The organism is Streptomyces sp. NPDC047072, assembly GCF_040643855.1.
Lineage (GTDB): Bacteria > Actinomycetota > Actinomycetes > Streptomycetales > Streptomycetaceae > Streptomyces.
In genome coordinates, this window is record NZ_JBEYVC010000055.1 from 1 (window position 1) to 57671 (window position 57671).

The following is a 57671-nucleotide window of genomic DNA, read 5'->3' on the forward strand; positions in this document are numbered from 1 at the left end:
CCCGGCACCACCCACACGTCCCCCCGCCCGTACACGAGATGCGGCCGCAGCACGATCCCGCCGGCCTCCGCCACCGACACCGTCGCCGGCCTCCACCTCGCCGTCTACGCCCTCGGCGCCGGACACGGTTTCGTGCTCGGGGTCGCGGCTCCCGGTCGCGCCCCCGGCGACCACACCATCGCCTCCGTCGCCGCCGTCCTGCTGTCGTTGCTCACCGGCGAGCACCAGAGCGGCACCGGCGCGGCCCGCTCGTCCGCTCTCGTACGGCTGCTGCTGGGCGCCGCGCCCGAGGCCGTCGCCCCACTCCTCGGCGGGGGCGAGTGGGTCGTGGTGCACGCGCGGCCCGAGCCCTCGCGCGGGTTCGGAAGCGGAGAGGCCGACGGCGGCGAGCGCGCGCTGCCCGAGTCCTCGCGCAGGTTCGGAAGCCGAGAAGCCGGCGGAGTCGTCAAGCACGCGCTGCCCGAGTCCTCGCGCGGGTTCAGGAGCCGAGAACCGGGCGGAGTCGTCGTGCACACGCGGCCCGAGTCGCCCGGTGCTCCCGACGCCGTCGCCGCCTCCGCGCTGGGCGCGGCGCTCGGGTCGCCGCTGGTCGACGTGGCGCGGGACGTCGTACGCGTGCTCGTGCCCGCCGGGCGTGAACCGGCGCCGCAGCCCGGCTGGGTCCTCGGCGTCAGCGCCCCCGCGGGCCCGTCCGAGTGGGCCGCCGCCGACACCCAGGCCGCCCGCGCCCTGGCCCGGGCCCGCGCCACCCGCGCCGACCTGGTCCGGCACCCGGCCCGCCCGGCCCTCGCCGACCTGGTGCCGGAGGACCAGGCCGCGGACCACGCGCGGGCGCTGCTCGCGCCCCTCGCCCCCGCCCTGGCGGACACCCTGCGCACCTGGCTCTCCCTGCACGGCAGTTGGGACCGTACGGCGGTGGCGCTGGCCGTGCACCGCAACACCGTGCGGCAGCGGATCGCGAAGTGCGCGGCCCTGCTCGACCTGGACCTGGACGACCCGGACGTACGGATGGAGCTGTGGTTCGCGCTGCGCCGGCCATGATCACGTGACCCGCGTCCCAGCGGGCGGGATACCAGGTGGGCCGACAGGGCCGTACCCCAGAATGGGAGGCATGCCGATACCCGGGACACCCAGCCGCGCCGCGCTCGTCGAGCACCTCGTCAGAACCCGTATCGCGGGGGACGTCGCCACCCCGCGCGAGAACAACCTCTCCCACTACCGCCAGCTCGCGAACGGCAACCGCCACTACTGGTTCGGGCTGGAGCTGGGCGACCGCTGGAACGACGAGCAGGACGTGCTCGCGGTGATGGCGGAGCGGGTGGGCGTGAGCGACGACCCGGGGTACCGCTACGGCCAGGACACCATCGACCCCGAGCTGACGGTGGACGGCCTGGATCGGCTGGCGGCACGGCTGCGCAAGGCGGCGGAGGGGCGGCAGCGGGTGCTGTTCGCGACCGGGCACCCCGGTGGGCTGCTTGAGGTGCACCACTCGACCGCCGCGGCACTGAAGGCGGCCGGCTGCGAGATCGTGGTCATCCCGGAGGGCCTCCAGACGGAGGAGGGCTACGTCATGCAGTTCGCGGACGTGGCGGTCCTGGAGCACGGCGCGACGCTCTGGCACACCCACTCCGGCGAGCCGATGAAGGCGATCCTCACGGGCCTGGAGCGCGAGGGCCGCCCGCTGCCCGACCTGGTCGTCGCCGACCACGGCTGGGCGGGGTACGCCGGTCAGCACGGCGTGGACGCGGTGGGCTACGCCGACTCCAACGACCCGGCCCTCTTCCTCGCCGAGTCGGAGGGCACGGTCCAGGTGACGGTCCCGCTCGACGACCACGTGGTCAGCCCGCGCCACTACGACCTGATGACGGCGTACCTGCTGGACCAGGCGGGGCTGCTCTAAGCGGTCCCGGTGAAGTCGGCCGCGGTTCGGCAGCGCCGCCAAGGGGCGCGGGACTGTGTCGGCACGCGGCTCCGCCGCGCGGGCGCGACCGGCCAAACGGCGCCGCAGCCGATCGACGGCCCATCGCGGCACTGCCGGCGGAGCGCTCAGCCGTTTCTGGGGGCGCGGACCACGCCCTCCTGGATCACCGAGACCGCCAGCCTGCCGTCCTGGGTGTAGATACGGGCCTGGCCGAGGCCGCGGCCCGCGGAGGCGGAGGGGGACTCCTGGTCGTACAGGAGCCATTCGTCGGCGCGGAAGGGGCGGTGGAACCACATCGCGTGGTCCAGCGAGGCCCCGACGACGTCCCCGGTCGCCCAGCCGCCGCGGCCGTGCGCGAGCAGTACCGAGTCGAGCAGGGTCATGTCGGAGACGTAGGTGGCGAGGACGACGTGCAGCAGGGGGTCGTCGGAGAGCTTGCCGTTGGTGCGGAACCACACCTGGGAGTGCGGGTCGCGCGGCTCGCCGAACCTCCCGTACGGCGGCTCGTCGACATAGCGCAGATCGATCGCCTCGCGGGCCTCCAGGAACCGCTCGACGACCGCCGGGGGCAGATGGTCGTAGCCGCGCAGCCGCTCCTGGGAGGTGGGGAGCGTGACCGGGTCGGGGGCGGGCGGCATGGGGGCCTGGTGGTCGAAGCCCTCCTCGTACCGCTGGAAGGAGGCGGACAGCGCGAAGATCGGCTGGCCGTGCTGGACCGCGACAACCCGGCGGGCGGTGAAGCTGCGGCCGTCGTTCATACGGTCGACGGTGTAGATGATCGGCGCGCCCGGGTCGCCGGGGCGCAGGAAGTACGCGTGCAGGGAGTGGGCGAGCCGGTCCTCGGGGACCGTCCGCCCGGCGGCGACCAGCGCCTGCGCCGCGACCTGCCCGCCGAAGACGCGGGGGACGACGGCGGGGCGGGAGGCGCCGCGGAAGATGTTCTCCTCGATCTGCTCCAGGTCGAGCAGATCGAGGAGATCCTGAAGTGCCTGACTCATGCAGGTGTTTCTACGCGTCCGTGGTTCCGGGCGCTTTACAGGCCCATGTCCTTGGCGATGATCGTCTTCATGATCTCGCTGGTGCCGCCGTAGATGCGGTTGACGCGGTTGTCCGCGTACAGGCGGGCGATCGGGTACTCGTTCATGAAGCCGTAGCCGCCGTGCAGCTGGAGGCAGCGGTCGATGACGCGGTGGGCGACCTCGGTGCAGAACAGCTTGGCGCTGGCGGCCTCGGCGGGGGTGAGCTCACCGGCGTCGAGGGCTTCGAGCGCGCGGTCGGCGACGGCCTCGGCCGCGTCGACCTCGGCCTTGCAGGCGGCCAGCTCGAACTTGGTGTTCTGGAAGTGGGCGACCGGCTTGCCGAAGACGGTGCGGTCCGTGACGTACTGCTGGGCGAACCGGACGGCGGCCTTGGCCTGCGCGTAGGCGCCGAAGGCGATGCCCCAGCGCTCGGAGGCGAGGTTGTGGCCGAGGTAGTAGAAGCCCTTGTTCTCCTCGCCGAGGAGGTCCTCGACGGGGACCTTCACGTCGACGAACGCCAGCTCGGCGGTGTCGGAGGTGCGCAGGCCCAGCTTGTCGAGCTTGCGGCCGATGGAGTAGCCCTCGGACTTGGTGTCCACGGCGAACAGGGAGATGCCGTGGCGGCGGTCCTCGGCGGTGGGCGCGGCGGTGCGGGCGCACACGATCACGCGGTCGGCGTGGACGCCGCCGGTGATGAAGGTCTTGGAGCCGTTGAGGACGTAGTGCGTGCCGTCCTCGGAGAGCTTGGCGGTGGTCTTCATGCCCGCGAGGTCGGAGCCGGTGCCCGGCTCGGTCATCGCGAGGGCCCACATCTCCTCGGCGGAGACGAACTTCGGCAGGAACCGCTTCTTCTGCTCGTCGGTGGCGAGCATCTTGATGTACGGCAGGCCGAGCAGGACGTGCACGCCGGAGCCGCCGAAGTGGACGCCCGCGCGGGCCGTCTCCTCGTACATCACGGCCTCGAACTTGTACGAGTCGATGCCGGCGCCGCCGAACTCCTCCGGGACGTTGATCCCGAAGAGGCCCAGCTCGGCGAGCTTGTAGTAGAACTCCCGCGGCGCCTGACCGGCCGCGAACCACTCGTCGTAGACGGGGACGACCTCGGCCTCGATGAAGGCCCGGAGGGTCTCCCGGAACGCCTCGTGATCCTCGTTGAACACCGTACGGCGCACCGCGCCCACCTCCACCGACTTGCCGTTCGCTACCTAAGCGCTTGCTCAGAACATCACCGTACCGGCCGGTAGCGAGCGGCGCCAGAGGAGCATCCGTAACGCTCGTCACGCCGCGTCCTCAAGCGCCTCGAGAAGGGCTCGTACATCTTCGGCGGTGGCTCCGGGCGGGATGGGCGGGGTGTGAGGCGTTGACCTGGGCGTCGTCGATCAGAGTGGCGCAGCTCGCCCAGACCCGGCTCGCCGCGCGCAGCTTGTCCGGGTCGCCCTGGGGCCAGAACTTCCCGATCACCGGGATCTCGTGGACCTTCCTTGGAGCCGGTGACCATCGGCAGGGAGTTGTACGCCTCGCTGGGCTCGCACTGCTGCTGGTGGGCCGAGGGCGACAGCCCCGAGGAGGCGTCGACCTTCCCCGTCATCTGTGCGGCGATCGCGTCGTCGGCGGCCAGGTAGTTCGTGGCCATGGCCAGCAGTCGGCTGGAGATCGTCGCCATGCCCTGTCCGGCCGAGCCGATCGCCTGGACGACGGTTCTCGCGGCCGGCTCGTACTTCGCCGCGAACGAGTGCGCGGTGCTGCCGTCGCCCGCCATGCCCGCGGAGGCGCTCAGGTCCGCGGCCGTCCCGGCGGCGATGTCGAAGACGAAGTCCTTGGTGTCGAGAAACTGCACGGACGACCGGAACACCGTGTCCGGGTCGACCTGGTAACCGCCTGACGGTATGCCCATCCCGTCTCATCCCATCCCCGTGGCCGCTGGAACGCCCGACACGCCGTAAAGAAGCCTTGCCGCCGCTTTGACAAGTCCTTGGCGCGCAAGCGCGGGGAAGCCCCGGGCGGGCCGAACCCCTCAGCCGGCCGCGGCCGCCAGCGCCCCCCTGGCCATCCGGTGCAGCAGCGTCGCCGTCGCCGCCCGGCCCGGCAGGGACCCGGCCCGCCCCAGGTGCGGGGTCGAGTTCAGGAGGCCGAACACCGAGTGCACGGCGGAGCGGGCGGCGGGCTCCAGGAGGTCCGGGTACAGCTCGCGTACGACGCCCACCCACAGCTCGACGTACTGCCGCTGGAGCTGCCGCACCAGCTTGCGGTCGCTGTCGCGCAGGCGGTCCAGCTCGCGGTCGTGCAGGACGATCAGCGGGCGGTCGTCCAGCGCGAAGTCGATGTGGCCCTCGACGAGGGAGTCGAGGACGGCCTCCGGGGAGCCGCCGTCCGCCTCCGCCAGCCGCCCCCGCGCCCCCCGCAGCAGCTGCTCGCTGATCCCCACCAGCAGCTCCGCCAGCATCGCGTCCTTGCCCGCGAAGTGCCGGTACAGCCCGGGCCCGCTGATCCCGACCGCCGCGCCTATCTCGTCCACGCCCACGCCGTGGAACCCGCGCTCGGCGAAGAGCCGCGCCGCCTCCTTGAGGATCTGCTCGCGGCGGGTGGGGGCGTCGGTTCTCGTGGCCATGAGAGCAATTCTAGACAGGGAGGTTAGCGGTCGTTAACCTGAAGGAAATGGTTAACGCTCATTAACAGGCGATCACTGGGTGAGGGGACCGTCGGACATGGATCAGGCACCGGAGCTGACGAGCGCGGCGGATCCCGCGTCGGAGGCCTGGCGGGCCAACGAGGAGGCCCACCGCGCCCTCGTCGAAGAGCTGCGCGGCAAGCTCGCCGCGGCGCGTCTGGGCGGCGGGGAGCGGGCGCGCGAGCGGCACACCGCGCGCGGCAAGCTGCTCCCCCGCGACCGCGTCGACACCCTCCTGGACCCCGGCTCCCCCTTCCTGGAGCTGGCTCCGCTCGCCGCCGACGGGATGTACGAGGGACAGGCCCCGGCCGCCGGGGTGATCGCCGGGATCGGCCGGGTGAGCGGGCGCGAGTGCGTGATCGTCGCCAATGACGCCACCGTCAAGGGCGGCACGTACTACCCGATGACGGTGAAGAAGCACCTGCGCGCCCAGGAGGTCGCCCTCGACAACCGCCTGCCCTGCGTCTACCTCGTCGACTCCGGCGGCGCCTTCCTGCCGATGCAGGACGAGGTCTTCCCGGACCGCGAGCACTTCGGGCGGATCTTCTACAACCAGGCCCGGATGTCGGGGGCGGGCATCCCCCAGATCGCCGCCGTCCTCGGCTCCTGCACGGCGGGCGGGGCGTACGTCCCCGCCATGAGCGACGAAGCGGTCATCGTCCGCAACCAGGGCACGATCTTCCTGGGCGGCCCCCCGCTCGTGAAGGCCGCCACCGGCGAGGTCGTCACCGCCGAGGAGCTGGGCGGCGGCGAGGTGCACGCACGCGTGTCCGGCGTCACCGACCACCTCGCCGAGGACGACGCCCACGCCCTCAGGATCGTCCGGACCATCGCGGCCACGCTCCCCGCGCGCGGGGCCCCGCCCTGGTCCCTGGAGCCGGTCGTGGAGCCCAAGGTCGACCCCTACGGTCTCTACGGCGCCGTCCCGGCCGACTCCCGCACCCCCTACGACGTCCGCGAGATCATCGCCCGGATCACCGACGGCTCCCGTTTCGCGGAGTTCAAGGCGGAGTTCGGGCAGACCCTGGTCACCGGCTTCGCCCGGATCCACGGCCACCCGGTGGGGATCGTCGCCAACAACGGCATCCTGTTCTCCGAATCCGCCCAGAAGGGCGCCCACTTCATCGAGCTGTGCGACCAGCGCGGCATCCCGCTGCTCTTCCTCCAGAACATCTCCGGCTTCATGGTGGGGCGTTCGTACGAGGCGGGCGGCATCGCCAAGCACGGCGCCAAGATGGTCACCGCGGTCGCCTGCACGCGCGTGCCGAAGCTGACGGTCGTCGTCGGCGGCTCGTACGGCGCGGGCAACTACTCGATGTGCGGCCGGGCCTACTCCCCCCGCTTCCTGTGGATGTGGCCCAACGCCAAGATCTCCGTCATGGGCGGCGAGCAGGCCGCGTCGGTCCTCGCGACCGTCAAGCGCGACCAGCTGGAGGCCCGCGGCGAGCAGTGGCCCGCCGAGGACGAGGAGACCTTCAAGGACCCGATCCGCGCCCAGTACGAGCGCCAGGGCAACGCCTACTACGCCACCGCCCGGCTCTGGGACGACGGGGTCATCGACCCGCTCGACACCCGGCAGGTGCTCGGCCTGGCCCTGACCGCCTGCGGCAACGCGCCCCTGGGTGACCCCCAGTTCGGCGTCTTCCGGATGTGAGGACCCATGTTTGACACAGTGCTTGTCGCCAACCGGGGCGAGATCGCGGTCCGCGTCATCCGCACGCTGCGGTCGCTGGGCGTGCGCTCGGTGGCCGTCTTCTCGGACGCGGACGCCGACGCCCGGCATGTCCGGGAGGCGGACACGGCGGTACGACTGGGCCCGGCGCCGGCCGCCGAGAGCTATCTGTCCGCCGAGCGGTTCCTGGAGGCGGCCGCCCGCACCGGCGCCCAGGCCGTCCACCCCGGCTACGGCTTCCTCGCCGAGAACGCGTCCTTCGCGCGCGCGTGCGCCGACGCCGGGCTCGTCTTCATCGGACCGCCCGCCGAGGCGATCTCCCTGATGGGCGACAAGATCCGCGCGAAGGAGACGGTCCAGGCGGCCGGGGTACCGGTGGTCCCCGGCGGCCGCGACCCCGAACTCGCCGAGGCCGCCCGCGACTTGGGCGCCCCCGTCCTGCTGAAGCCGTCCGCGGGCGGCGGCGGCAAGGGCATGCGCCTTGTCCGGGACCTCACCGTCCTGGAGGAGGAGATCGCCGCCGCCCGCCGCGAGGCCCGCGCCTCCTTCGGCGACGACACGCTCCTCGTCGAGCGGTGGGTGGACCGGCCCCGGCACATCGAGATCCAGGTGCTGGCGGACGGCCACGGCCAGGTGATCCACCTCGGCGAGCGCGAGTGCTCGCTCCAGCGGCGGCACCAGAAGGTCGTCGAGGAGGCGCCTTCGGTTCTGCTGGACGAGGCCACGCGCGCGTCCATGGGCGAGGCCGCGGTCGAGGCGGCGCGCTCCTGCGGCTACCGGGGCGCGGGCACGGTGGAGTTCATCGTGCCGGGCGACGATCCGTCGTCGTACTACTTCATGGAGATGAACACCCGCCTCCAGGTGGAGCACCCGGTCACGGAACTGGTCACCGGGCTCGACCTGGTGGAGTGGCAGCTGCGGGTGGCGGCGGGCGAACGGCTGCCGTACGGGCAGGAGGGCGTCCGGCTGACCGGGCACGCGATCGAGGCCCGCGTCTGCGCCGAGGACCCCGCGAAGGGCTTCCTGCCGTCCGGCGGCACGGTGGTGAAGCTGCACGAGCCCCAGGGCGACGGCGTCCGCACCGACTCCGGGCTCAGCGAGGGCACGGAGGTCGGCAGCCTGTACGACCCGATGCTCTCCAAGGTCATCGCGTACGGCCTGGACCGGGAGACCGCGCTCAGGAAGCTGAGGGCGGCTCTGGCTGAGACGGTCACGCTGGGGGTGCAGACGAACGCGGGGTTCCTGCGGCGGCTGCTGGGCCATCCGGCGGTGGTGGCGGGGGAGTTGGACACGGGGCTGGTGGAGCGCGAGGTCGACGGGCTCGTGGCGGACGGGGTGCCGACCGAGGTCTACGCGGCGGCGGCACTGCTGCGACACCGGGCCCTCACACTCCCCCGGGACACCGGCTGGGCCGACCCGTTCGCGGCGACGGACGGCTGGCGGCTGGGCGGCGAGCGAGCCTGGACCCCGCACCGCCTGAGGGCGGCGGGCCACGATCCGGTCACCGTGCGCGTGCGCGCCACACCGGACGGCGGCACCGAAGTGCTGGCGCCGGGCGCCGACCAGCCCCTGCGCGCCTCGCTGCACCCCACCGCCGGTCACCGGTTCGCACTCCGGCTCGACGGCCTCTCGCACACCTTCGCCGCCCTGCCGGACGGCACCTGGCTCGGCCGCGACGGCGACGCCTGGCACGTGCGCGACCACGACCCCGTCGCCGCCTCGCTCACCGGATCCGCGCACGCCGGTGCCGACTCGCTCACCGCGCCCATGCCCGGCACCGTCACCGTCGTGAAGGCCGGGGTCGGCGACGAAGTGGCCGCGGGGCAGAGCCTGTTGGTCGTCGAGGCGATGAAGATGGAACACGTCATCTCCGCCCCGCACGCCGGCACGGTCGCCGAACTGGACGTCACGCCCGGCACCACGGTCGCCATGGACCAGGTGCTCGCGGTCATCACCCCGGCGAAGGACGAGACATGACACTCCCCATGGTCCTGCCGGAAGCGGGCCTGCCCACCCGCGTCCGCATCCACGAGGTCGGCGCCCGCGACGGCCTGCAGAACGAGAAGTCGACCGTCCCGACGGAGGTCAAGGCCGAGTTCGTCCGCCGCCTCGCCGACGCGGGCCTGACCACGATCGAGGCGACGAGCTTCGTCCACCCCAAGTGGGTGCCCCAACTGGCCGACGCCGAGCAGCTGTTCCCGCAGATCAGCGACCTCTCCGTGGACCTCCCCGTGCTCGTGCCCAACGAACGCGGCCTGGACCGCGCCCTCGCGCTCGGCGCGCGTCGCGTCGCCGTCTTCGCCAGCGCCACCGAGTCCTTCGCCAAGGCCAACCTCAACAGGTCCCTCAACGACGCCCTGGCCATGTTCGAGCCAGTGGTCGCGCGGGCGAAGGCCGAGGGCGTGCACGTCCGCGGCTACCTCTCCATGTGCTTCGGCGACCCCTGGGAGGGCGCGGTCCCGGTCGAGCAGGTCGTCCGGGTCTGCCACGCCCTGCTCGACATGGGCTGCGACGAACTGAGCCTGGGCGACACCATCGGGGTGGCGACCCCGGGCCACGTCCGCGCGCTGCTGACCGAACTCGACGTACCGGTCGAGAAGTTGGGCGTGCACTTCCACGACACGTACGGCCAGGCCCTCGCCAACACCTACGTGGCCCTGCAATACGGGGTCACGACGATCGACTCCTCCGCCGGCGGCCTCGGCGGCTGCCCGTACGCCAAGTCCGCCACCGGCAACCTCGCCACCGAGGACCTGGTGTGGATGCTCCAGGGCCTCGGCATCGACACCGGTGTCGACCTCGGCCGTCTCGTCGCCACCAGCGTGTGGATGGCCGACCACCTGGGCCGACCCAGCCCGTCCCGCACCGTCCGCGCCCTCTCCCACCAGGAGTGATCCGAGATGGACCACCGCCTCTCCCCCGAACTCGAAGAACTCCGCCGCACCGTCGAGGAGTTCGCGCACGACGTGGTGGCGCCGAAGATCGGCGCGTACTACGAGCGCCATGAGTTCCCGTACGACATCGTCCGCGAGATGGGCCGCATGGGCCTGTTCGGGCTGCCGTTCCCCGAGGAGTACGGCGGGATGGGCGGCGACTACCTGGCGCTCGGCCTCGCGCTGGAGGAACTCGCGCGCGTGGACTCGTCGGTGGCGATCACCCTGGAGGCCGGCGTCTCGCTGGGCGCGATGCCGCTGCACCTGTTCGGCACCGAATCCCAAAAACAGGAATGGCTCCCCCGGCTGTGCTCCGGGGAGATCCTGGGCGCCTTCGGCCTGACCGAGCCGGACGGCGGCAGCGACGCGGGAGCTACCCGTACGACGGCCCGCCTGGACCCGGACACCGACGAGTGGGTGATCAACGGCACCAAGTGCTTCATCACCAACTCCGGTACGGACATCACGGGGTTGGTGACCGTCACCGCGGTCACCGGTCGCAAGCCGGACGGCAGGCCGCTGATCTCCTCGATCATCGTGCCCTCGGGCACACCCGGGTTCACGGTCGCGGCGCCGTACTCCAAGGTCGGCTGGAACGCCTCCGACACCCGGGAGCTGTCCTTCTCCGACGTCCGCGTCCCGGCGGCGAACCTGCTGGGCGAGCAGGGCCGCGGCTACGCGCAGTTCCTGCGGATCCTCGACGAGGGCCGGATCGCCATCGCGGCCCTCGGGACCGGGCTCGCGCAGGGCTGTGTGGACGAGTCGGTGAAGTACGCGAAGGAACGGGAGGCGTTCGGGAAGCCCATCGGCGCCAACCAGGCCATCCAGTTCAAGATCGCCGACATGGAGATGAAGGCCCACACGGCCCGCCTCGCCTGGCGGGACGCGGCCTCACGCCTGGTGGCCGGCGAGCCCTTCAAGAAGGAGGCGGCCCTCGCCAAGCTGTACTCCTCCACGATCGCCGTGGACAACGCCCGCGACGCCACCCAGATCCACGGCGGCTACGGCTTCATGAACGAGTACCCGGTGGCTCGAATGTGGCGCGACTCCAAGATCCTGGAGATCGGCGAGGGCACGAGCGAAGTCCAACGAATGCTGATTGCAAGGGAGTTGGGACTGGTCGGCTGACCACTCATGCGGAGCGGGTACGGACTCAGCGACCCAGCCGCCGCCGTACCCGCCGGTTGCCCCCCGACCGCGTCGAGGAACCGCCGCCCGGCACCGACCTCGTACGTTGGGCTGATCAACGCGGGCTGTCAGGCTGGTTCCTGGCCCTCGTCCGGATCGTCATACTCCTCGGCGATCCGCAGCCCGAGATCGGATTACCACGAATCCGATCCTGTCAGAACGATCACCATGTCGTCGGGTTCGTCGCCACCGTCTCCGTAAACATCGACCTGGTTCTCCATATTCGGAACGGGAATCAGCATCCTTACTGATTCATTTGGATCTGAAATCCCCAGGGATGCCTGGGGAGGGTCAGCTTCCCCGAGTACACACAGACTTTTCCGATCGGCTGATAGGACCCCTGTATACACTGTACCGTCACCGGGCCGCTGGCGGCCTGCTGGACCGAGATGAACACTGAGTCCACCCCACCGTGGACCGCATCGGTCCCGGCGTCCCAGCCCTCATGGCTGTCAACGCTCCTAGGCGCGGCAGCAATAACGAGACCGTGCGCAAATCTCGTTGTACACGAAGCGAACAGCATCACCGAGAGTTTCTATCCGTTTGGTTTCCACACCGGGAAGTCACAGCCCTCCTTGAGTGAGATTTCGATGGAATCATGGGCACGTTATGAAAAAGGCCTCCTCCGCCAAGTTTGACGGAGGAGACCTTGACGGAAGGGAAGCCAAGTACCTTCGCAGGTCCGGCCAGCCTGCAACTTGCAGGCTAGCCTGTAGAGACCTTCAGCATTCCATGACTACAGACCTAGCGCCTGCCTGTCATTAAGCCAGGTAGGAGTACCTGGCCCTCCGGGGTAATTTCCATCGCGATCAGGCCAGATGAGCTGGAGTGCGCTCGGGATTTTTCCGGCGTAAAAGTTGGACGCCTGCACCAGATTCACCGAAGAAAGCTCTTCCGGGACTCGCTGGAACCGCACGGGGAAACCATTCAGGATCTCATCAGAGGACGATCCATCCTGATACCTGACCCCTTCCGCCAGTTCAGCTTCCACTGCCTGGAGGACGCTGACGGATGCATCCTCCGGGAGCCCCACCACCACCACCTCAGGATGACCAAAGGTGGCCGTAAAGCCAATGCTGTAGGCAAATGGAGGGCGAGATGCGTCGGGGTCAAATACCCAAATCCAACTCCAACCCTGATCTGCCACATCTTCACGAATCTTATATTGAATCGAGTCGCTTCCCGATTCGTGCGCTCCAGCCACAGGAGTGACCTCTCAATTGTCGGACTTTTCCCTATTGCAGACCCTGCATAGAACCTGGCCATTGGAGGGATCTCCCGAGCCGCCCTTTGACTTCGGATCGATGTGATCGATCTGCCACTCGTCCGCGGGAGGAGTGACGCCACGCTGTGACTTCTTCGGCGGGATGACTTCAGCTCCGCAAATTTCACACGTGGGAACTCCGTATTTCTCCTCGTTAGTCTCGACGACCTTCTTCTTGCCAGCGGGCGTAAAGTTCTTTCCGGGCCTGCTGCCCGGAGCTCCGCCAACAATTCGACAGGCTTCACCGTTCTGGTTGTGTACCAGAACAGGTGCGGACCCCGCCATCACATAGTACGTGTGCAGTTCACTGACGGTGAGGTTGTGGACGGTCGCCGTCAGCGCCGTCCAGCGCTCCACTGCGGTGATCTGAACCCGGACACCGGCGCTGGTGCGCAGCCAGTCGCCGCTTGTCAGGTCGGTGGCGTCGATCCACTCGCCGAGTTCCGGGACCCAGAAGGGGTGCCCGTCGGTTGCGGTGACGGAGGCGGTCTTGTCGCCCTTGTCTCCGTCGGTGTCGATGGTGACCTTGACGAGGTGCTTGAGGCCCGTGCCCTTGATCTCGGCGGTGACGGTCTCGGTCTTGGTCTGGCCGGTTTCGGGGTCGGTGGCGAGGACCTTGTCGCCGATGTCGACGTCTTCGATCTTCTTGGTGGTGCCGTCGGCCATCAGGACGAGGGTGCCGGGTGTGAAGCTGTTGGGCTTCTTGACCGTGCAGGCCTCCACGGCGTCCTCGGCGGCCTCCGCCGCCTTCCTGCTCTTCCGCCAGTCCTTGAACCCGGCCCAGAGCTTCTTGCCCAGCCCCACGATCCGCTTGCCCAGGGCGTACGCCTTGTCGATGCGGTACCAGTACTTGGAGACGAGCTTGCCGACCGGGCCGCCGCCGATGAGGGAGGTGATGACGTTCGCCGCGGTGGCGCCGCAGGCGCCGAGGTTGCCGGTGGTGAAGCAGTCCAGGGCGTCGGTGATGCCGAGTTCGTCGGCGATGATCTTGCCGAGTTCCTTGGCGACCGCGATGGCCCGCTGCTTGGCCTCTTTCTCGGCGTCCCGTGCGAGGTCGGCCTTGGCGTCGGCCTCGGTGTAGGTGCTGCCAGAGCTGGTGTCCGTCTTGCCGTCGTGGTCGGAGTCGACCCCGCCGCGATGCGTGGAGGGGCCGGGACCGCACTCGTTCCAACCGCCCACACAGTCCGCGAGCCGCAGGCCCGACGGGTCGCTGAAGGTGACCGGGCTGTTGTTGGAGTAGGCGTAGCCGTTGATCTGCTGCGGGTCGCTGTAGTCGATGATCGGGTCGGCCGAGAGGAAGCGGCCGGTGTCCGAGTCGTACTCGCGTGCCCCGAGTGTGGTCAGTCCGGTGGACTCCTGGACGGTGCCGCCCACGAAGCCCTTGTCGTTGACCCAGCCCGACGCGGAGGACGAGGACGCGTCCCGTGTGTTGCCGAACGGGTCCGTGCGGCGGCGCGTCGTCGTGCCTGTCGTCGGGTCGATCGAGAGCTGGGCCGTGCCCTGGTGGTCGGCGGCGAGGAAGTGGACGCCGTCCGTCTCCCGCATCGCGACCGTCGTGCCGCCGAAGGTGTAGTACCGGGTCGTCGTCACCTTCGACGTCGACTTGTCGTAGTGCAGCTCCATGCCGGGCAGATAGAACGTCTTCTCGGTCGGGGTGTTGCGCAGGATGCGCTCGCCCGTCGCGTCGTACTTGTACGACGTGACCGAGCCGTCGGCGTTCGTGACCGTTGCCAGCTCGCCCTGCTTGTCCCAGGCCAGCGACTGGGTGTCGCCGGACAGGACACGCGTGGTGGTGCTGCCGGAGGCGTTGTAGGTGTAGGTGTCCTTGGACGTGACCTCCGGGGTTGTGCTGGTCGCCGCCGTCTTCTCGGTCATCGACGACACCGTGTGCGGGCCGGAGGCGGAGCCGTCCGGGCCGGAGCCCGTCTCGTCGTACGCGTACGTACGCGACGACGTCGCCGCACCGTTCAGACCGTGCCGCGTCTCGCTCGTCCGGTTGCCGATCGAGTCGTAGCCGTATTCCGTCCAGTACGGAGACGTCCCGCCGACCGTCGACGAGGACGCACCGGACGCGCAGGCCGCGTCCGTGCTGCCGGTGCCCTTCGCGCCGTTCGACGCCACCGAGGACGTCCACGTGTCCGTGAGTCGGCGCAGCCCGTCGTAGGTGAAGCACTGCACGTCGCTCGTGCTGTCGGTCGGCGTGTCCGCTATGGAGAGGATGTTGCCGGCGTCGTCGTACGTGTAATTCGCGTCGTACGCAGGGGCCGAGGCACCCTCGACCCGCACCGTCGAGTTGGCCAGCCGGTCCGTGCCCACCTCGTAGGTGTTGTCGATCAGTGCCTTGAGAGACGAGGAGACGCCCGTGTACAGCACGATCTGCTTCAGGTTCGAGGCCGGGGTGTAGGACGCGTCCGCCACATAACGGCCCCCGGACAGGCTGGTCGTGAGACCGACCGGCCGCTGGAGGTCGTCGTAGACGTAGCCGAGCGACTCGGACGCGAGGTCACCGGCCGCCGGCAGGCCTATCCCCTGGGTCGTGCCGTCGTCGTTGTACTGGGCCGTGTACTCGTACGTCCCGCCCAGTTCCGGCTCCGCGGTCTTGGACAGGTAGTACTTCGTCGACACCGGCTTGTAGTCGTTGTCCGCGTCGAGCGTCGGATAGGTCACCGACGAGTAGACCGCGCCGTCCTTGTAGGTGTAGACGCCGTACAACTCGCCCTTGGCGATCGTGTCGTACTTGGTCACCGACAGCCTGGTGCCCGTCGTCGCCTCGCCCTGCCAGGTCGAGACCACGCGGCCCAGTTCGTCGTAGACCGTGGACGTCTTGTCGCCGTTGACGGTGACAGAAGTCTGCTGGTCCAACTCGTCGTACGTGAACGAGGACGAACCCGTGTCCGGGTCCTCGGCGGTCAGCTTCAGGCCGAGCTGGCTGTAGGTGTACTCCCATACGTTGCCCGCGTCGTCCGTGACCTTCGTCAGCCGGTCCGCGTCGTCGTAGCCGTAGGTCGTGGTGACCGTGGCACCGTCGGTCGGGGACTGGATCTGGCTCGTCGTGCGGTCCCGGGCGTCCTTCACGACCGTGGTCTTTGTGCCGCCCGTGGGAGGCGTGGTGGTGACACGGTCGCCGTCGTAGGCGTACGTCGTGCGGTACGCCTCCTCGCCCTGGACCTTGAAGACCGACGCCGTGGTGCGGCCCGCGCCGTCGTACTCCGTCACCGTCTGGCCGTCGAGGTCCGAGTTGATCGGCTCGAAGAGTGTCGAGGACGGGGTACCGGTGGTGTAGTAGGTGTCGTTGGCCTTCACGAGACGGCCGGAGCCGTCGTACAGCGTGTCGGCGACCATACGGCCGCCTTCACCCTCGGTCTGTTCCTGACGGGGCCTCAGGAAGCCGTCGTACAGCGACCATTCGCTGCCGTACGAGGTGCCGTCGTTCTCGATCTTCTGGGTGTGGATGGCGGTCGGAGCGGTGTTGCGGATCAGGTACTCGTACTTGATCGACGCGGTCAGACCGATGCGGTCCGGGAGCCAGACCGAGGTCAGGCGGCCCAGGCCGTCATAGGCCAGCTCGGTGCGCTTGCTGTTCTGGTCCACCTTCGCGCTCGGCACACCCCACTGCGGGGCGTACTCCGTCGACGTCGTCCAGCCGAGCCGGTTGGTCGTCGTCGCCTTCGTGGCCAGGCCGTAGGTGTCCGTGTACGTGGTCGAGGACGTGTACGCCGTCGACGAGGGCGCCGTCTGGGCGTCCTTGACCACCAGCGGACGGCCGTAGTCGTCGTACGTGGTCACGGCCGTCGTCTGGTACGTCGCCGTCGTGCCGTTGTGCGACTGCAGACGCTTGACCGTGGTCGCGTCGCCCTTGCTCGGGGCCGCGCCCAGCGTCGTCGAACCGTCGTAGTACGTCAGGTCGTCGGAGATGACGTCCTTGCTGCGGTCGGGGGTCGAGGCGCAATCGACGCCGACCTTCTCCACCCGTGACGCGTAGGAGTACAGGTGCAGGCTCACGCTGTCCGCGTACTCGGTACGGGTGCACTGGTTGTCGGCGACACCCACCTCGCCGTCGTCGTCCACCTGGACGGCACGGCCGTAGTCGTCGTACGTGGTCGTGGACTTGGTGTGCCGCCAGCCGCCGGACGACATGGCAACGTACGTGTCGGCCGAACTCCGGCCCACATAGCGGGCCTTGCGGGTGCCGAAGCTCTCGGTCTGGGTCGAGGTCACCGCCGTCCGCGGCACCGTCACCGACTTCTGGGTGATGGCGGAGCCGTTGTAAGTGATCGTCTCCAGCTCCTGGCCGGCCTTCCAGTCGGTGTCCTCGTAGGAGGTGCCGAGGGAGTCGGTGACCGTCGCCGAGCGTCTGTCGCCGTCCTTGTCGACGTCGCCGTCGAGACCGCGGAAGAAGACGTGCTCGGTCTTGGTGTTGGAGGCGGAGTTCGTGCCGTCGGAGGTGACGACCTGGACCCTGCCGTAGCCGCGCCAGTCGCCCCAGGTGCGGTACTCGTCCTTGGTGATGCCGTCGGCCGGGGTCTTCCGCCAGCCCGCGTCACCGACGTATGTGTACGTCGTGACCTGGTCGGCGTTGCCTCCGGTCAGGTCGGTCTGGACGACCGACTCGACGACGTACTTGTGGAACCAGTCGGTGACCGGGTCGGTGGCGCCGGGCGGGTTCCACTTCACCGGGAAGCAGCGCTTGGTGGAGGAGTCCTCCGCCGCGACGTCGGACGAAGTGCACTGCGTTGACGCGTAGTTGACGCTGAGCGTGCCGCCGCTCTCGTTCTTCACTCCGGAGAGGCGGAAGCGGTAGAACGGCTGGAGGTTGTCGCCGGACGTGTCGACACGGTTGGCCAGCTGCTGACCGTACAGCTCGACGGACGGCACGGACGCGTCGGTGCCGACTTTGCCGGTGTGGTCGATGGCGTTCAGCCACAGGGACTTGGAGCCGTCGCCGTTGTCGGTGAAGACGTGGGACAGGCTCCACTCGTCCACTGCGGAGTACGTCGAGTCACCGGTACGAATCTGCGTGGTGATCTTCGTGAGCTTCTTGCGGGTCCAGAACGTGGGCGAGTTCTGGCCCGCGCACTTGGTGTCGACCTTGCAGTTCTGGTCCCACGGCACGTCCGGCCAGTCGGCGGCCGTGTCGTCGGTGAGGTCGGAGGCCTCGCAGTCGGTCAGGTCGCCGATGCAGCGCTCGGCGGTGGTGAAGACGACCCGGGCGGCCGGCTGGGTGGAGTACACCTTGCCCGCGCGCTGGCCGTAGTCGATCCGCTTGAGGTAGCCGCCACGGATGTAGGACTTGCCGTTCTCCGTGGTCTTCAGGCCCTGCGTGTAGTAGTTCGTTTCCGTGCCGTAGTAGTACGACATCACGTTGCCGTGCGGATCGATGACGTGGTCGAGGTTCCAGCGCCAGGCCTGCGTGCAGTACGCGTCCGCGAAGGTGGAGTTGTAGCAGGGCTCGCCGGAGTCGTCGCCGTAGACCGGTTCGGTCCACGTGGAGTTGGTCTCCTCGTTGCCGCTGGCGTAACCGGGCAGCTGGTTCCTGCCGAAGAAGTACTGGGTGCCGTCGGAGGTCGTGATCTTCCAGTACTCGCCGTTGTTGTCGCCGTTGGTGGCACCGGTCAGGTGCTCGACCTTGGAGTTGTCGTCGGAGCTGATCCGCCACTCGCCGGTCGTGTCGTCCTTGACCAGCTGGCCCGAGGTACCGCCGGTGAGGGCGAGTGTGGCGTTGTCGTACGCCCAGCACTGGTCACCGTAGGTGTCGTCGTGGCCGTCGTCGGCGCACGCCTTGTAGCTGCGCTCGATGTAGCCGGGGTCGTAGGAGAAGCCCTGGCCGATCCACGAGCCCTGGTTGTTGGTCGTGGCCGTCTGGCCGTCGATCGACTGGGAGTTGTAGCTCAGACCGACCGTCGGCTGCGCGCCGCCGGGGACCGGCGGGACCGTCATCGGGTAGTTCCAGGTGAACGCGCCGGACGAGGTGTCCACGCCCCACTCGGAGGACGGCGCCAGGCTGGTCGCCTTGTAGTCGCCGCCGTCACCGCTGCTGCCGGAGGTGGCTGCCAGAACGGTGGCGGAGGCGGTGACCGTCTCGGCGTCCAGGAGCTGGGTGGTGGGGCCCGAGGTGTCACCGGCGGCCTGCACGGTCGCGGTGAGCGTCTGCTTCTCCGCGTCGTTCGTGCTCTTCAGGTACGTCGGTGTGGAACAGCCCTTCTTATCGGGCGTCGTCAGTACGCACTCCGGATACTGCGCGAGCCGGAGCCGGGAGCCGTAACCGCCGCCGTAGGCGTCCGCGAAGTCGGCGTAGTCCAGGGTGACTTGGGCAGCGCCCTTGGCGGACTCACCGTCCGTGCGGGCGACGGTGAACAGGACACCGTCGATGCCGGTGGCCTCGGTGGCCTTGCGGCCGAGCACCTCGACGCGGACGGAGTCCGCACCCTTGCCGGAGGACCTGGCGGTCAGCGGCAGGCCCTCGGCCTTGGCCGCCTTGCCGGACAGGCCGATCTCGGCGCTGCCGGCCTTCGGCCAGTGTGTCTCGTCGGCCTGCTTGACAGCGGCCTTCTCGGCCTCGTCGGTCTTCTTGAACTTCTTGGCCTTGACGTTCTTGCCGTCGACAGGGTCGTTCGCCTGTGTCTTCGGCTTGGTCAGTCCCTCGGCGGCCGTGGCCGTGGGCGCGTACTGGGGGAGCAGGCCGATCGACAGGGACAGGCCGAGCAACAGCGCGGCCCGTTTGCGGCCGGTGCGCCAGGCCGGTCGTGCCGACCGGGACCAGGGGGGCGAGGACATGACATCTCCATCGAAGTAGAGGGATGGGGACAGGTGAGAAGGGCGGCCCAGACGTGTGGGCGGACGGCTACGCTGCCGCCCGCCCACACCGGTCGGGTTGTTACGCCGAGGTCTCCTCGATGCTGGCGCCGGCCGGCATGACCGTCACCAGCGTCACCAGCGAGGCGTCCAGCGGACCCTGGTACATCCGGACCTCGTCGACCGCGCCGGAGAAGTACTCACCGGCGGTGCTGCCGGTCAGGGTCCGGCCGACCTGGAGGCTCGTGGTACTGAAGTCCCAGGTGTTGTCCCAGGCGGCGTCGGCCACCGCGATGCCGTTGACGTACAGCAGGACATCACCGAAGACCGCGTTGTAGACGAGCGTCAGGTGGTCGCCGTCACCCTCGGAGCTCGGCAGGTCGCCGGCGTCGAGGGCGGTGGTGGTCACCGGGGACGCGGAGTCCGCGTCGGTCACCACCAGCTGCCAACGGGCGTCGGCCGCCGAGTACTTGACCCTGATCGCGCTGCCGTTGGTGCCGGTCAGCGCCAGTACCGTCTCGTCTGCGGTCGGGTTCGCCGAGGCCAGCCGGGCACGGGCGGTCAGGGTGAAGCTGTCCTGCGCGGAGAGCGGGCCGGTCGCCGCGCGGGTGGCGTAGGCGTCCGTGCCGTTGAGGGCCAGGTGACCGTCGCCCCACAGGGGTTCGGCCGGCGGCGCGCAGTCCGGGTCGGCCTCGGGGTCGCAGGACTCGTCCGGCTGGTAGACGGTGGCGCCACCGCGCAGGGTCAGGCCGCTGCCGCCGCCCGTCTCCGGGGAGACACCCGAAGTGGCCTCGTCCAGCTGCCAGTAGGAGAGCTGGTGCGGCTGGATGCCGCCGATCTCCTGGCCTTCGACGGGCGGGACGACACGGTCGTAGAGCTTTACGTCGGCGACGCTGCCGTTGAGGGGAGCCGTGTAGCCGTCGAGGTCCAGCTTGCGGCCGACCTGTACCGATCCGGAGGAAGTCCAGACGGTGTGCCGGGCCTGGACGTCGTCGGCGACGAGGGTGCCGTTGACGTACAGCATCATCTTGCCGAGTTCGACGTCGTACACGCCGATGAGGTGCGTCCAGCTGCCGACGACAGCCGTCGCGCCGGAGACCTTCCAGGTGCCGAGGGACTCCATGTCGCTCACCGGGATGCGGAAGGTCCAGGAGGCGCTGTCCACGTCGTAGCCGAGTTCGAAGCCGGGCTGGCCGGTGCCGTCCTGGCTGACCACGGTCATGTTCGCGGTGGGCTTGGACGGCAGCATCACCCAGGCGCTCACCGAGAAGGTCGTACCGGTGTCGACGGCGGGCTCGCCCGCGTCCAGGTAGGCGTTGTCGGTGCCGTCGAAGGAGGCCGCGGTGTCGGTGGAGCCGAGCGGCCCCTCGTCTCCGAAGGTGACCCCTGAGCCCGCCGTGGCGTCCGGTGCGCCGCTCGCTCCGGCCGCCTTCGACGAGCCCGCTGTATCACCGAGGGTCCAGGCGGCGACCGGTGCGCGGCCGTCGCTGACCAGGAAGACATGGGATGTCGGTGTCTTCTGCGGATTGCCCGCGCCGTCGATGGCGGTGACGGTCAGGGTGTAAGAGCCCTCGCTCGGCGGCATCCAGCGGATGGTCGCCGGGCCGCCGGTGGACTCCGCGGCCACCGTCCTCGCGGCGCTGTCGGCCTCCGGACCGGTGATGTAGTACTTGTAACCGGTCACGTCGGTGGACGACGAGTCCATCGTGAAGTTCCCATAGTCGCCGACGCCTGCGTGCCAGGCCTCGTCGTCCGGGTACTCGGCGGAAGTGACCGTGGCCGACGCCGGCTTGCTGGTGTCGTAGATGAACTCGCAGCGGGTCTGCGCGCCATCAGTGGACCAGGCGCCGTACGACGTCTGGTCGTAGCCGCGCACCGCCCAGGCGATCGTGGTGTTCGCCGGGATGGTGAAGCCCGCCTCGCCGTCACCGGAGATGTCCGAGCCGATGGTGTAGTAGAAGGTGGCCTGTCCGGTCTGGCTGCCCTTGGTCGCGCCGACCGTCGTCTTCTTCGCCGTGGTGGCGTAGTGGACGACCTCGGTGCCGGAGCTGTTGGTCCAGGTGACCTTGAACTGTGCTTGCAGGGACTCGGTGTTGGAGCCCGTGTCGTTGTGGTCATAGTCCTTGATGACGGCCGTGACCCGGGGCGCTTCGGTGACGTAGTGCTCGGTGGCGTTGCCGTACTCGCAGGAGCCGCCCGGCTTCATCTGCAGGTCGTCCTGGTCGGGCTGGAGCGGCGGCCGGTTGTAGGTGACCTCCAGGTGCGCGTTGCCACAGAAGCGCTTCCAGTAGGAGGTGTCGGACTCACTGCCCGCCTTCAGACGGAACGTCGTGGTGTCCCAGCCGTTGTCGGCGGCCTTCTGGACCGTGCTCGTGACGTCGAAGCGGACGTTCTGGTTCGTCGAGGTGCACGAACCGGCGTTGTCCGTCGGCGACTTGGAACCGATGGTCTCCTTCGACGACGGCTGGTTCGACCAGGTCGTGCCGGAGTTGATCGCGCTCGCCCCACTGCTGTTGACCCGGGCCAGCTGGACCTCGCGTGCGTCGGAGCTGTACGTGAACACCTGGGTCACGGCGAACTGCGCGTCGACGATGTCCTTGTCTTCGAAGCTCGCCGTCGGGACCGCGAAGAACTGGCGCTTGATATCGGTTTGGGCCGCGCAGAGAGCGGACACGTCGGACGGGCACTTGCCGACGCCCTCGTCATCGTCGAACTTCCAGAAGGAGTCGCCCGAGTAGTGCGAGGACACCAGGGCCCAGGCGCTGCGGTTGGCGGTCTTGACCACCGGGTCGATGTAGACCGGGTAGACGGTGTCCGCGTCGGTGAGCAGGTCCTGGTCCGGCGTCAGGGTCAGGGCGTCGCCGGAGACGTCCACGGCGACATCGGAGACCTGGGCGCCCTGGGGCGGGGTGACGTCGGTCGTCGGGTCGGTGGTGGGATCGGCAGTGGCTTCCGAGGTGTCGCCCGCCTGTCCGGCGGAGTCCCACATCAGCGGCTGCGGCGCCTCGAAGACCGTGCCGCCGGAGCCGGTGTCGCTGGCGATGAGCCCGCCGCCCGGGTCCTCCCTCACGTCCAACGACGTGCCGTCGAGAGGGAGTTCGAGCGAGGCCAGCTCGGGGTTGGCCGCCGCCTTCTTGGTCTTGACCACCAGGACGTGCGAGAAGCCCTCCGCGCTCGCGGTGACCTTGAGATCGACGCCGGGCAGGACGTCCGCGTAGGTGGCGGTGGAGCCGTCCAGCTTCGGCTTCGGCAGTTCGCCGGGCCAGCCGAGGGACAGGGCACGCCCGTCCTTCTCGATCGACGCGAACGTCGGGTCGCCGCCACCCGAGAAGGACATGGTCGACAGTGCGGCCTTCGGCGCGATCGTGCCGTTCTTCCGCTTGACCAGGGTGGTGTCGACGTCGGTCCACTCGCCGTTCTTGCGGGTGCGGACGGGCTGGACATACTCCTTGGTCGTGAAGGTGCCGTCGGGGTTGGCGACGGTCGTGCTGCGTTCATCGCGCAGGCTGAGGATCTCGACCGGCTTGCCGGACTTCTCCGCCTTGGCCTGAGCGGCGGTCGGGGAGAGTGCCGGGCTGCCGGTGTCCGTCGCGGCCTCCGCCACGCCGGGTGTGGACACGAGGTTCAGTCCGGGGGTCAGCAGGGCCGCGACGACGACGGCGACGACGGAGCCACGCCGAACCGAGGAGCGGTTCTTCATGATGGTGTGCCTTCTTCTGCTTCTTCTCGGCTCCTCGCTCACCGCATCGCCCCGAGTGCCGCGCCCACGTCGGGCAGTCCGCCGGAGCCGGGCTGGTAGGAGGTGACCCCGGTACTGGTCGTGCCGTCGACGTCGGTCCAGGGCTGGACGTAGAGAACGCCCTTGGACGTGGCCGATTCCTTGCTGTAGGGCACGCCCGTGTAGAGGTAGGTGGATCCGGCGGCGAGGGCCAGGCCCGTGTAGTCGCGGGCCGTCGGCGCGCCGGGCAGTCCGGAGCCGCGGGTGAGGACCTTGTCGTTGGTACCGATGGCCGTGTCGAGCGGCCGGAAGATGTGGACGGCGCCGACGTCCTTGACCGTCGACGTGTCCTTGCCGGGTTCACCGACGGCGAGACGGATCGTGGCCGTGGTGGTCACGACGCTGGTGTCGGTGTTGACGATCGCGACACGCTGACCCATGAAGTCACCAGCGACGGCGTCGCCTTCGACGTCGGCGACACTGTTGTCGAACGCCGCGATCTGCGTGTAGGCCCCGGACGGCTGGATGCGGAGGACCAGGGTCCCGCCGGCGTCCGCAGTGGTTCCGATGTCCTCCCCCGGGATGCCCACCGCGAGCAGTGCATCAGAGTTGTACGTCTGGTCGCTGGGCCGGTAGCCGGTCAGGGAGATCGACTCGCCGAAACGGTCACCGGCCTCTGCGGCTCCGGCGATCCCGGTGTCGTTCTGCCCCAGACCCACGAGTGGCGTGGGCATGCCACCCGAAAGGGTGTGGCTGAAGATCGCGACTCCGCCGGCGAACTCCAGGTCCCCGGCGGCCTCGCCCGGATTGCCGACAGCGAGGTAGCGATTGGTCCCGGCGAGCGAGTAGCCGTATCGGTCGTTCGCCTCGACCGTGCCCGCCACTCCGGCGGAGTTCTGGGAGACGGCGACCGTGGTGCCGCCCTGTGCGTACTCGAAGACCCCGGCGTCGCTGTACGTCGTGCCGTCCACCGGGACGTTCTCACCGGGGACACCGATGGCCAGGTACGGGACACCGCTCGCGGTCGTGCCCGCCTTCAGTGCCTGGCCGAACCAGTCGTAGGCCTCGGTCGTGCTCGCGGAGTCGAACGAGCCCTGGGTGTAGCCCTCGATCGTGGAGCCCGCGCCGATTCCCGCCGCGGTGCCGTGGATGACGTAGATCGCCCCGGCGTCCACGAGTTGCGTGCCGCCGCTGGCGACGTCCTCGTACGGCGTGCCCACGACCAGGTCGGAGCAGCCGTCCTGGTCGGCGTCATAGACGGTGTACGAGGTGCCGAAGCCGTCACCGGCCTCCGGGGCCGCGGACATACCCGTGGTGGCCTGGGAGATCTCGGACACTCCCTTGCCGCCACCGAGCACCACGCGCACGAGCCCGGCCCGTTTGGCGCCGTTCACCGTGGCTTCCGGGTCGGCGAGCACCGTGTCGCCCACGCCGTCGCCGTTGAAGTCGTTCGCCGTTCCTGCCGTACATGTGGCCGCTGCCGCCTGTGGCGACGTGAGCGTCAGACCCCCTGTCGTGGCCAGGAGCAATCCGGCCAATGCGGCCATCCTCCCAGCCAAATGTGTACGCGTACGCACACTCCCCCCTTTGCTTCCCCTTTAGGTGTCCCCACGTTAAGGCGACGCTATGAATGACGTAAGAGGAGACTAAATACGACCTAAATAAAGACCGTCAAGACTGACGGGAAAAATCGGCACACATAGCAATTGCACAGGGTGTGGCGATCTTTGCCTTACGGGTAGCAACGGGAGGGAAGTGGAGCGTTGCCTTGAAGTCGCCATCAATGCGGGCAATTTGGGCGCCATCGAGCCTTCCGGTAACCGTTGCTTCACGAAACATCCACGTGACCGGCGCCAGAAGGTTGTGATAGCTTCATGCATCAACTACGTGTGCTCCGTGCGAAAACCAGGCGCGCGAATCAATTTTTCAGAATACCGCACCGCATCTATTTCCGCAGGCGGCCAGGTAAGAGCCATGGAATGCTCAGGTAAGATCCATGGAATGCCGAGACTCAAGGTCAGTGTCATCGTCCCCGTCTACAACACGGGCAAGTACGTGGACGAGTGCGCCCCGTCACTCCTCGGGCAGAGCCTGCCCGCCGACGAGTACGAGGTGATCTACGTCGACGACGGGTCGACGGATGACACGCTGGGCCGGGTGGAGAAGATCGCCGCCGCACATCCGAACGTCCAGGTCCACACCCAGCCGAACTCCGGCTGGCCGGGCGCCCCCCGCAACCTCGGCATGGCGCACGCGAAGGGCGAGTACATCCAGTTCGTCGACCATGACGACGTGCTCGGGCCGGAGGCCCTGGAACGGCTCTACGACCACGCCAAGCGGAACGACGCCGACGTCGTGCTCGGGAAGATGTCCTCCACGATGGTGCGCCCCCGACGCCTGTTCCGGCATACGGTCGACGCCTGCACGATCGAGAACGACGAGCTGATGCAGAGCCTGACGCCGCACAAGATGTTCCGACGGGCGTTCGTCGAGGAGCACGGGTTGCGGTTCCCGGAGGGGCCGTGGTTCCTGGAGGACCAGCTCTTCGTCGGGGCCGCCTACCTGAAGGCGGAGCGCATCTCGATCCTTGCCGACTACCCCTGTTACTACTGGATGAAGCGGGACGACGGAGGCAACAACACCCGGCACCGGTTCAACCCGCGATTCGGGCTCTTGCCCAACATCCGCACCATCGTCCGGCAGATCAAGGACGGCACCACCCCCTCCAGCGATATCGACGCCCTCCAGAACCGGCTGCTGCACCGCAACTACCACGTCGAGATCCTCTCCCGCGCCCGTGAACCCGAGATCCTCCGCGAGGACCCGGCCGAGCAGCGGGAACGGTTCGAGGCGGCCCGGAAGCTGGCGCTGGAGGAGTTCCCACCAGCCGTACGCGAAGGGCTGCCGGCCGTGTCCCGGCTGCGGGCCCAACTCCTTGAGGACGGTTACTTCGACGGGGCCGTGGCGCTCGCCGAACGCGTCCGCGAGGTGAAGGCCCGCAGCGCCATCGACGGACTGCGCTGGGAGGACGGCCGACTCGCCGCCGACCTCACCCTCGATCTGCTGCGCGGCGACGGTGAGCCCCTCACCCTCGTCGAGCGGGACGGCAAGTGGTGGCTGGACCCCCGGTTGATCGACGGCGTACCCGGCACCGAGGACGGCTGGGAGGTCCGCGATCCGTTCCGGCTGGCGTACGCGGAGGTGGTCGTGAAAGACCGGGACCGTGAGGACTGGTGGTACCCGGAAGGCGACCTGGAGGTGCGGCTGGAGTCGCTCGGGGAGGGACGGTACCGGATCGTCGCTCGCGGACAGCTGCTCCTCGATCCCGAGCGGCTGGCCGGCGGCCGGCCCTTGCAGCGCGGGGTGCACGACGTGTGGGCGTACGTCCAGCTGCTGGGCGTGGACCGGATGTTCCACGTGACCGGGAACGGCGAGCCGTCCGCCCCGGCTGTGTCGGGCCCCGCGCTGACCGGCGGCCGCCTCGCGATCCCCTACTGGACGGTCAAGGGCCAGCTCGCCCTAGACATCGAACAGCGGCTGCGCAGACTCGGCCCCGACACGGCCGCTCTGGCGGCCGCGAACCCCGCCCGCGCGAGACGCTCGCTCGGCCTGCCCTACCTGGCCGCCGCCCCGGGCAGTGCCCCCGTCCCTGTCAAGGTCACCGTCTCCACCGTGACCGTCGAGGCCAAGCTGGCCCCCGGCCCCGATGGCACCGCACGCCTCCGTCTCCCGGCCCGTCTCAGGAAGCTCCCCGACGGACGCCACCCCGTCACCCTCCCGAAGGCCGGGACCCCGCTCGCGTACGTCGTCGTCCGGGACGGCGACGTGCTGCGGCTGGAGGGACCCGCGTACGAGGCCGGCGGCGGCCGTCGGTTCCTCGACGCGGTCGGCGACAACCGGCAGGTGCGGCGGGTGCGGGGGCGGCTGGGCCGGTAAGGAGCAGCACTGTCGACCCGCCTTTTTGTGGACGTGGCCCGACACTCGGCACTCAGCCCACCAACCTCAACGCGCGATCAGTATCCGCTGCGCCGCATCCGCACCCTCCGTCCGCATGCGGGCAACCTGGTCCTCGTCCATGAGATCCTGTCCGCCGTGTAGTTGCGAGCACGGGTCGGCCACACGGTGCGGGACATCAGTGCAGACCCGCTCGGCGCCTGCGGCCTCGGTGGATGTGAGCACTGGTGTCCAGGAGCCTCCATCATCCGGTGGGCGTCGACACCTCCCTGTCCGGGGGTAGTTGCACCACGGACGCAATGCGCTCCCCAGCGTCGAACCCTGGAGCAGCTCGCATCGCCCCCGAGACCCGGCTGTGGGCGCCGGTCCTGTCGGTGTTCGAGGCCGATGCGGAACATCTGGGGATCTTCGAGCACATCGTCCGGCTCGATGTCATCCATACCGTCGACCTCGACCATCCAGCGATGCTCGCTGTGGGACAGCTGCGCGGGGGCGGGGTTCCGCCAGGCATCGCGGCCGCCGTTCACGCCGAGCACATCGGTGCCCCTCTTCGACCTCACTCGCTGACAGCGGGCGAACAGCCGAGACCGCCCAGGTTGATCAGCCCGCTCGGCCACCGATGCCGATAGAGCACGGGCCTTCGTCAGGCGGCCGGCCGGGCCGTCAGGCGCCGCCGGCCTCCGCCTTCCCGTAACGCCGGAACTCCCCCGTCTCCACCACCCACGGCCCGAACGGCACCGCGTCCCCGAAGATGTACGGGTCCTTGCGGCTGTAGCGACCCCTGCAGGGGTCCGAGTGGACCTCGATGGTGCCGGTGCGAGGATCGACGATCAGGTAGTGGTCAATGCCCATGGCGGGGTACTCGGTGAGTTTCTCGCCGTAGTCGTTGTTCGGGTTGGACGGCGAGACGATCTCGATGACGGCCAGGACCTCCTCGGCGGCGACGGTGAGCCCTTCCTCATCGAGTACATGCTCTGGGATGACGACGGCGTCGGGCCGGCGCATACGGCCGATCGCCGGGTGTTCGATCTCGGGGCCGTTCTCGCAGATGTAGCCGGGGCGAGTGGAGGGGAGCTGCTCGTTGAGCTGGTTGCGAATGCGGCGCACGATGCCCTCGTGGCGCTTCGAGGGGCTCATCATCGCGAGGAGCGGGCCGGACGGGCCGATCTCGACGTGCCAGGTCCCCTCAAGGCGTTCGGCATACGCGGTGAGGTCTTCGGCGATCGCGCGCATCTTCGCGTAGTCCATGCGCCAAGGATACCGAGCGGCTCGCAGCACGCCCGGGCAGCCGCGATCAGGCCGAACCGGAAACCCTCCAAACTGACAGTGAAATCAAGGGAGTTCGGGCTCACCAGCTGAGCACCACGCTCCACAGCACACCCACAGCTTTGATTCGAAGGGGCCCGCCCCCTGGACAAGATCTGAGGTTAGGCTAACCTATCTTCGAACTCGTCCGGCGGGCGCTCCGCCCTGTTCGAAAGCAGCCACACATGTCCAACGCCAGAGCCTCCCACCTCACCCGCCGTGGCATCCTCGCCGCGGGCGGCGCACTCGGCCTCGGGGCCGTGCTCGCGGCATGCGGTGACGACGACGCGAGCAGCGAGGGCTCGAGCACGGAGACGACGGCCGCCGCGTCCGGCCCGTGGACGTTCAAGGACGACCGCGGCACGACCGTGAAGCTGGACAAGGTCCCCACGAAGATCGTCGCCTTCGTCGGCGTCGCCGCCGCGCTCTACGACTACGGCATCGAGGTCAAGGGCGTCTTCGGCCCGACCAAGACCAAGGACGGCAAGGCCGACGTGCAGGCCGGCGACATGGACGTCAGCAAGCTGACGGTCTTCGGCAATGTCTGGGACCAGTTCAACGTCGAGGAGTACGCGGCGTTCGCCCCCGAGGTCCTCATCACCACGATGTTCGACGACGCGGGCACCCTCTGGTACGTCCCCGCCGCCTCCAAGGACAAGATCGCCAAGCTCGCCCCGAGCGTCGGCATCTCCGTCTACGACCGCCAGATCACCACGCCGCTGCAGAAGGTCTGGGAGCTGGCCGAGTCCCTGGGCGCCGACATGACGGCCACGAAGGTCACCGACGCGAAGAAGAAGTTCGAGGAGGCCTCCGAGCGGCTGCGCGCGGCCGCCAAGGCGCACCCCGACATCAAGGTGCTGGCCGGTTCCGCCGCGCAGGACGTCTTCTACGTCTCCGGCTCCAACCTCTCCGTCGACCTCGAGTACTTCAAGGCCCTCGGCGTGAACTTCGTGGAGCCCTCGGCTTCCGTGCTGAAGGCTTCCGGCGGCTGGTTCGAGAACCTGAGCTGGGAGAACGTCGACAAGTACCCGGCGGACATCATCATGATGGACGACCGTACGGCGACCATCCAGCCGGCCGACATCACCGAGGCGACCTGGAAGAAGCTGCCCGCAGTCAAGGCCGGCCAGGTCATCTCCCGCTCCCCCGAGCCGATCCTGTCGTACGACAAGTGCGTCGCGATGGTCGAGAACCTCGCGAAGGCCATCGAGACGGCCAAGAAGGTCAGCTGACCCCTCACCCCTTCCTGAGCCTCAGGAGCCTCATATGACTACGGCCGTGGCCGCCCCGTTCCGTTTCTTCTCCCTCCAGGTGGCACGGACGAGGCGGCTCGGCCCGTCTCTGGTCCGGGTGAGCTTCACCGGCGCGGACCTCCAGCACTTCCTCTCCGACGGCCGCGACCAGTCGCTGTCGCTGTTCGCGCCCGCCGAGGGCCGCACCGAGCCCGGGGTTCCCGTCGAACTCGGCGACGGCTGGTGGCAGGCCTGGCGCGAACAGCCCGACGGGGTACGGGCCGTGATGCGGTCGTACACCCTGCGGAGCCTGCGCCGGGACCCCGACGAGATCGACATCGACTTCGTGCTGCACGAGCCCGCCGGGCCCGCCTCCCGGTGGGCCGCGCGGGCGTCCGCCGGGGACCGGGTGCAACTGCTCGGCCCGGCGATCGCCGACAACCGCGCGATCCGGTTCCGGGCGCCCGAGGACACCGATCTCGTGGTGCTGTGGGGCGACGAGAGCGCCCTGCCCGCCGTCTCCGCGATCCTCGAAACGCTCCCCGCCGGGCAGCCCGCGCGCGTCTGGCTGGAGGTGCACGACGCCGGGGACATCCAGGACCTGGCGACGGAGGCGGACGCCGAGATCACCTGGCTCGTGGGCGAGAAGGCGCTCGACACCATCCGGGAGGCCCAACTCCCGCCCGCCGAGCGGCCGTACGTCTGGATCGCCGGTGAGTCCGGGTGCGTGAAGGAGCTGCGCCGGCACTTCGTGCGCGAGCGCGAGGTCGACCGGCGCCGGGTCACGTTCGTGGGGTACTGGCGCCAGGGCCTGACCGAGGAACAACTGCGCGAAAGCGGCGAGTAGTTCCCACTGTGTCCAGAGTGACGACGGTCACGGCGGAGGCCCGGTTTCGTTCACGTTAATTAGGTTAGGCTTACCTAAGTTGAAGCCGGGGTTCCGCCCCGCTCCTGCCCGTCCGCACGGACTGTCCCCACCGGAGGACCCCCTCATGCGCTCGCACCTGCTCAATGACACGACCGCGGAGCAGTACCGCCGCTCCGTGACCGAGGGAATCGAGCGGGTGGCGGCCAAACTCGCCACCACCTCCCGTCCGTTCACCGGCGTCACCGTCGACGCCCTCTCCCCCCGCATCGAGGAGATCGACCTCGACAAGCCCCTGCTGGACACGGCGGCGGTGCTCGACGAGCTGGAGGACGTCTACCTCCGCGACGCGGTCTACTTCCACCACCCCCGCTACCTCGCCCACCTCAACTGCCCGGTCGTCATCCCGGCCGTGCTCGGCGAGGCGATCCTCTCCGCCGTTAACTCCTCCCTGGACACCTGGGACCAGTCGGCCGGCGGCACCCTCATCGAACGCAAGCTGATCGACTGGACGACCGCGCGCATCGGTCTCGGCGACAACGCGGACGGCGTGTTCACCTCCGGCGGCACCCAGTCCAACCTCCAGGCGCTGCTGCTGGCCCGCGAGGAGGCCAAGACCGACAGCCTGGCAAAGCTCCGCATCTTCGCCTCCGAGGTCAGCCACTTCAGCGTGAAGAAGTCGGCCAAACTCCTTGGCCTGAGCGCCGATTCGGTGGTCTCCATCCCCGTCGACCACGACAAGCGCATGCAGACCGTCGCCCTCGCCCGTGAGCTGGAGCGCTGCAAGAAGGACGGCCTCGTCCCCATGGCCGTCGTCGCCACCGGCGGCACCACCGACTTCGGCTCCATCGACCCGCTGCCCGAGATCGCCGAACTGTGCGAGCAGTTCGGGGTCTGGATGCACGTCGACGCGGCCTACGGCTGCGGACTGCTCGCCTCGGTCAAGTACCGGCACCGCATCGACGGCATCGAGCGCGCCGACTCGGTCACCGTCGACTACCACAAGTCCTTCTTCCAGCCGGTGAGTTCGTCCGCCGTGCTGGTCCGGGACGCGGCCACCCTGCGGCACGCCACCTACCACGCGGAGTACCTGAACCCGCGCCGGATGGTGCAGGAACGTATCCCCAACCAGGTGGACAAGTCCCTCCAGACCACCCGCCGCTTCGACGCCCTCAAGCTGTGGATGACCCTGCGGGTGATGGGCGCCGACGGCATCGGTGAACTCTTCGACGAGGTCTGCGACCTGGCCGTCGAGGGCTGGAAGCTGCTCGCCGCCGACCCGCGCTTCGACGTCGTGGTCGAGCCCAGCCTGTCCACCCTGGTCTTCCGCTACATCCCGGCCGCCGTCACCGACCCGGCCGCGATCGACCGCGCCAACCTGTACGCCCGCAAGGCCCTGTTCGCCTCCGGCGACGCGGTGGTCGCGGGCACCAAGGTGGGCGGCCGCCACTACCTGAAGTTCACCCTGCTCAACCCCGAGACGACGGCCCGGGACATATCCGCCGTCCTCGACCTGATCGCCGGCCACGCCGAGCAGTACCTGGGAGAGTCCCTTGACCGCGCGTCCTGAAGTCCCGAACAAAACCCACGACTTCGTGGGGATCGGGCTCGGCCCGTTCAACCTGGGCCTCGCCTGTCTCACCGAACCCATCGCCGAACTCGACGGTGTCTTCCTGGACTCGAAGCCCGACTTCGAGTGGCACGCCGGCATGTTCCTGGACGGCGCCCACCTCCAGACCCCGTTCATGTCGGACCTGGTCACCCTCGCCGACCCGACCTCGCCGTACTCCTTCCTCAACTACCTGAAGGAGAAGGGGCGGCTGTACCCGTTCTACATCCGCGAGAACTTCTATCCGCTGCGGGTGGAGTACGACGACTACTGCCGCTGGGCCGCGAACCGGCTGAGCAACGTGCGGTTCGGCACGACGGTCACCGACGTCCGGTACGAGGACGAGCTGTACGTCGTGACGACCGGGGCCGGTGACGTGTACCGCGCCCGGCGGCTCGTCCTCGGCACCGGTACCTCCCCGCACTACCCGGCGGCCGTGCGCGGTCTGGGCGGCGACTTCTTCCACAACTCCCGCTATGTGCAGCACAAGCGGGAGCTCCAGCAGAAGGAGTCGATCACGATCGTCGGCTCCGGGCAGTCCGCCGCCGAGATCTACTACGACCTGCTCTCCGAGATCGACGTCCACGGCTACCGGCTGAACTGGGTCACCCGCTCGCCGCGCTTCTTCCCCCTCGAATACACCAAGCTCACGCTGGAGATGACCTCCCCGGAGTACATCGACTACTACCGCGAGCTGCCCGAGGCCACCCGCTACCGGCTCACCGCCGAGCAGAAGGGCCTGTTCAAGGGCATCGACGGCGACCTGATCAACGAGATCTTCGACCTGCTCTACCAGAAGAACCTCGGCGGCCCGGTCCCCACCCGGCTACTCACCAACTCCTCGCTGAACAGCGCGACTTACGAGAACGGCACGTACACGCTCGGCTTCCGCCAGGAGGAGCAGGAGAAGGACTTCGCGATCGAGTCGCAGGGCCTGGTCCTGGCCACCGGCTACAAGTACGCCGAGCCGGAGTTCCTCGCCCCGGTCAGGTACCGGCTGGTCTACGACTCCCACGGCAACTTCGACGTCGCCAGGAACTACGCGATCGACGTGACGGGCAGAGGCGTCTTCCTCCAGAACGCCGGTGTCCACACGCACAGCATCACCAGCCCCGACCTGGGCATGGGCGCGTACCGCAACAGCTGCATCATCCGCGAGCTGCTCGGTACGGAGTACTACCCGGTCGAGAAGACGATCGCCTTCCAGGAGTTCTCGGTATGACCTTCACGTTCCGCCCCCTCGACCCGCTGAAGGACGCCGAGTTGCTGCACGGCTGGGTCACCCACCCCAAGGCCGCGTACTGGATGATGCAGGACGCGAAACTGGAGGACGTCGAGCGCGCGTACATGGAGATCGCCGCCGACGAGCACCACCACGCGCTGCTCGGTCTCGACGAGGCCGGCATCCCGGTCTTCCTGATGGAGAAGTACGACCCCGCCCACCGCGAACTCGTCGGCCTGTACGAGCCGTTGCCGGGCGATGTCGGCATGCACTTCCTCACCCCGGCGACCGACACCCCCGTCCACGGCTTCACCCGGTCCGTCATCACCGCCGTGATGGCCCACCTCTTCGAGGACCCGGCGGTCGAGCGGGTCGTCGTCGAGCCGGACGTCTCCAACAAGGCCGTCCACGCCCTGAACGAAGCCGTCGGGTTCGTGCCCGAGCGCGAGATCCAGAAGCCGGAGAAAATGGCCCTGTTGAGCTTCTGCACGAGGGATCGCTTCTTTAAAATTCAACACAGCCTGGCGGCGACGGGAGTGGCCGCATGAGCCTCGCCGACGCCGTCGCCCATCTCTCCCCCGAACGCTGGGAGTCGGCCAACCGTCTGCTGATCCGCAAGGGCCTCGCCGAGTTCGCGCACGAGCGGCTGATCGAGCCCGAGGAGACCGACAAGGACCAGTACGTCGTCCGCAGCGACGACGGCAAGACCCGCTACGACTTCACGGCCGTCCGCCGCGCCCTGGACCACTGGCAGGTCGACGCCGACTCGATCACCCGCCACCGCGACGGCACCGAACTGCCGCTCGCCGCGCTGGACTTCTTCATCGAGCTGAAGAACACCCTCGGTCTGAGCGACGAGATCCTGCCGGTCTACCTGGAGGAGATCTCCTCCACCCTCTCCGGCACCTGCTACAAGCTCACCAAACCGCAGATCCCGGTCGCCGAGCTGATCCGCTCGGGCTTCCAGGAGATCGAGACCGGCATGACCGAGGGCCACCCCTGCTTCGTCGCCAACAACGGACGGCTCGGCTTCGGCATCCACGAGTACCTCTCGTACGCCCCCGAGACGGCGAGCCCGGTCCGCCTGGTCTGGCTCGCCGCGCACCGCTCGCGCGCCGCGTTCACGGCCGGTGTCGGCATCGAGTACGAGACCTTCGTACGGCAGGAGTTGGGCGCGGAGACCGTCGAGCGCTTCGACGGCGTCCTGCGCGAGAAGGGGCTCGACCCCGCCGACTACCTCCTCATCCCCGTCCACCCCTGGCAGTGGTGGAACAAGCTCACCGTCACCTTCGCCGCCGAGGTCGCCCGCGGCCTCCTGGTGTGCCTCGGCGAGGGCGACGACGAGTACCTCGCCCAGCAGTCCATCCGGACCTTCTTCAACAGGTCGCACCCGGAGAAGCACTACGTGAAGACGGCCCTGTCCGTCCTCAACATGGGCTTCATGCGCGGACTTTCGGCCGCCTACATGGAGGCGACCCCGGCGATCAACGACTGGCTGGCCGGCCTCATCGAGGGCGACCCGGTGCTCAAGTCGACGGGCCTGTCGATCATCCGCGAGCGGGCCGCCGTCGGCTACCGGCACCTGGAGTACGAGCAGGCGACGGACCGCTACTCGCCGTACCGCAAGATGCTCGCCGCGCTGTGGCGCGAGAGCCCGGTGTCCTCGCTCCAGGAGGGCGAGCAGCTCGCCACGATGGCCTCTCTCGTCCACATCGACCACGAGGGCAACTCCTTCGCGGGCGCGCTGATCGAGCGGTCCGGGCTCACCCCCACGGACTGGCTGCGCCGCTACCTCAAGGCGTACTACACCCCGCTCCTGCACAGCTTCTACGCATACGACCTGGTGTTCATGCCGCACGGCGAGAACGTCATCCTGGTCCTCAAGGACGGTGTGGTGGAGCGGGCGATCTACAAGGACATCGCCGAGGAGATCGCCGTCATGGACCCGGAGGCGGTGCTGCCGCCGACGGTCGAGCGGCTGCGCGTCGAGGTCCCCGAGGACAAGAAGCTGCTGTCCATCTTCACGGACGTCTTCGACTGCTTCTTCCGCTTCCTCGCGGCCAACCTCGCCGCCGAAGGGGTGCTGGAGGAGGAGGACTTCTGGCGGACGGTCGCCGAGGTCACCCGTGACTACCAGCACGCGGTGCCCGAACTCGCCGACAAGTTCCGGCAGTACGACATGTTCGCGCCGGAGTTCGCGCTGTCCTGCCTCAACCGGCTCCAACTGCGCAACAACAAGCAGATGGTGGACCTCGCCGACCCGGCGGGCGCGCTCCAGCTGATCGGCACGCTGCGCAACCCGCTGGCCGGGCTGTGAGCAGCCCCGACTGACCGACGGGTCCCGGGAGTACGGTCCTCCCGGGACCCGTCCTTTTCCGGCTCTTCTTCCGTCACTTGAGCACACGGTGTGCACAGCATCGTCATAGTGAGTGCCACTACGGTCCACACCTTGCCGTGACCGTGACCGCGCTCCTGGGGGAGACGAGACGATGATGTCCGAGCACACGCCACAGCAGACTCCGCACGGGGAGGACGTGTCGGCCGTCCACGCCTACGCGGGGGCGTTCTGCGGCAGACCGGGCACCGCGGCCGACCTCGCCGGGCAGGTGCTGGCCGGTCAGCAGGGGCCGGTGGAACGCCTCGACCTCCTGGCCGACGTACGGCGGACGGCCTTCGGGTGGCTGCGGGACGGGCGGGAGTCGCTGCTGCGGCCCGGGTTCCGGGACTGGGCGCAACGGGCGGGCGAGACGTACGGCACGCGGGACACACTGCGGCGGGCGGAACAGGACTCGCTGCTGCTGCGGGCGTACGGCGAGCTGGCGGAGCAGCCGAGGGTGGCGCTGTGGCTGTGCCTGGCGGAGGACGAACCGGGCTTCGCGGCACAGGTGTTGGGTACGTCGGTGGAGTTCGCGTCGGGCCTGGCGGCCTCCGCGCGCTCCCGGCTCGCCGACACCTTCCTGCGCCTGCGCGCCGAGCACACGTCCGACGCCCGCTGCGTCCACTACGGCGGCATGCTCGGCGCGATCGCCCGCGGCACACACCGCGAAACCCCACCGGACCTACGCCGCCACCTGTCCACCTGCGACTTCTGCACGCAGGACATCACCCTCCTGACCACCCTCACATCAGCCCCCGAGGAGGAGCTACGGCCCCTGCTGATCGACCGGTTACTGGTGTGGGGCGGTCCGGGGTACCGAGCGGCCCGTGATCCGAAGGGTCAGGAAGGGGCCGAGACGGCGGGCAAGAGCACGGAGGAACCACCGCGGGGAGCGTCACGTACAGAAGCGGAGCCCACCGACTCTGCCGACAGCACCGATCGGGTCGTCCCTACCGAGGCGCCCAGCAGTCCCCCGTCCCCGTCCGTCCCGACCCCGAACTTCCCCACCCCACCCGGCGGCTTCCCCGTCACCCCCTCCGGCTTCCCCACCGCACCCGGCGCCCCCAGCCCCCGTCCCGCCGATCCCGCCCCCCGGCGGCCCGTGTTCGCGATCACCGTCGCCGTGGTGGTGACCGCCGTCGCCACCACCGTGGCGTTGCATCTGCTGACCGGTACCCGGCAGAGCGGGGAGGCCGTGAACGCGTATGGGCCGCCGCCCTCGCGGCCCCCGACCGGTCCGTCGGCGTCCGCTTCCGCGTCGCCCGGCACCGGGGCCGTGCTCGCCACCGTCGAGCTCAAGAGCGCCTCCGTGACGGGGAGTTGTGTGACCGGCGGCGCCGACCGGACCCAGGACACCGCCCCCGCACCGGCCCCCTGCGACGGCAGCGACCGCCAGCGGTGGAAGGTCGTCGGCCTCGGCAGCGGCGCCGTCAACCTCCAGCACGTCGCCTCGGAGTTCTGCCTCGACATCGCGGGCTACCGCGCCCCCGGCGACCCCATGCAACTACGGCCCTGCGCCTACCTCCAGGGCGCCGACGCCCCCTACCCGGAGGACCAGGCGTTCCTCCTCAAGACCCACCAGGACAGGACCTTCAGCCTGGTCTGCCAGGACAACCCCGGCATCTCCGTGGGCATCAGCAACGGCGAACTGCGCATGCTGTCCACCACCCCCGCCCGCCAGGCCACCCGCTTCGCCCTCGACGACAGCCTCACCACAGCGGTAACCACCGACTGAGCCCCGAATGCCAGAATTTCCCCATGGCGGAAATCCTCCAGAAGGACGGCACCTGGGTCTTCGACGGCGACGCGCTGCGCCTGACGCCGGGAAGAGACAAGAACGTCAGCCTGTTCCGCAAGGCGCTCGGTGAACTGGTCATCCCCCTGGGCGCGTTGGCCGGCGTCTCCTTCGAGCAGGGCAAGCGGTCCGGCCGCCTCAGGCTGCGCCTGCGCGACGGCGCCGACCCACTGCTGCACGCGACCGGCGGCCGCCTCACCGAACCGCACGACCCGTACCAACTGACCGTCGACGCGGACCGCTACGGCGTCGCCGAGTACTTCGTCGACGAGGTCAGAAACGCCCTGCTCCTCGACCAGGTCCCGACCGACCCGGTGACGCAGTACCTGCTCCCCGGCCCGGCCGTCCCCCTCTCCGTCTCCGCGGGCGACGGCACCGCCGGCTTCGACGGCGAGCACATCCGCCTGGAGTGGAACTGGAAGACGGAGGACGCGAAGGCCGCCGCGGGCAGCCGTACGTTCTCCGTCTCCGACATCGTCGCCGTGGAGTGGCAGCCCGCCGCCGGCCTGGAGAACGGCCATCTGCGCTTCACCGTGCGGCACGCCCCGACCAAGGCCCCGCCGAAGTACGACCCCAACGCGGTGGAGCTGTGGGGCTTCAAGAAGGACCCGCTGATGGCGCTGGTCGCGGCGGCGGTCCAGGCCAGGCTTCCGCACCCGGCCCGGCCCGCCGCCCTCGACGTACGCCCGCGGCACGACGTACGACCGGAAACGCCTTCCCCTCCGGTCGCGTCCGCCGAGGACGGCCATGACGCCCTCCTGCGCCGTCTGCGCGAGCTCGGTGAGCTGCACCGCACGGGTGTGCTGACGGACGAGGAGTTCACGATGGCCAAGCGGGCGATCCTCAAGCGGATGTGATCCGCTTTGAAATACGCCTACTTCGCCTTGCGCGCCACCGTGAAGTGGTCCACGCGGTCCCCCGTCTCGGCGATCCCCGACACCTTCAGCTTCGCGTAGTGGCCGCGCGGGGCGGGCTCCACGTCCACGCGCAGGAAGGAGTAGTTGAGGTAGCGCACCCGGGACCAGGCGACGGTCTCGTTGACCTTGCCGTCCTTGGTGTTGATGAACGAGGCGACCGAGTCGACCTCGTTGACGTGCCCCTCGTAGGAGTCCGGCGCGGAGAAGGCGTACAGGCTGCGGCCCGCGGCGCCCGCGGTGACGTAGACGACGCCCTCGGTCTCGGGGTACGCGGTCTCGCCGATCGGCAGCTTCTTGACGACCTTGTCGCCCTTGATGACGTCGGTGCGCTCGTACTGGTGGTTGTGGCCGTTGATGACCAGGTCCACCGTGTACTTCTCGAACAGCGGCACCCACTCCTGGCGCACGCCCCCCTCCGAGGCGTGCGCGGTGGAGGTGCAGTAGGCGCAGTGGTGGAAGAACACGACGATGAAGTCGACGTCCTTGGAGGCGCGGAACTTCTTCAGCTGCGCCTCGAACCACTTGGTCTGGGTGCCGCCGGAGATCCCGAGGTTGGCCGGGATCTCGTACGAGATGTCGTTGGCGTCGAGCGAGATGATCGCCGTGTTGCCGTAGACGAAGCTGTAGACGCTCGGCAGGTTCTTCGCGTCCGGGCCGTTGTCGGGCAGGCTCCAGCGGGCCTCCTCGCCGCCGTAGCCGTTGGGCGAGTACCAGGCCTCCATGTCGTGGTTGCCGTAGGCCGGCATCCACGGCACGGACTTGGCGACGGACTCGGTCTGGGCGAGGAACTGGTCCCACACCCGGGAGTCGAAGCCGGTGTCGGCGGTCTTGCCGGCGCCCGCGGGGTCGGCGTAGCAGATGTCGCCGGCGTGCAGGTGGAAGGCCGGGTTCTGGCCGAGGAGCAGGCTGTTGTTGGCCAGGCCGTGGTAGCCGACGCCCTCGTCGCCGAAGGCGGTGAAGGTGAAGGGCTCCTTGCGGGCGGGCGCGGTGGTGAAGGTGCCCAGGGTGCCCGCGAGGTGCGCCTCGGCGGGGTCGAAGCCCTGGTGGCCGACGCCGTAGTAGTACGTCTTGCCCGGCCGCAGATGGGTCAGCTTGGCGTGGACGTAGTACTGCGTGTGGTCGCCGCTCGCGCCGACGCCGGCCGGCGTGTACAGCGTGCGCACCTCGGCCTCGATCTTGCGCGAGAGGTCCCAGGGGCGGGCGCCGATGCGGACGAAGGGCTTCTTCACCGCGACCGGGACCTGCCACGAGATCGTCATCTCGGTGCTGGCGTCGTTGCCGAAGGCGAGGTGGCGGCCGAAGGGGGCGACCAGGGCGCCGTCGACGGTCGCGGTGGAGGCGAAGGTCTGGGTGGGCGTGGCGGCCTGGGCGACGGCGCCCGGCACGAACGCGCCACCGGCGACGGCGCCCAGGGTGACCGCGCCGCCTCTCATCATCGTGCGCCGGGAGAATCTGGCGCGCAGGTATTCGTGCTGCTCGGCCATGCTCATGCGCTCGGCGAGCTGCTCGGGTACTCCCATGCGAGGAATGTCCATGGCGTCTGAAACTCGTCTCCTCGGGCGACGGGCTGCAAGACACAGGATGGACAGTGTGCGAACAGCCCCCCATAAGACTTTCAACAGCAGCTTGCCCGATATCGGGCAGGATTCTTGCGAAACACTCCGAGGTACTTCAGGATCTACCGGGTGCACGACGACCTTGTTGATCATCTGATGCGGTCCACGCCCCTGAGCCGGGGCGAGGCACTGCGCGTGGTCCAGGACGTGCTCGCCTACTTCGACGAGACGACCGAGGAGTACGTCCGTCGCCGCCACCGCGAACTCCAGGCCCAGGGCCTGGTGAACACGGAGATCTTCGGACGGATCGAGGCGGACCTGAAATACCGGGCGGTGGCACCGCCGGAGCTCACGCTCCGGCAGCTGCGCCGCATCGTCTACGGCTGAGGAACATACCTGTATGTGCGGAATCGTCGGATACATCGGGAAGCGTGACGTGGCCCCCCTCCTGCTGGAGGGCCTGCAACGGCTGGAATACCGCGGCTACGACTCGGCCGGCATCGTCGTCACCTCGCCGAAGACGGCGGGCCTGAAGATGGTCAAGGCCAAGGGCCGGGTGCGCGACCTGGAGGCGAAGGTCCCGGCCCGCTTCAAGGGCACCACCGGCATCGCCCACACCCGCTGGGCCACCCACGGCGCCCCCTCCGACGTCAACGCCCACCCGCACATGTCGGCCGACCTCAAGGTCGCCGTCGTCCACAACGGCATCATCGACAACGCCTCCGACCTGCGCCGCAAGCTGGAGGCGGACGGCGTCGAGTTCCTCTCCGAGACCGACACCGAGGTCCTCGTCCACCTCATCGCCCGCTCCCAGGCCACGACCCTGGAGGAGAAGGTCCGCGACACCCTGCGGGTCATCGAGGGCACCTACGGCATCGCGGTCATGCACGCCGACTTCAACGACCGGGTCGTCGTCGCCCGCAACGGCTCGCCGGTCGTCCTCGGCATCGGCGAGAAGGAGATGTTCGTCGCCTCCGACATCGCCGCGCTGGTCGCCCACACCCGGCAGATCGTCACGCTGGACGACGGCGAGATGGCCACCCTCAAGGCCGACGACTTCCGCACCTACACCACCGAGGGCACCCGTACGACGGCCGAGCCCACCACCGTCGAGTGGGAGGCCGCCTCCTACGACATGGGCGGCCACGACACCTACATGCACAAGGAGATCCACGAGCAGGCCGACGCCGTGGACCGCGTGCTGCGCGGCCGTATCGACGACCGCTTCTCCACCGTACGGCTCGGCGGCCTCAACCTCGACGCCCGCGAGGCCCGGCAGATCCGCCGGGTGAAGATCCTGGGCTGCGGCACCTCGTACCACGCGGGCATGATCGGCGCCCAGATGATCGAGGAGCTGGCCCGTATCCCCGCGGACGCCGAGCCCGCCTCGGAGTTCCGCTACCGCAACGCGGTCGTCGACCCTGACACCCTCTACATCGCGGTCTCCCAGTCCGGTGAGACCTACGACGTCCTCGCGGCCGTCCAGGAGCTGAAGCGCAAGGGCGCGCGGGTGCTCGGCGTGGTGAACGTCGTCGGCTCGGCGATCGCCCGCGAGGCGGACGGCGGCATCTACGTGCACGCGGGCCCCGAGGTCTGCGTGGTCTCCACCAAGTGCTTCACCAACACCACGGTGGCGTTCGCCCTGTTGGCCCTGCACCTCGGCCGCACCCGCGACCTCTCGGTCCGCGACGGCAAGCGGATCATCGAGGGGCTGCGCCGGCTGCCGGCCCAGATCACCGAGATGCTGGAGCGGGAGGACGAGGTCAAGAAGCTGTCGGAGCAGTACGCCGACGCCCGCTCGATGCTCTTCATCGGCCGGGTGCGCGGCTATCCGGTGGCCCGTGAGGCCTCCCTGAAGCTCAAGGAGGTCTCCTACATCCACGCGGAGGCCTACCCCGCCTCCGAGCTCAAGCACGGCCCCCTCGCGCTGATCGAGCCCGCCCTCCCCACGGTCGCGATCGTCCCCGACGACGACCTCCTGGAGAAGAACCGCGCCGCGATGGAGGAGATCAAGGCCCGCAGCGGCAAGATCTTGGCGGTGGCCCACCAGCACCAGGAGAAGGCCGACGAGACGATCGTCGTCCCGAAGAACGAGCCCGAACTGGACCCGATCCTGATGGGCATCCCCCTCCAACTCCTCGCCTACCACACGGCGTTGGCGCTGGGCCGGGACATCGACAAGCCGAGGAACCTCGCCAAGTCGGTGACGGTGGAGTAGAGGCCTTCTCATGAGTGGGCCCCCAAGTGATGCCACTTGGGGGCCTGTTCGTATAGGCAGTTACGGGATGACGACGACCGGCCGCTTCGCCCGCTTCGCCAACCGCCCCGCCACGGAGCCGAAGATGCGTCCCACGATGCCGTGCGTGGAGCCGACGACGATCGCGTCCGCCTCGTACTCCCGCCCCACCTCTTCGAGTTCATGGCAGATGTCGCCGCCGCGCTCGACGAGGATCCAGGGCACCTCGGCCAGATAGTCCGCGCACGCCAGCTCCAGACCGAGCACCTCGGTGCGGTGGTCCGGCACGTCGACGAAGACCGGTGGCTCGCAGCCCGCCCACACCGTGGTGGGCAGCCGGTTGGCGACATGGACGATGATCAGGCCCGAGCCGGAGCGATGGGCCATGCCGATGGCGTACGCGAGGGCGCGCTCACTGGAGGTGGAGCCGTCGAAGCCGACGACGACGCCGTGCTTGAAGGCGGGGTCGCAGGAGTGACGGGGCTCTTCGGCCGCCTGGGGATCGGCCGCCGTGGGGTCGGCGACCGGCCGCTTGCGGTCCGCGGGTTCGAAGAATTCGTGACCGGCCATGGCTGTCTCGGCGTCGTGATCCTTATGTGGGAGGGACGAAACGTGCTGCGGAGCTGTGTCCGGGAATCATCTTTCCCGCCCCATACCCCCAAGGGTACGGCGGCACGCCTCCTTAGCCCAGATCCCGCCCACCGGAGCGTGGGGGTTCCAGGGAGCATGCACGAGGGGGCGCCCGTAACGCAATGGTTGCTGCGCTGTACAGGCGGTTTGCACAGGATTCACGCAGGTGATCTTGACGGCGGCCAGTGACCGACCGATCGAACACGCGTTGAACCGTTAACCAAGCCGCAGGGAGACGCCCACCACCCACAGGGAGCACATCATGACCGGACATCGCCCGCCCTCCGAGGACCCCACCACGGACGTGGTCCGCTGGGCGGCCTTCAGCTGCGTCCTGGTCCCGGTGGTGCTGCTCTGGTACGGCAGCTCGTTCGCCGGCGCCACCGGCACCGCCCTGGGTCTCGCCGCCGTCACGGCCGTGTGCCGCTTCCTCCTGCGCCAGTCGGAACGCGGCACGGTACGGCCGCACACCGAGGAACCGGCGCCGCACCGGGGGCGTCATCAGAGGTCCGGTTCGGGGTCCCATCGAGGCGCACGTCACACCGGCGGAGGCTCACCGGTCGGCTGACCGGTTTCCATACACCGCGCCGTCTCTTTTCAGCCAACTTCCGGGTTCTGCGCATCCCTTGGCCCCACCACCCCCCAACCCCCGTTCCACCTGCAGAGAAAGGGTCCACAGGGCCCTGTGCACCCTACGTGGATTGGCCACCTGGACGAGGCGCACTTCCCTGCGCACTCCCCGAGTGCAACGCTTCGTGATCGAATGCTTTACGCCAAGTTGCCAAGTCGACAATGTGCCGGATGACGAACTGGTCACGTCGGCACCACGGGACACAGTAGATTCGATCTTGACTGTCTTACGGCGGGGGACTCGTGCAGGACCGAGGGGAAACGTGTTGGAGCGACAGGCCCGACAAGTTAGGGGCGACGCGACCACCGAGGGGGGCTTAGCAGGATGAGCCACGACTCCACTGCCGCGCCGGAAGCCGCGGCCCGGAAACTCTCCGGGCGCCGCCGCAAGGAGATCGTCGCGGTGCTGCTGTTCAGCGGCGGCCCCATCTTCGAGAGTTCCATACCGCTGTCGGTGTTCGGGATCGACCGCCAGGACGCCGGCGTGCCGCGCTACCGCCTTTTGGTGTGCGGCGGCGAGGAAGGCCCACTGCGGACCACAGGGGGCCTGGAACTCACCGCACCGCATGGCCTGGAAGCGATCTCGCGGGCGGGCACGGTCGTCGTGCCGGCCTGGCGCTCGATCACTTCACCGCCACCGGAGGACGCGCTCGACGCGCTGCGCCGGGCGCACGAGGAGGGCGCCCGCATCGTAGGGCTGTGCACCGGCGCCTTCGTGCTGGCCGCGGCGGGTCTGCTGGACGGCCGGCCCGCGACCACTCACTGGATGTACGCACCGACGCTGGCCAAGCGCTACCCGTCGGTGCACGTGGATCCACGGGAACTCTTCGTGGACGACGGCGACGTGCTCACCTCCGCGGGCACGGCGGCCGGAATCGACCTCTGTCTCCACATCGTGCGGACGGACCACGGCAACGAGGCGGCAGGGGCCCTGGCCCGCCGTCTGGTGGTCCCGCCGCGCCGCTCGGGCGGTCAGGAGCGCTACCTCGACAGGTCTTTACCAGAGGAGATCGGCGCCGACCCGCTCGCCGAGGTCGTCGCCTGGGCGCTGGAGCACCTCCACGAGCAGTTCGACGTGGAGACGCTCGCCGCGCGCGCGTACATGAGCCGTCGTACGTTCGACCGCCGGTTCCGCTCACTGACGGGCAGTGCCCCGCTCCAGTGGCTGATCACGCAGCGTGTCCTGCAGGCCCAGCGTCTGCTGGAGACGTCGGACTACTCGGTGGACGAGGTCGCGGGCCGCTGCGGCTTCCGGTCACCGGTGGCGTTGCGCGGACACTTCCGGCGGCAGCTGGGCTCGTCCCCGGCCGCGTACCGGGCGGCCTACCGGGCCCGGCGTCCGCAGGGCGAGCGGCCGGTGGAGAGCGACAGCGCGCCGGGCCCCGCCCCCATGGCGGCGCCCCCGCTGCACCCCGACAGCGGCGGCCCGGTGCCACTCCAGACCCGCCGCACCCCGGCCCCCGTGGGCCCGCCCTCGGACAACGGCCGCGAGCTGTACGCCACCGGGCGGGTGGGTCTGCCGGGGCAGCGCAGCGGAGCGTGACCTCATGACGCCGGACGGGCTCGCCGACCGAGCCCGTCCGGTGTTTGAGGAGAACACCGGTCGCCCCAAATGGCGAGGCCCGCTTTAGGGTGTTCGCATGAACGATCGCATGGTGTGGATCGACTGCGAGATGACCGGCCTCTCGCTGTCCGACGACGCGCTCATCGAGGTTGCCGCCCTCGTCACCGACTCCGAGCTGAACGTGCTCGGCGACGGTGTGGACATCGTCATCCGCCCGCCGGACCGGGCGCTGGAGACGATGCCGGAGGTGGTGCGTCAGATGCACACCGCGTCCGGACTGCTCGCGGAGCTGTCCGGCGGCACGAGCCTCGCCGACGCCGAGGAGCAGGTCCTCGCCTACGTCCGCGAGCACGTCAAGGAGCTCGGCAAGGCGCCGCTGTGCGGCAACTCCGTCGGCACCGACCGCGGCTTCCTCGCCCGGGACATGCGGGACCTGGAGAGCTACCTCCACTACCGCATCGTGGACGTCAGCTCGGTCAAGGAGCTGGCCCGCCGCTGGTACCCGCGGGCGTACTTCAACAGCCCCGAGAAGAACGGCAACCACCGCGCCCTCGCCGACATCCGCGAGTCGATCGCGGAGCTGCGCTACTACCGCGAGGCGATCTTCGTCCCGCAGCCCGGTCCCGACTCCGACACGGCGCGGACGATCGCCGCGAAGCACGTCCTGCCTGCGCAGTAAGCCCTGGCCGCCCGCGCGGTAAACCCTGGCGCGAGCACCCCTTCGGACCCTGTACACTTTTTCTCGGCCGGTCGGGGAAACCCGGACAGCCGAACATGGTGGGTGTAGCTCAGCTGGTAGAGCACCTGGTTGTGGTCCAGGATGCCGCGGGTTCGAGTCCCGTCACTCACCCTGATGAATGAGAGGGCCGACCCGTACGGGTCGGCCCTCTTACTCGTTACGACACCGCCCGCCACGCCGCCACCAACTCCCGTACGCTGCCGTACCGTTCGCCCGGATCGGCTCGCGTGGCCCGCTCGATCACCGCGCGTTGTACGGCCGTACCCCGGAAGACGTCCTCGTCCGGACCGGCGTCCAGCAGCAGGCGGGCGGTGCGGCCGAGGGCGTGGACGGTGGTGCGCGCGTCGATCGTGGCGCCGTACCGCCACTCCTCGGGGCCATGAAGCGGCTCGAGTGGATCTCGTGACCACCGAAGTCGTACAGGAAGGCACCGTCGTAGAGATCCACGGCGAACTGCCCCGCCGCCTCGACGGTGAGATGGGCGTCCAGGATGCGGTCCAGCGCGCGAAAGCGGGCGCGGGCGGCACGGTCGTAGAGGATCTCCCCCTCGTGCCACGGCATCACCACGGCCGTACGGCGTCCTCCCACGACGATCCGATGAAGCTGCGGCACGATCACCGGATGCCGGACCGCGCGATGAAACTCCCAGGCCCGATCCAGCGACCGCTGCCCCCGCCCGTCGGCCGCCTCCTTGACGAACAGCCGCTCCCCGCCCGGAAGCCGAACCCCGTACGACACACACCCGGCGTCCTGCTCCCCGAACACCCGGAACACCTCCCCGACGGACCGCAGATACGACTCGACCTCGGGGATCTCGTCGACGTCCAGGAGGGCGTGTTCAGGACGACGTCCGGGAGACCAGTTCTGTGGCCAGGACGACCTGGCGGCGTTCCAGGCCGCGGGAGACCGCCGGGCGGCGGTCGGCGATTTCCGAGAGGAGGAGGTCGATCATGCGGCGGCCCATTTCCTCGATGGGCTGGCGGACGCTGGTGAGGGGCGGGTCCATGTGGCGGGCGATCGCGGAGTCGTCGTAGCCGACGAGGGCCACGTCGTCGGGGATACGGCGGCCCTCCTCGCGGAGCACCTGGCGGGCGCCCGCCGCCATGACGTCCGAGCCCGCGAAGACCGCGTCCAGGTCGGGGCGGCGGGCCAGCAGCTTCGTCATCGCCCGCCGGCCGCCCTCCTCCGTGAAGTCACCCGGCTCGATCAGCCGCTCGTCCACCTCGTGGCCCGCGTCGAGCAGCGCGTCCCGGTAGCCGTCGACGCGCCGCTGCGCGCCGTACACGTCCGACCGCCCGGTGATGTGCGCGATCGTCCGCCGGCCGCCCGCCAGCAGGTGCTCCACCGCGGAGCGGCCGCCGCCGTAGTTGTCGGAGTCCACCGACGGCAGCGTCTCCGCCGCCGAGCGCGGGCCGCTGATCACCGCCGGGATCTCCAGCTGGGCGAGGAGGTCGGGCAGCGGGTCGTCGGCGTGCACCGACACCAGCAGGACGCCGTCGACCCGGTGCGCGGCCAGGTACTGGGCCAGCCGGCGCCGCTCCCGGTCGCTGCCCGCGAAGATCAGCAGGAGCTGCATCTCGGTGTCCGAGATCTCCGCACCGACACCCTTCAGCATGTCCGAGAAGTACGGCTCCGCGAAGAACCGCGTCTCCGGCTCCGGTACGACGAGGGCGATCGCGTCGGTGCGGTTCGCCGCGAGAGCGCGGGCCGCCGTGTTCGGGACGTACCCCAGCTCCGCCACCGCCGCCTCGACCGCCGCGCGGGTCGCGTCGCTGACCCGGGGCGAGCCGTTGATCACCCGGGAGACGGTGCCGCGGCCGACACCGGCGCGCGCGGCGACCTCTTCGAGGGTGGGCCTGCCACCACTCCGGCTCCGCGCTCCGTGGGCCATGGGCTCCGCCTTCCCCGCCGTGTCTCTTAGCTGGTCTGGAATCTAACAGTCCTGCCTGATGAAGTGGACGTCACCGGGGGCTGCGGCCCGCAGACCCCCGCTCCGGCCCCGAAAGGGGCTCGTCCTCGAACGCCCGGCGGGCTGAACAAGGTCCAGTTAACGGGCTGATAACTGAACGCATCTCCCCTCGCCGACTCCCTTGACACCCTCGCTCGAACCCGCGAACCTTCAACACATCACCGATGGGAGCGCTCCCACGGTACCTGACACATAAATTTCCCGCACGTTCCCCGCCCGAGCCGCAGCTTGAACGAACGGGCCCAACAACGCAGTTGGCCGGGGGGTCGGCACGTCAGGCAACAGGAGGACGCAATGCGCACGAGTACCCGCCGGTCCCACCGGCTGATGGCCATGGTGGCCGTCGCCGCCCTGACTACGGGAGTGCTGGCGGGCTGCGCCGGCGACTCGGACGACGACTCGTCGGACACGGGCAACAACTCCGGCAGCGGCAAGACCACGCTGACCGTCGGCACCTTCGGTGCCTTCGGCTACAAGCAGGCCGGCCTCTACGACGAGTACATGAAGCTGCACCCGGACATCTCCATCAAGGAGAACGTCACCACCCGTACCGACGTCTACTGGCCGAAGGTGCTCACCCGCCTCCAGGCCGGCTCCGGCACCGACGACGTGCAGGCCATCGAGGTCGGCAACATCACCGAGGCCGTCCAGACCCAGGCCGACAAGTTCGTGGACCTCGGCAAGGACGTCGACAAGTCGCAGTGGCTGGACTGGAAGAACGCCCAGGCCACCACCAAGGACGGCAAGCTGATCGGCCTCGGCACTGACATCGGCCCGATGGCGATCTGCTACCGCAAGGACCTGTTCGCCAAGGCCGGTCTGGAGACCGACCGCACCAAGCTCGCCGCGCAGTGGAAGGGCGACTGGAACAAGTACGTCGACCTCGGCAAGCAGTACATGAAGAAGGCGCCGAGCGGCACCAAGTACGTGGACTCGGCCTCCTCCGTCTACAACGCGGTCCTCAACGGCCAGAGCGAGCGCTACTACGACAAGGACGGCAACGTCGTCTGGGACAAGTCGGCCGGTGTGAAGAAGGCCTGGGACGTCGCCATGAACGTGGCGACCAGCGACATGTCGGCGAAGCTCAAGCAGTTCGACAAGCCGTGGGACCAGGGCTACGCGAACGGCACCTTCGCGACCGTGGCCTGCCCGGCCTGGATGATCGGCTACATCCTGGAGAAGTCCGGTGACGCCGGCAAGGGCAAGTGGGACGTGGCCGCGGCGCCGACCGCGGGCAACTGGGGCGGTTCGTTCATCGGCGTGCCGACGGCGGGCAAGCACCAGAAGGAGGCCATCGCCCTGGCGAAGTGGCTGACCGCGCCCGAGCAGCAGGCCAAGGTCTTCGCCAAGCAGGCCAGCTTCCCGTCGACCCCGTCGGCGTACGCGTCCCTGAAGCCGGCCGCCGCCACCACGGAGTACTTCAGCAACGCGCCGATCACCCAGATCTTCTCGGACTCCGCGAAGACCATCCCGGCGCAGATCTTCGGCATCAAGGACCAGCCGATCAACACGGCGCTGACCGACATCGGCATCCTCCAGGTCGAGCAGAAGGGCAAGACGCCCGACCAGGGCTGGGACGCGGCCACGAACGAGATCAAGGACGTGCTCGGCCAGTGACAAGCCCCAAGCAGGCACTCGCGCATCCCGCGTCGAGCGCCGAGGCCGCGCCCGGCTCCCAGCCGGGCGCGGCCCGGGGCGCTCACGGTCGCGGTACGCCGCCGGAGGGTCCGAGCCCCTGGCGGAGCAAGCTGTACCGCTGGGACATGAAGGCGTCCCCGTACGTGTTCATCGCGCCCTTCTTCGTCATCTTCGGGGCGTTCTCGCTGATCCCGCTGCTGTACACGGCCTGGTACTCGCTGCACAACGTGCAGCTGTCCTCGCTGGACACCCAGACCTGGGCGGGCCTGGACAACTACAAGAACCTGCTCAGCTCGGACTTCTTCTGGAACGCCCTCAAGAACACCTTCACCATCGGTGTGATCTCGACCGTGCCGCAGCTGCTGGCGGCGATCGGGCTCGCGCACCTGCTCAACTACAAGCTGCGCGGCTCGACCGTCTGGCGGGTCGTGATGCTGACCCCGTACGCCACCTCGGTGGCGGCGGCGACCCTCGTCTTCACGCTGCTGTACTCGTGGGACGGCGGCATGATCAACTGGCTGCTGGACTTCGTCGGGATCGACCCGATCAACTGGCGTGAGTCCGACTGGGGTTCGCAGTTCGCGGTCTCCTCCATCGTGATCTGGCGGTGGACCGGCTACAACGCGCTGATCTACCTGGCGGCGATGCAGGCCATCCCGACCGACCTGTACGAGTCGGCGGCGATCGACGGCGCCAACCGCTGGCAGCAGTTCCTCCATGTGACGATCCCGCAGCTGCGGCCCACCATCCTGTTCACGGTGGTGGTCTCCACCATCGGCGCGACCCAGCTCTTCGGTGAGCCGCTGCTGTTCGGCGGGGTGAGCGGGTCCAAGGGCGGCTCCGAGCACCAGTACCAGACGCTCGGCCTGTACATGTACGACCAGGGCTGGATCATCGGCAACCTCGGCAAGGCGTCCGCGATCGCCTGGTCGATGTTCCTGATCCTGTTGATCATCGCCGCGATCAACCTGCTGGTCACCCGACGTCTGAGGAAGTCCCAATGACCACCAGTGAGTTGACGCTGCCTCAGACGCAGGAGACTTCCGGCAAAGGTTCCCGCAAGGGTTCTCGCAGGGTGATGGGCGCGGGCAAGCAGCTGCATGCCGGCCCGGTCACCTACCTCGTCCTCGCCGTCTTCGCGCTGGTCTCGCTGGCGCCCCTGGTGTGGACGGCGATCGCGGCCTCACGCACCGACCGCAGGCTCGCCGAGACCCCGCCGCCGCTGTGGTTCGGCGGGAACCTGTTCAAGAACATGCAGGCCGCGTGGGACGAGGCCGGCCTCGGCACGGCGATGTTCAACAGCGTGATCGTGGCGGGCGCCATCACGATCAGCACGGTGCTGTTCTCCACGCTCGCCGGATTCGCCTTCGCCAAGCTGCAGTTCAGGTTCTCCAGCGTGCTCCTGCTGCTGACGATCGGCACGATGATGATCCCGCCGCAACTGGCGGTCGTACCGCTGTATCTGTGGATGGCGGACCTCGGCTGGTCGAACCAGCTCCAGACGGTCATCCTGCCGACCCTGGTGACGGCCTTCGGTACGTTCTTCATGCGGCAGTACCTGGTGCAGGCGCTGCCCACCGAGCTGATCGAGGCGGCCCGGGTGGACGGGGCGAGCAGCCTGCGGGTGGTGTGGCACGTGGTCTTCCCGGCGGCGCGGCCCGCGATGGCGGTGCTCGGTCTGCTGACCTTCGTGTTCGCCTGGAACGACTTCCTGTGGCCGATCATCGCCCTGAACCAGCAGAACCCGACCGTGCAGGTCGCCCTGAACTCGCTCGGCACCGGCTATGTGCCCGACCAGGCCGTGATCATGGCGGGCGCGCTGCTGGGCACGCTGCCGCTGCTGATCGCCTTCATTCTGTTCGGCAAGCAGATCGTGGGCGGCATCATGCAGGGCGCGATCAAGGGCTGACGCTCCGTCACCCGCCTTTTCCGCTACGACCTTTGGGGCCGGGTCACCGCCGCCTCGGCCCCTTCCCTCCCCCCACCCGGTCCACGACCCCCTATGGGAGCGCTTCCATGCCTGAGTCCGCACAACCGGCGACCCCGGTGACCTTTCCTCCCGCCTTCCTCTGGGGCGCGGCGACCTCCGCCTACCAGATCGAGGGGGCGGTGCGGGAGGACGGCCGTACGCCGTCGATCTGGGACACCTTCAGCCACACGCCGGGCAAGACCGTCGGTGGCGAGCACGGTGACATCGCTGTCGACCACTACCACCGCTACCGCGACGACGTGGCGCTGATGGCGGAACTGGGCCTGACCGCGTACCGCTTCTCGGTCTCCTGGTCCCGGGTGCAGCCGACCGGGCGGGGCCCGGCGGTCCAGCGCGGCCTGGACTTCTACCGCCGCCTGGTGGACGAGCTGTTGGCGAAGGGCATCAAGCCGGCCGTCACCCTCTACCACTGGGACCTGCCCCAGGAGCTGGAGGACGCGGGCGGCTGGCCGGAGCGCGACACGGCGTACCGGTTCGCGGAGTACGCGCAGATCGTCGGGGAGGCGCTCGGCGACCGGGTGGAGCAGTGGATCACCCTCAACGAGCCCTGGTGCAGCGCGTTTCTGGGCTACGCGTCCGGCGTGCACGCGCCCGGCCGCACCGACCCGGCGGCCTCGCTGAAGGCGGCCCATCACCTCAACCTGGCGCACGGGCTGGGGACTTCGGCGCTGCGCTCGGTGATGCCGGCCCGCAACTCGGTGGCGCTGAGCCTCAACTCCTCGGTGGTGCGGCCGAATTCGCCGTCCGACCCCGCCGACCTGGCGGCGGTGCAGAAGATCGACGACCTGGCCAACGGGGTCTTCCACGGGCCGATCCTGCACGGGGCGTACCCGCAGACGCTGTTCGCGGCGACCGAGCTGATCACCGACTGGTCCTACGTCCAGGACGGCGACCTGGCGCTGATCAACCAGCCGTTGGACGCGCTGGGCCTCAACTACTACACGCCGACGCTGGTGTCGGCTGCGGACCCGGAGGCCGCGGGCCCGCGCTCCGACGGCCACGGCGAGAGCGAGCACTCCCCCTGGCCGGGCGCGGACGACGTCGCCTTCCACCAGACGCCGGGCGAGCGTACGGAGATGGGCTGGACGATCGACCCGACGGGCCTGCACGACCTGATCATGCGCTACACCCGCGAGGCGCCGGGCCTGCCGCTGTACATCACCGAGAACGGCGCGGCCTACGACGACAAGCCCGACCCCGACGGCCGCGTCCACGACCCCGAGCGGGTCGCCTACCTGCACGGCCACCTCGCCGCGGTGCGCCGGGCGATCGCCGACGGCGCGGACGTGCGCGGCTACTACCTGTGGTCCCTGATGGACAACTTCGAGTGGGCGTACGGCTACGACAAGCGTTTCGGCGCGGTCTACGTCGACTACACGACCCTGGAGCGCACCCCCAAGTCCAGCGCTCTCTGGTACGGCCAGGCAGCCCGCACAGGCACCCTCCCGGACCTCCCGCCGATCCACTAGCCACCCTGACCGGGGGACGGGGCGCGGCAGCCGAGGGGGGTGCCGCGCCTCTGGCATGTCAGCGCAGGAGCAAGGTCGCCAGTATCGCCACCAGGGCCACCACGGCCACCGAGGCCGCGGCGATCACGGCGAAGTAGCGGACGCGCTCGCCCGTGGGGCGGGTCGTGACCTCGATGCCGGAGTGGGTGGGGAAGGCGTAGTAGACGTGGTGCGGGTCGGCGGGGAGGGTGACGTGGGCCAGGGGGAGGCGGCGGAGGGTGGCGTGGCGGGCGACCTCGCCGTCGCGCCGGGCGAGGTACGGGGTGAGCAGGGTGCGGTCGGCCTCGTCGAGGTCGTCGGGGAGTTTGTCGGTGGCGGTGCGCAGGACCGTCTCCTGCCAGCGGCCCGCGTTGGCGGTCGTGCGGCGCAGGTCGAGCCTGCCGAGCCGGCGCTCCTTCTCGTGGTGCGGGTTCTGGTGGATCCAGCCCTCGGTCCACACCGTGAAGCGGCCCGTGCCCTCGCACTCCTGGTGGGTGACGCGCTTGGTGCCCGCGCAGACACCGCACTGCACATAGCCGCTCTTCCCGCAGTCCGGGCAGTCGAGTTGGCGTCGGCCACGGCACTTCGGGCAGGCCGCGTCGGAGGTACGGCAGCGCTCGCAGCGCACCCGTGCCGCCCGGTCCGCCGGGGTTGTACCGGGGCGCAGATGCGCGGGGCGGCGGGAGCGGGAGCGGCCGGTGCCCTCGCACTCCCAGCAGCTGTCCGGGCCGCCGTGACAGGCGGGGCAGTCGACGAAACGGGGGCACTCACGGCCACCGCGCCCGCCGCAGGCCCCGCACAGGTTCGTACCGCCGTCGCAGTCCTCGCACCACTCCTCGCCGAGCGAGGCCCGGCGCACCAGCAGCCACACCTCGGTCCGGGACGGGTCGGCGGGCGGGGTGATCCGGTGGGAGGAGATGCTGGTGTACGTCGGCCGGTCGGCCAACTCCTCGCGGCGGGTGCCGGGTTGCCGCATCGCCCGCTCGCCCCGGGTCTCGACGGACCGGACGATCCGGAAGTCCAGCAGGGTCTGCCAGCTGAGGACGGCGACGCCGGGATCGCTCGCCCCTGCGGCGATCCCCCGCCGGCCGGCGTGCGCCCCGACCGCCTCGAGTATCTCCGTGTCGGACGGTCTTCCGGCCATGGCCGCTCCCCCCTGTCGACGACCCGTCGATCAGGGTAGGAGCGGCCCGCGCGGCCAGCAAGGTCACATCAGCGTGACTCCCGTACGACCACCACATCACCCGGCGCCACCGTCACCGTGCCGCCCTCGACGGACTTGCCGCCCAGCAACTCGACGGCGCGCTGGGCGACTTGGACCTCGGCGGACCGGTCCCCGTGGTTGATCAGGAAGAGGAAGTCGGCCTGAGTCCCCCGCCGCAGCACCGCCTCCACCCCCTCCGGCGTCTCCCGCACCGGCTCCACCCCGGCCTCGGTGCGGATGCGGTCCAACAGCCCCGCGAGGGTCGCGGGGTCCGGGTGGGTCGCCAGGTACCAGGCCACGCCCTCGCCGTACGCGTGCCGGGTCACCGCCGGGACTCCGGCGAGCGGACCCGAGGTGTACGACGTCACCGCGGCCGCACCGGCCAGCGCGACCCGCTCCGACCACAGGGCCGCCGTACCGCCGCCCTCCAGACCCAACGACTCACCCGGCAGCAGCGGGAACAGCTCGTCCGTGCGGACGCCGAGCGCCTCGCGGAAGGCGCCGGGGTAACCGCCCAGCCGGATATGGCAGTTGGCGTCGACCGCACCGCTGTGGAAACCGACGGCGAGGGTCCCGCCGGCGGCCGCGAAGCCGGTGAGGTTGGCCGCCGAGGCGTCGTCGACCAGATACAGCGCGGGGGCCAGGACCAGACGGTAGGAGGAGAGGTCCGCCGACGGGTGCACGAAGTCCACCGCGACGCCGGAGCGCCACAGCGGCTCGTACCACGCGCGGACCAGGTCCAGGTAGCGGACCTCCTCGCTCGGCTGGGACGGCAGCTCCAGGGCCCAACGGGCGTTCCAGTCCCAGGCGATGGCCACGGAAGCGGTACCCGTGGAGCCCCGCACCTCCGCCAGCGCCTTCAGGTCCGCGCCCAGCGCCACCACGTCCCGCCAGATCCGGCTGTCGGTCCCTGCGTGCGGCAGCATCGCCGAATGCCACTGCTCGGCGCCCGCCTTGGCGGCCCGCCACTGGAAGTAGGCGATGCCGTCGGCGCCCCGGGCCACATGGGCGAGGGCGTTCCGGCGCAACTCACCCGGATTCTTCGCCCTGTTGACGGGCTGCCAGTTCACCGCGCCCGTCGAGTGCTCCATCAGCAGCCACGGTCCGCCCGCCAGCGAGCGCACGAGGTCGCCGCTGAGCGCGATGTCGATCTGCGACTCGGGGTCGGTCGAGCGCAGGTAGTGGTCGTTGGAGACGATGTCCAACTCCGGTGCCCAGCGCCAGTAGTCGAGCGCGTCGAAGTTGTACATCACCATGAAGTTGGTGGTGGCGGGGATCCCCCCGGAAGCCTCCCGCAGCACCTCGCGCTCCGCCGTGCACAGCGACAGCAGCGCGTCGGAGCAGAAGCGCCGCCAGTCCAGCTGGTGCGTCGGGTTGGGCACGGCGCCGGTGGCGCGGGGCGGGATGATCTCGTCCCAGTCGTAGTACCACTGGCTCCAAAAGGTGGTGCCCCAGGCGTCGTTGAGGGCCGCGAGGTCGCCGTAGCGCTCCCGCAACCAGCGCCGGAAGGCCGCCGCGGAGACGTCGCAGAAGCACTCCGCGTTGTGGCAGCCGTACTCGTTGTGGACGTGCCACATCACGACGGCCGGGTGGTCCGCGTAGCGCTCGCCGAGAGCACGGGCGATGCGCAGGGCCGCCTCGCGGTAGGCGGGGCTGGAGGGGCAGAACGTCTGGCGGCTGCCGTACGACAGTCCCTGCCGTCCTTGTCGACCGGCAGCGCGTCCGGGTACTCGCGGAAGAACCAGGCCGGCGGTGCCGCCGTCGGGGTCGCGAGGTCGGCGGCGATGCCGTTCTCGTGGAGCAGGGCGAGGATCCGGTCCAGGCGCGAGAAGTCGAACTCGCCCTCGCGCGGCTCCAGTAGAGCCCACGAGAAGATGTTGACGCTGACCATGTTCACGTCGGCCTCGCGCATGAGGCGGACGTCCTCGGCCCAGACCTCCTCGGGCCACTGCTCGGGGTTGTAGTCGCCGCCGTAGGCGATGCCCTCGGGGATCATCGGTCACCTCCCACTCGGTCGACTCCCACTCGGTCAACTCCCTCAAGGAGACGGCGGGTTGTCGCCACGCCCCACTGGTCCAGCGAGAGCAGGCGGTCGCTGGAGGCCACCAGCCCGCCGGTCGCCTCGACATGGGCGGCCCAGCGCTCACGGGTCTCCACGGCCGGGCGGGCCATCAGGCAGTCGGGGTCGTTGACCCAGAACCGGCCGTGCTGCCACTGGCGGCCCACGCCGGTGAACTCGGCGGGATCCTGGCCGGGTTGGCTGAAGTCACCGGCCTCGGGACGGCGGTGCGGGGCCGTGTCGGGGCTGACCCGCATCGCGTCGAACAGGCCGACGGAGGGCAGGATCGGCGCACCGCAGCCGAGCAGGTACGCGTCCGCCCCGATCGCCTCGCGGATCAGCCCGATGCCGTCGCGGTACGCCGTGAGGGCGTCCGCGCCGGTGTGCCGTACGCCCTCCAGGGCGCCCGCGTAGAGGAAGTCGACCTTGAAGTAGTCGTAACCCTCGGCGACCAGAGTCCGGAAGACCGAAGCCAGGTACTCCGCCGCCTCCGGGTGGGTGGTGTCCAGGACGCACAGGTCGTGGCCCCAGTTGCGGCCGGCGTGCAGGGGTCCGCCGTCGGTGCCGCGCACCAGCCAGTCGGGGTGCTCGGCGGCCAGGTCGCTCGCCGGGTCGACGAGGAAGGGGGCCGTCCAGATGCCGGCCCTGCGGCCCCGGGCGCGGATCGCGTCGGCGATGCCCGCGCGGGAGCGGAAGCGGCCGGAGAGGGTGAGCCAGTCACCCAGGGCCTTCTGGTAGCCGTCGTCGATCTGGACGACGTCGATGGGCAGGTCGAGGGTGTCCATCGCCCGCAGGTTCTCGTGGATGTCGTCCTCGGTGACCGCCGTGAAGTACTCGTACCAGGAGCACCAGACGGTGGGGGCCGGGCGAGGGGCCTCGACGGCGAGCGACGAGGCCCACTCCCCCAGTACCTCCTGGATGTCCGTGCCCGTGAACTCCTTCACCGGACCGTCGGCGCTGATCTCCGCCACGCCGTCCCCGACGGTCAGGCGGAACGACGGAACCTCTTTACAAGGCTCCGGCGCCGCCCACAGCCGTACCGGAGAGCCGTCGCCCGGGTCGAGGGCCAGCAGCCCCTCCCCCTGGAAGGCGCCGGCCGGGACGGTGCCGCCCGGCCGGTAGCAGACCGTCGCCCAGTTGGCGTTCGTCGGGCGGTACGGCTCGTCCCGGAGGGCGTAGGCGCCGCTGGGGCTCCAGGACTGCCAGCCCTCCTCGTGGACGCGGGCCTTGCGCACGTCCACGGGCACGACGGCGACCGGGGTGAAGGGGTGGGGCACGGTGGTTCTCTTTCGGTTCTGCGTGAGGCGGGCGTCAGCCCTTGTTGGCGCCGAGGGTCAGTCCGCTGACGAACTGGCGCTGGAGCACGAAGTACACGATCAGGGTCGGGATCGCGGTGAGCAGGGCACCCGCGGCGACCAGGTTGGGGTCGGTGAAGTACTGGCCGGAGAGGTTGTTCAACGCCGAGGTGATCGGCATGTTCTCCCCGGTGGAGATCAGCACGATCGCCCAGAAGAAGTC

Annotated in this window: 40 protein-coding genes, 1 tRNA gene and 2 pseudogenes (1 of these 43 running past the window's edge); 25 read left to right on the forward strand and 18 right to left on the reverse strand. The window is 69.4% G+C overall.

Annotated elements, in window-relative coordinates:
• Both ABZ896_RS23340 and ABZ896_RS23345 read left to right on the forward strand, forming a co-directional pair.
• Positions 1-1041: helix-turn-helix domain-containing protein (locus ABZ896_RS23340; RefSeq protein ID WP_360932209.1), on the forward strand; the 1041-nt coding region annotated here is incomplete at its 5' end.
• 70 nt (positions 1042-1111) lie between these two features.
• The gene (locus ABZ896_RS23345) at positions 1112-1900 is read left to right on the forward strand and encodes a phosphatase (RefSeq protein ID WP_360932212.1); all 789 of its coding nucleotides are present in this window, start codon (positions 1112-1114) and stop codon (positions 1898-1900) included.
• Between the two features lie 146 nt (positions 1901-2046).
• On the opposite strand, the gene ABZ896_RS23350 is transcribed toward ABZ896_RS23345, so the two are convergent.
• The 4 genes from ABZ896_RS23350 to ABZ896_RS23365 form a co-directional block, all read right to left on the reverse strand.
• Entirely contained in the window at positions 2047-2919 is an 873-nt protein-coding gene (locus ABZ896_RS23350; RefSeq protein WP_360932215.1) for an acyl-CoA thioesterase II, read from the reverse strand.
• 35 nt (positions 2920-2954) lie between these two features.
• Entirely contained in the window at positions 2955-4112 is a 1158-nt protein-coding gene (locus ABZ896_RS23355) for an acyl-CoA dehydrogenase family protein (RefSeq protein WP_360932218.1), read from the reverse strand.
• Between the two features lie 53 nt (positions 4113-4165).
• Positions 4166-4834, reverse strand: a complete 669-nt coding sequence (locus ABZ896_RS23360) for a hypothetical protein (protein WP_360932221.1) — start codon at positions 4832-4834, stop codon at positions 4166-4168.
• A gap of 120 nt (positions 4835-4954) precedes the next feature.
• A complete protein-coding gene (locus tag ABZ896_RS23365) occupies positions 4955-5548 on the reverse strand; it encodes a TetR/AcrR family transcriptional regulator (RefSeq protein ID WP_360932224.1) in 594 nt (197 codons plus the stop codon).
• Positions 5549-5645: 97 nt separating this feature from the next.
• On the opposite strand from ABZ896_RS23365, the gene ABZ896_RS23370 reads away from it, so the two are divergent.
• From ABZ896_RS23370 to ABZ896_RS23385, 4 genes are read left to right on the forward strand one after another with little or no spacing between them, the layout of a single operon-like run.
• Positions 5646-7262: a carboxyl transferase domain-containing protein gene (locus ABZ896_RS23370; protein WP_360932227.1), complete on the forward strand. Its 1617-nt coding sequence runs from the start codon at positions 5646-5648 to the stop codon at positions 7260-7262.
• Between the two features lie 6 nt (positions 7263-7268).
• On the forward strand, positions 7269-9257 hold the full coding sequence (locus ABZ896_RS23375; protein WP_360932230.1) for a biotin carboxylase N-terminal domain-containing protein: 1989 nt from the start codon (positions 7269-7271) through the stop codon (positions 9255-9257).
• Positions 9254-10174 carry a hydroxymethylglutaryl-CoA lyase gene (locus ABZ896_RS23380; RefSeq protein ID WP_360932233.1) on the forward strand — a complete coding sequence of 307 codons (921 nt, stop codon included), beginning with the start codon at positions 9254-9256 and terminating at the stop codon, positions 10172-10174. Before ABZ896_RS23375 ends, ABZ896_RS23380 begins: the two co-directional genes overlap by 4 nt.
• A 6-nt stretch (positions 10175-10180) precedes the next feature.
• Complete coding sequence (locus ABZ896_RS23385) at positions 10181-11341, forward strand: acyl-CoA dehydrogenase family protein (RefSeq protein ID WP_360932236.1); 1161 nt, start codon at positions 10181-10183, stop codon at positions 11339-11341.
• 796 nt (positions 11342-12137) lie between these two features.
• Here the strand turns inward: ABZ896_RS23385 and ABZ896_RS23390 are convergent.
• From ABZ896_RS23390 to ABZ896_RS23405, 4 genes are all read right to left on the reverse strand, one after another.
• Positions 12138-12605, reverse strand: a complete 468-nt coding sequence (locus ABZ896_RS23390; protein ID WP_360932239.1) for a DUF4262 domain-containing protein — start codon at positions 12603-12605, stop codon at positions 12138-12140.
• A 12-nt stretch (positions 12606-12617) separates the two neighbouring features.
• Positions 12618-19439 carry an RHS repeat-associated core domain-containing protein gene (locus tag ABZ896_RS23395; RefSeq protein WP_360932242.1) on the reverse strand — a complete coding sequence of 2274 codons (6822 nt, stop codon included), beginning with the start codon at positions 19437-19439 and terminating at the stop codon, positions 12618-12620.
• A 100-nt stretch (positions 19440-19539) separates the two neighbouring features.
• On the reverse strand, positions 19540-23157 hold the full coding sequence (locus tag ABZ896_RS23400) for a LamG-like jellyroll fold domain-containing protein (protein WP_360932245.1): 3618 nt from the start codon (positions 23155-23157) through the stop codon (positions 19540-19542).
• Positions 23158-23195: 38 nt separating this feature from the next.
• Positions 23196-24722 (reverse strand): hypothetical protein, encoded by a 1527-nt coding sequence (locus tag ABZ896_RS23405; RefSeq protein WP_360932248.1) that lies wholly within the window; start codon positions 24720-24722, stop codon positions 23196-23198.
• Between the two features lie 454 nt (positions 24723-25176).
• On the opposite strand from ABZ896_RS23405, the gene ABZ896_RS23410 reads away from it, so the two are divergent.
• A complete protein-coding gene (locus ABZ896_RS23410) occupies positions 25177-27111 on the forward strand; it encodes a glycosyltransferase family A protein (RefSeq protein WP_360932251.1) in 1935 nt (644 codons plus the stop codon).
• 681 nt (positions 27112-27792) lie between these two features.
• On the opposite strand, the gene ABZ896_RS23415 is transcribed toward ABZ896_RS23410, so the two are convergent.
• Positions 27793-28377: a Uma2 family endonuclease gene (locus ABZ896_RS23415; RefSeq protein ID WP_360932254.1), complete on the reverse strand. Its 585-nt coding sequence runs from the start codon at positions 28375-28377 to the stop codon at positions 27793-27795.
• Between the two features lie 242 nt (positions 28378-28619).
• On the opposite strand from ABZ896_RS23415, the gene ABZ896_RS23420 reads away from it, so the two are divergent.
• The 8 genes from ABZ896_RS23420 to ABZ896_RS23455 all read left to right on the forward strand — a co-directional run bounded on the left by ABZ896_RS23420 (position 28620) and on the right by ABZ896_RS23455 (position 38391).
• Complete coding sequence (locus ABZ896_RS23420; protein ID WP_360932257.1) at positions 28620-29666, forward strand: ABC transporter substrate-binding protein; 1047 nt, start codon at positions 28620-28622, stop codon at positions 29664-29666.
• Positions 29667-29700: 34 nt separating this feature from the next.
• Entirely contained in the window at positions 29701-30513 is an 813-nt protein-coding gene (locus ABZ896_RS23425) for a siderophore-interacting protein (protein WP_360932260.1), read from the forward strand.
• Between the two features lie 145 nt (positions 30514-30658).
• The gene (gene desA / locus ABZ896_RS23430) at positions 30659-32101 is read left to right on the forward strand and encodes a lysine decarboxylase DesA (RefSeq protein ID WP_360932263.1); all 1443 of its coding nucleotides are present in this window, start codon (positions 30659-30661) and stop codon (positions 32099-32101) included.
• The gene (locus ABZ896_RS23435; RefSeq protein ID WP_360932266.1) at positions 32085-33362 is read left to right on the forward strand and encodes a SidA/IucD/PvdA family monooxygenase; all 1278 of its coding nucleotides are present in this window, start codon (positions 32085-32087) and stop codon (positions 33360-33362) included. Before desA ends, ABZ896_RS23435 begins: the two co-directional genes overlap by 17 nt.
• Positions 33359-33910, forward strand: a complete 552-nt coding sequence (locus ABZ896_RS23440; protein ID WP_360932269.1) for a GNAT family N-acetyltransferase — start codon at positions 33359-33361, stop codon at positions 33908-33910. The genes ABZ896_RS23435 and ABZ896_RS23440 overlap by 4 nt, the downstream gene beginning before the upstream one ends.
• The gene (locus ABZ896_RS23445; protein WP_360932272.1) at positions 33907-35679 is read left to right on the forward strand and encodes an IucA/IucC family siderophore biosynthesis protein; all 1773 of its coding nucleotides are present in this window, start codon (positions 33907-33909) and stop codon (positions 35677-35679) included. Before ABZ896_RS23440 ends, ABZ896_RS23445 begins: the two co-directional genes overlap by 4 nt.
• 172 nt (positions 35680-35851) lie before the next feature.
• Positions 35852-37474, forward strand: a complete 1623-nt coding sequence (locus ABZ896_RS23450; RefSeq protein WP_360932275.1) for an RICIN domain-containing protein — start codon at positions 35852-35854, stop codon at positions 37472-37474.
• A gap of 23 nt (positions 37475-37497) precedes the next feature.
• The gene (locus ABZ896_RS23455; RefSeq protein ID WP_360932278.1) at positions 37498-38391 is read left to right on the forward strand and encodes a DUF4429 domain-containing protein; all 894 of its coding nucleotides are present in this window, start codon (positions 37498-37500) and stop codon (positions 38389-38391) included.
• A 17-nt stretch (positions 38392-38408) separates the two neighbouring features.
• Here ABZ896_RS23455 and ABZ896_RS23460 read toward each other — a convergent pair whose 3' ends face one another.
• Positions 38409-39971, reverse strand: a complete 1563-nt coding sequence (locus ABZ896_RS23460; RefSeq protein ID WP_360932281.1) for a metallophosphoesterase family protein — start codon at positions 39969-39971, stop codon at positions 38409-38411.
• A 165-nt stretch (positions 39972-40136) separates the two neighbouring features.
• Here ABZ896_RS23460 and ABZ896_RS23465 point away from each other — a divergent pair, with 165 nt between their 5' ends.
• On the forward strand, positions 40137-40394 hold the full coding sequence (locus ABZ896_RS23465; protein ID WP_360932284.1) for a hypothetical protein: 258 nt from the start codon (positions 40137-40139) through the stop codon (positions 40392-40394).
• A gap of 13 nt (positions 40395-40407) precedes the next feature.
• Positions 40408-42225 (forward strand): glutamine--fructose-6-phosphate transaminase (isomerizing), encoded by a 1818-nt coding sequence (gene glmS / locus ABZ896_RS23470; RefSeq protein WP_360932287.1) that lies wholly within the window; start codon positions 40408-40410, stop codon positions 42223-42225.
• Positions 42226-42285: 60 nt separating this feature from the next.
• Here the strand turns inward: glmS and ABZ896_RS23475 are convergent, their stop codons facing one another.
• The gene (locus ABZ896_RS23475; RefSeq protein ID WP_360932290.1) at positions 42286-42813 is read right to left on the reverse strand and encodes a universal stress protein; all 528 of its coding nucleotides are present in this window, start codon (positions 42811-42813) and stop codon (positions 42286-42288) included.
• 322 nt (positions 42814-43135) lie between these two features.
• Here ABZ896_RS23475 and ABZ896_RS23480 point away from each other — a divergent pair, with 322 nt between their 5' ends.
• The 4 genes from ABZ896_RS23480 (at position 43136) to ABZ896_RS23495 (ending at position 45917) form a co-directional block, all read left to right on the forward strand.
• On the forward strand, positions 43136-43441 hold the full coding sequence (locus tag ABZ896_RS23480; protein WP_360932293.1) for a hypothetical protein: 306 nt from the start codon (positions 43136-43138) through the stop codon (positions 43439-43441).
• 387 nt (positions 43442-43828) lie between these two features.
• The gene (locus ABZ896_RS23485) at positions 43829-45046 is read left to right on the forward strand and encodes a helix-turn-helix domain-containing protein (RefSeq protein ID WP_360932296.1); all 1218 of its coding nucleotides are present in this window, start codon (positions 43829-43831) and stop codon (positions 45044-45046) included.
• A 97-nt stretch (positions 45047-45143) separates the two neighbouring features.
• Positions 45144-45746, forward strand: coding sequence for an oligoribonuclease (gene orn, locus ABZ896_RS23490; protein WP_360932299.1), 603 nt, complete (start codon positions 45144-45146; stop codon positions 45744-45746).
• A 98-nt stretch (positions 45747-45844) separates the two neighbouring features.
• Positions 45845-45917: transfer RNA gene (locus ABZ896_RS23495), tRNA-His, on the forward strand.
• Between the two features lie 129 nt (positions 45918-46046).
• Here the strand turns inward: ABZ896_RS23495 and ABZ896_RS23500 are convergent.
• Both ABZ896_RS23500 and ABZ896_RS23505 read right to left on the reverse strand, forming a co-directional pair.
• Complete coding sequence (locus ABZ896_RS23500; protein WP_360932302.1) at positions 46047-46571, reverse strand: hypothetical protein; 525 nt, start codon at positions 46569-46571, stop codon at positions 46047-46049.
• Between the two features lie 73 nt (positions 46572-46644).
• A complete protein-coding gene (locus tag ABZ896_RS23505; RefSeq protein WP_360932306.1) occupies positions 46645-47697 on the reverse strand; it encodes a LacI family DNA-binding transcriptional regulator in 1053 nt (350 codons plus the stop codon).
• Between the two features lie 372 nt (positions 47698-48069).
• On the opposite strand from ABZ896_RS23505, the gene ABZ896_RS23510 reads away from it, so the two are divergent.
• From ABZ896_RS23510 to ABZ896_RS23525, 4 genes are all read left to right on the forward strand, one after another.
• Complete coding sequence (locus ABZ896_RS23510) at positions 48070-49392, forward strand: ABC transporter substrate-binding protein (protein WP_360932309.1); 1323 nt, start codon at positions 48070-48072, stop codon at positions 49390-49392.
• Positions 49389-50417, forward strand: a complete 1029-nt coding sequence (locus ABZ896_RS23515) for a sugar ABC transporter permease (RefSeq protein ID WP_360932313.1) — start codon at positions 49389-49391, stop codon at positions 50415-50417. The genes ABZ896_RS23510 and ABZ896_RS23515 overlap by 4 nt, the downstream gene beginning before the upstream one ends.
• Positions 50414-51322 carry a carbohydrate ABC transporter permease gene (locus ABZ896_RS23520; RefSeq protein ID WP_360932316.1) on the forward strand — a complete coding sequence of 303 codons (909 nt, stop codon included), beginning with the start codon at positions 50414-50416 and terminating at the stop codon, positions 51320-51322. The genes ABZ896_RS23515 and ABZ896_RS23520 overlap by 4 nt, the downstream gene beginning before the upstream one ends.
• A 107-nt stretch (positions 51323-51429) precedes the next feature.
• Positions 51430-52872: a GH1 family beta-glucosidase gene (locus ABZ896_RS23525; RefSeq protein WP_360932319.1), complete on the forward strand. Its 1443-nt coding sequence runs from the start codon at positions 51430-51432 to the stop codon at positions 52870-52872.
• 58 nt (positions 52873-52930) lie between these two features.
• On the opposite strand, the gene ABZ896_RS23530 is transcribed toward ABZ896_RS23525, so the two are convergent.
• The 5 genes and pseudogenes from ABZ896_RS23530 to ABZ896_RS23550 all read right to left on the reverse strand — a co-directional run.
• The gene (locus ABZ896_RS23530) at positions 52931-54034 is read right to left on the reverse strand and encodes a hypothetical protein (RefSeq protein ID WP_360932322.1); all 1104 of its coding nucleotides are present in this window, start codon (positions 54032-54034) and stop codon (positions 52931-52933) included.
• 68 nt (positions 54035-54102) lie between these two features.
• A complete protein-coding gene (locus tag ABZ896_RS23535; protein WP_360932330.1) occupies positions 54103-55020 on the reverse strand; it encodes a beta-galactosidase trimerization domain-containing protein in 918 nt (305 codons plus the stop codon).
• Positions 55009-56090, reverse strand: a pseudogene (locus tag ABZ896_RS23540) (beta-galactosidase); the annotation flags it as partial. The pseudogene ABZ896_RS23540 and the gene ABZ896_RS23535, both read right to left, overlap by 12 nt.
• Positions 56087-57430, reverse strand: a complete 1344-nt coding sequence (locus ABZ896_RS23545; RefSeq protein ID WP_360932325.1) for a glycoside hydrolase family 36 protein — start codon at positions 57428-57430, stop codon at positions 56087-56089. The gene ABZ896_RS23545 and the pseudogene ABZ896_RS23540, both read right to left, overlap by 4 nt.
• Positions 57431-57464: 34 nt before the next feature.
• Positions 57465-57671: pseudogene (locus tag ABZ896_RS23550) on the reverse strand (carbohydrate ABC transporter permease); its annotated part runs 41 nt beyond the window's last position; the annotation flags it as partial.

What these genes read in the sequence shown, in the direction of transcription:
- ABZ896_RS23345 (WP_360932212.1), top strand. Translation starts at nt 1,112, where the DNA reads ATGCCGATACCCGGGACACCCAGCCGCGCCGCGCTCGTCGAGCACCTC.
- ABZ896_RS23350 (WP_360932215.1), bottom strand. Translation starts at nt 2,919, where the DNA reads ATGAGTCAGGCACTTCAGGATCTCCTCGATCTGCTCGACCTGGAGCAG.
- ABZ896_RS23360 (WP_360932221.1), bottom strand. Translation starts at nt 4,834, where the DNA reads ATGGGCATACCGTCAGGCGGTTACCAGGTCGACCCGGACACGGTGTTC.
- ABZ896_RS23365 (WP_360932224.1), bottom strand. Translation starts at nt 5,548, where the DNA reads ATGGCCACGAGAACCGACGCCCCCACCCGCCGCGAGCAGATCCTCAAG.
- ABZ896_RS23370 (WP_360932227.1), top strand. Translation starts at nt 5,646, where the DNA reads ATGGATCAGGCACCGGAGCTGACGAGCGCGGCGGATCCCGCGTCGGAG.
- ABZ896_RS23375 (WP_360932230.1), top strand. Translation starts at nt 7,269, where the DNA reads ATGTTTGACACAGTGCTTGTCGCCAACCGGGGCGAGATCGCGGTCCGC.
- ABZ896_RS23380 (WP_360932233.1), top strand. Translation starts at nt 9,254, where the DNA reads ATGACACTCCCCATGGTCCTGCCGGAAGCGGGCCTGCCCACCCGCGTC.
- ABZ896_RS23385 (WP_360932236.1), top strand. Translation starts at nt 10,181, where the DNA reads ATGGACCACCGCCTCTCCCCCGAACTCGAAGAACTCCGCCGCACCGTC.
- ABZ896_RS23395 (WP_360932242.1), bottom strand. Translation starts at nt 19,439, where the DNA reads ATGTCCTCGCCCCCCTGGTCCCGGTCGGCACGACCGGCCTGGCGCACC.
- ABZ896_RS23400 (WP_360932245.1), bottom strand. Translation starts at nt 23,157, where the DNA reads ATGAAGAACCGCTCCTCGGTTCGGCGTGGCTCCGTCGTCGCCGTCGTC.
- ABZ896_RS23405 (WP_360932248.1), bottom strand. Translation starts at nt 24,722, where the DNA reads ATGGCCGCATTGGCCGGATTGCTCCTGGCCACGACAGGGGGTCTGACG.
- ABZ896_RS23410 (WP_360932251.1), top strand. Translation starts at nt 25,177, where the DNA reads ATGCCGAGACTCAAGGTCAGTGTCATCGTCCCCGTCTACAACACGGGC.
- ABZ896_RS23415 (WP_360932254.1), bottom strand. Translation starts at nt 28,377, where the DNA reads ATGGACTACGCGAAGATGCGCGCGATCGCCGAAGACCTCACCGCGTAT.
- ABZ896_RS23420 (WP_360932257.1), top strand. Translation starts at nt 28,620, where the DNA reads ATGTCCAACGCCAGAGCCTCCCACCTCACCCGCCGTGGCATCCTCGCC.
- ABZ896_RS23425 (WP_360932260.1), top strand. Translation starts at nt 29,701, where the DNA reads ATGACTACGGCCGTGGCCGCCCCGTTCCGTTTCTTCTCCCTCCAGGTG.
- desA (WP_360932263.1), top strand. Translation starts at nt 30,659, where the DNA reads ATGCGCTCGCACCTGCTCAATGACACGACCGCGGAGCAGTACCGCCGC.
- ABZ896_RS23440 (WP_360932269.1), top strand. Translation starts at nt 33,359, where the DNA reads ATGACCTTCACGTTCCGCCCCCTCGACCCGCTGAAGGACGCCGAGTTG.
- ABZ896_RS23445 (WP_360932272.1), top strand. Translation starts at nt 33,907, where the DNA reads ATGAGCCTCGCCGACGCCGTCGCCCATCTCTCCCCCGAACGCTGGGAG.
- ABZ896_RS23450 (WP_360932275.1), top strand. Translation starts at nt 35,852, where the DNA reads ATGATGTCCGAGCACACGCCACAGCAGACTCCGCACGGGGAGGACGTG.
- ABZ896_RS23455 (WP_360932278.1), top strand. Translation starts at nt 37,498, where the DNA reads ATGGCGGAAATCCTCCAGAAGGACGGCACCTGGGTCTTCGACGGCGAC.
- ABZ896_RS23460 (WP_360932281.1), bottom strand. Translation starts at nt 39,971, where the DNA reads ATGGGAGTACCCGAGCAGCTCGCCGAGCGCATGAGCATGGCCGAGCAG.
- glmS (WP_360932287.1), top strand. Translation starts at nt 40,408, where the DNA reads ATGTGCGGAATCGTCGGATACATCGGGAAGCGTGACGTGGCCCCCCTC.
- ABZ896_RS23475 (WP_360932290.1), bottom strand. Translation starts at nt 42,813, where the DNA reads ATGGCCGGTCACGAATTCTTCGAACCCGCGGACCGCAAGCGGCCGGTC.
- ABZ896_RS23480 (WP_360932293.1), top strand. Translation starts at nt 43,136, where the DNA reads ATGACCGGACATCGCCCGCCCTCCGAGGACCCCACCACGGACGTGGTC.
- ABZ896_RS23485 (WP_360932296.1), top strand. Translation starts at nt 43,829, where the DNA reads ATGAGCCACGACTCCACTGCCGCGCCGGAAGCCGCGGCCCGGAAACTC.
- orn (WP_360932299.1), top strand. Translation starts at nt 45,144, where the DNA reads ATGAACGATCGCATGGTGTGGATCGACTGCGAGATGACCGGCCTCTCG.
- ABZ896_RS23505 (WP_360932306.1), bottom strand. Translation starts at nt 47,697, where the DNA reads ATGGCCCACGGAGCGCGGAGCCGGAGTGGTGGCAGGCCCACCCTCGAA.
- ABZ896_RS23510 (WP_360932309.1), top strand. Translation starts at nt 48,070, where the DNA reads ATGCGCACGAGTACCCGCCGGTCCCACCGGCTGATGGCCATGGTGGCC.
- ABZ896_RS23520 (WP_360932316.1), top strand. Translation starts at nt 50,414, where the DNA reads ATGACCACCAGTGAGTTGACGCTGCCTCAGACGCAGGAGACTTCCGGC.
- ABZ896_RS23525 (WP_360932319.1), top strand. Translation starts at nt 51,430, where the DNA reads ATGCCTGAGTCCGCACAACCGGCGACCCCGGTGACCTTTCCTCCCGCC.
- ABZ896_RS23530 (WP_360932322.1), bottom strand. Translation starts at nt 54,034, where the DNA reads ATGGCCGGAAGACCGTCCGACACGGAGATACTCGAGGCGGTCGGGGCG.
- ABZ896_RS23535 (WP_360932330.1), bottom strand. Translation starts at nt 55,020, where the DNA reads ATGCTGCCGCACGCAGGGACCGACAGCCGGATCTGGCGGGACGTGGTG.